The sequence below is a fragment of the Microbacterium sp. NPDC058389 genome (assembly GCF_042722305.1).
GTDB lineage: Bacteria > Actinomycetota > Actinomycetes > Actinomycetales > Microbacteriaceae > Microbacterium.
In genome coordinates this window covers 115,344-172,557 of the sequence record NZ_JBHXJQ010000009.1, presented here as the reverse complement: position 1 = coordinate 172,557, position 57,214 = coordinate 115,344, and the positions used below count along the sequence as shown (strand labels likewise).

The following is a 57,214-nucleotide window of genomic DNA, read 5'->3' as shown; positions in this document are numbered from 1 at the left end:
GCAGTGAGACGCTCGGCGTCGCGGCCGACCGCGACGACGCGCGCGCCTGCCCCACGCAGGCCGCGCGCCGCCGCCAGGCCGCTCGCGCTCGTCGCCCCCGCGACGAGGACGAGCCGACCGGCGACCGCGGGATCAGGAGCTGGCACCCGTGATCCCGGCGGTGGACTCGATGACGGGCTTCATCTTCTTGTCGAGGGCCTCGAAGAACATCGACAGCGGGAACTCGTCGTCCATGACGGCATCCGTGTAGCCCTTCGGAGCACCTGCGAGGGTCTCGTCGGGCAGGCCACGGGCCCACGCTGACGCCGGGTTCGGCGTCAGCGTGCCGCGCACGAGGTCGTACGCCGCCAGCCAGTGCGCCGTCTTCGGGCGGTCGATCGACCGCCAGTACAGCTCGTCGATCGCGTCGCCCAGCGCGACGACCGCGGCCGGCACCTCTGCCCAGTCGAAGGCGAGGGCGGTGTCGGTCCAGTGCAGCACGTCGCGCTGGTGCAGCCACGCGAACAGCAGCTGGCCGCCGAGCCCGTCGTAGTTGCGCACACGCGTGCCGGTGATCGAGAACCGGAAGATGCGGTCGAAGATGACGGCGTACTGCACCAGCTTGGCGTGCTCGAGCATCTCGGCCTCGGATGCCGAAAGAACCGGTTCCTGAGCCTGTCGAAGGGCGCCGGCCTCGACGCGCGCCGTGAGCCGCTTCTCGATCTCGACGCACTCGCGGAACGCGGTGAGGTCGCAGCGCAGCTCTTCCAGCGAGTACAGGAAGTACGGCATGCGCTGCTTGATCATGAACGGGTCGAACGGCAGGTCGCCGCGCATGTGCGTGCGGTCGTGGATGATGTCCCACATCACGAACGTCTTCTCGGTGAGCTGCTGGTCGTCGAGCATGCGCGCGGCGTCCTCGGGCAGGTCGAGCTTCGTGATCTCGGCGGCGGCGCGCACGACGCGGCGGTAGCGGGCGGCCTCGCGGTCCTGGAAGATCGCGCCCCACGTGAACGTCGGGATCTCGCGCATCGCGACGGTCTCGGGGAACAGCACGGCGGAGTTCGTGTCGTAGCCCGGCGTGAAGTCGACGAAGCGCAGCGACACGAACAGCTTGTTGCCGTAGTCGCCGGCCTCGAGCTGCGCGATGAACTCCGGCCAGATCACCTCGACGAGCACGGCCTCGACGTGACGATCGCTCGACCCGTTCTGCGTGTACATCGGGAACACGACGAGGTGACGGATGCCGTCGACCCGGTGCTGCTGCGGCTGGAAGGCGTTCAGCGAGTCGAGGAAGTCCGGGATGCCGAACCCGGCGTCGGCCCAGCGCTCGAAGTCGCGGGCCGATGCGGCGAGGTACTCGGCGTCGTGCGGGAACGCGGGCGCGAGGGCGCGGATGCCGGCCACGATCTCGGCGACGTACGTGTGCGCGTCGGCGTGGGCGGAGGCATCCGGGATCGAGCCGTCCTTGATCTGGAGGGGCTGGATCGCGATCGCGGCTGCCTTCAGGCGCAGCCAGGCGTCGCTCGTCTCGGCCTGTGCAGCGTCCTCGACGACCTCGGGTTCGCCGACGATCGCCTTCGCGGTGTGAAGGGCGGTGCTGGACATGTGAACCTCCGATCCGTCAATGACAGGAAATATTCCGGTGAGAACCGGCTCTGATTGATATTCTTCCATGTGTGGAAGACGCTGTCGACTTGAGGATCATCGAAGAGGTCTCGCGCGACGGGCGCGCCACCCTGGCGCAGTTGTCGGAGAAGGCCGGGCTGTCGGTCTCGGCCGTGCAGGCGCGCCTGAAGCGCCTCGAGAGCAGCGGCGTGATCGCCGGATACCGCGCCGTCGTCGACGCCGAGGCGGTCGGCAAACCGCTCGCCGCGTTCGTCGAGATCACGCCCCTCGACCCCGCCCAGCCCGACAACGCCCCCGAGCTGCTGGAGCACCTCACCGAGATCGAGGCGTGTCATTCGATCGCCGGCGACGCGAGCTACATGCTGCTGGTGCGGGTCGCGACGCCCCGGCACCTCGAGAGCCTCATCCGCGACATCCGCGCGGCGGCGTCGGTCAACACGCGCACGACGGTCGTGCTGCAGACGTTCTACGAGAACCGGCCGCTGCTGCCGGCCTGATCCGGTGTCCGAAGGCATCGGTCGCTGAGCCTGTCGAAGGGCGCTTCGACAGGCTCAGCGACCCGGGGCGCTCAGTCGTGCTGGGGGAAACCCAGGTTGATGCCGCCGTGCGACGGGTCGAGCCAGCGCGACGTCACGGCCTTCTCGGCGGTGAAGAAGTCGAACCCGTGCGGGCCGTAGGCCTTGGCGTCGCCGAACAGCGAGGCCTTCCAGCCGCCGAAGGAGTGATAGGCGACCGGCACCGGGATCGGCACGTTGATGCCGATCATGCCGACCGTCGCCTCGCGCTGGAAGCGCCGGGCCGCGCCGCCGTCGTTCGTGAAGATCGCGGTGCCGTTGCCGTAGCGGCTGGCGTTGATGATGCCGAGGCCCTCTTCGTAGCCCGACACCCGCACGACCGACAGCACCGGACCGAAGATCTCGTCGCCGTACACCGATGACGACGTCGGCACCTTGTCGATGAGGGTTGGGCCGAGCCAGAAGCCGTTGGCATCGCCGTCGACCTCGATCCCACGGCCGTCGACGACGACCGAGGCGCCGTCGGAGCCGGCGACGTCGATGTACGAGGCCACCTTGTCGCGGTGCTGACCGGTGATGAGCGGCCCCATGTCCGTGCCGCGCCGGCCGTCGCCCACCTTCAGCCCGCCCATGCGCTCGGCGACCTTGGCGACGAAGGCGTCGGCGACCGAGTCCACGGCGAGCACGACCGAGATCGCCATGCAGCGTTCGCCCGCCGAGCCGAATCCGGCGTTCACGGCGGCATCGGCGGCGAGGTCGAGGTCGGCGTCGGGCAGCACCAGCATGTGGTTCTTCGCGCCGCCGAGGGCCTGCACACGCTTGCCCGCGCCGGTGGCCTTCTCGTACACGTACTTCGCGATCGGCGTCGAGCCGACGAACGAGATCGCCCGCACATCGGGGTGGTCCAGGAGCGCGTCGACCGCCTCCTTGTCGCCGTGGACGACGTTGAAGACCCCGTCGGGGAGCCCCGCCTCGGTGAGGAGCCCCGCCAGCCAGTTGGACGCCGTCGGGTCCTTCTCGGACGGCTTCAGCACGACCGCGTTGCCGGCGGCAAGCGCGATGGAGAAGAACCACAGCGGCACCATGGCGGGGAAGTTGAAGGGGCTGATGATCCCCACGACGCCGAGCGGCTGCCGCAGCGTGTACACGTCGATGCCGGTCGACACGTTCTCGGAGTACGCGCCCTTTGTCAGGTGACCGACACCGCACGCGAACTCGACGACCTCCATGCCGCGGGCGATCTCGCCGCGCGCGTCCGAGAGCACCTTGCCGTGCTCGGACGTGAGGATCTCGGCGAGCTCCTCCTTGCGCTCGTTGAGCAGCTCGCGGAACGCGAACAGCACCGACTGGCGCTTGGCGATCGAGGCGTCGCGCCACTGCGCCCACGCCGTCGACGCGGCATCCACCACGGCACCGACGTCCGCGGTCGAGGCGAACCGCACGTGCTTCTGCACGGTGCCGAGCGCGGGGTTGAACACCTGGCCGGAGCGCTCGGACACCCCCGCCCACGGTGCGCCGTTCACCCAGTGGTCCAGCACCGTGGTCTCGGTGCGGTCGATCGTGTCAGTCATCGTGTTCCTCCTTTGGAACCGCCCTCGTGAGGCGGGATGCACGCGTCATCGCTTCGACAGGCTCAGTGACCGTCGCCTTCGACGCTCGTCAAGGCTTCATCGTAGATCGCCATCGCCTGCTCCACCTCCGCGTCGGTCACGACGCAGGGCGGCACGACATGGATGCGGTTGTCGGCGGTGAAAGGGAGGAGCCCCCGCGCGACGAGCTCCTTCTTGAGCCGGCCGATGACGTCGGCGCCGACCGGTTCGCGCGTGTCGCGATCGGCGACGAGCTCGAGCGCCCAGAACACCCCCTCGCCCCGCACCTCGCCGATGAGCGGGTGCTTCTCCGCGAGCGCCCGCAGGCCCGGGCCGATGGCATCCACTCCCACACGGCGCGCGTTCTCGACGATGCCCTCGTTCTGCATCGCGTCGAGGGCGGCGACGATGGATGCCGCGGCCAGCGGATGACCGGAGTACGTGAGCCCGCCCGGAAAGACGCGGTCGTCGAAGGTCGCGGCGATCGGCGCCGAGATGATGACGCCGCCCACCGGCACGTAGCCGGAGTTCACGCCCTTGGCGAAGGTGATGAGGTCGGGCACCACGTCGTGGCCGTCGAACGCGAACCAGCGCCCGGTGCGCCCGAAGCCCGCCATCACCTCGTCGAGGATCAGCAGCAGACCGTACTTGTCGGCCAGTGCGCGGACGCCGGCGAGGTATCCGGGCGGCGGGACGATGACGCCCGCGGTGCCGGGGATCGACTCCAGCAGCAGCGCCGCGATCGTGGCGGGCCCCTCGGACTGGATGACGCGCTCGAGGTGGTGCAGGGCGCGCGCGCACTCCTCCTCGGGCGTCGTCGCCCAGAACTCGGTGCGGTACAGGTATGGGCCGAAGAAGTGCACGTGCCCGCGGGCGAACTGGTTCGGCATCCGCCGCCAGTCCCCGGTCGCGACGATGGCCGCCCCGGTGTTGCCGTGGTACGAGCGGTAGGTCGACAGGATCGTGTCGCGCCCGGTGTGCAGGCGCGCCATGCGGATGGCGTTCTCGATCGCGTCGGCGCCGCCGTTGGTGAAGAAGACCTTCGTGAAGCCCTCGGGGGCGTGCGACAAGATGCGCTCGGCGGCCCGGCCACGCGTGAGGTTCGCGGTCGCGGGGCCGATCGTCGCGAGCTCGGCCGCCTGCGCGCGGATCGCCTCGACGACGGCGGGATGCTGGTGCCCGATGTTGACGTTCACGAGCTGGCTCGAGAAGTCGAGCATGCGGCGGCCGGCGTGGTCCCACACCACGGTGCCCGACCCGCCGGCGATGACGGGGAGGTCGAGCCCCGCCTGCGCCGACCAGGAATGGAACACGTGCTCGCGGTCGAGCTCCTTCGCGAGGGCGTCGAGATCTTCGGTCATGTCGCAACGTTCCCTGTTCTGCGTCGTCGGGTCAACCCCCGGCCGTTGAGCGAGCGGAGCGAGACGAAACGCGTCCCGGCGAGAGGTCGCCGGTGGGCCCGAGGCGTTTCGTCTCGCTCCTTCGTCGCTCGCTCAACGACCGGATGAGGTCGGACTACTGACCGCCCTCGGTGAGGACGACGTCGATCGGCGTGTACTCGCCGCTCACCTCGACCCCTTCGGACTTCAGCTCGTCGAGCGCCTTCTGGATGTACTCATTGGAGTAGGCGCTGTCAGCGGGCTTCTGCGTGATGAGCTCGAGGTCGTCCTGGTTCTTGGCCGAAAGGGCGCCGTCGACCGTCTTGTCCCACGCGGCCTTGTCGATGAGGCCGAAGTCGGCGCCGGTCCAGATGAGCTTGTTGACCTCGTTCATCATCCACTGCTGGTGCACCGGGCCGACCGGGAAGGCCGCCTCGGCGGTCGAGGCGATGTCATAGACGATCGACGCCGACTCCTCGGCGTTGTCGCGCGCGTAGATCCAGCCCTTGGTGATCGCCTTGAGGAACCGGACGGCTGCGTCGGCATACGCCGGGTCGTTCTTCAGTCGCTCGGTGTCTGCCCAGATCGCGTCCTGGAGCATGGCGCCCTCGGTGTCCTCGTACGACACGACGTCGAAGTCCTCGGGCTGGTAGAGCTGTCCGGTGTCGGGGTTCTTCACCTCGAGGATCTGGGCCCACTCGTTGTAGGTCATCGCCTGGGCGGCGTCGACGTCGCGGTCCAGCAGTGCGTTCATCGAGAAGTCCTGCGTGGTGATCGAGACCGTCGTGGAGTCCAGGTCCTCGGCCGCCATCGCGGCGAAGATCTCCCATTCGTTGCCGAAGCCCCACGAGCCGATGCGCTTGCCCTCGAAGTCGGCGACCGACGTGATGCCGTCGCCCTTCCACGACACCTGCAGTGTGCCCGACTTCTGGAACACCTGCGCGATGTCGGTCAGTTCGACGCCGGTCGCCTCCAGCGTGCCCAGCACCTTCGGGACCCACGCGATCGCGAAGTCGACGTCGCCGTCCACGAGCGCGTCCTGCGGCACGATGTCGCCGCCTGAGGGGATGATCTCGACGTCGTCGAAGCCCTCCTCCTCGAAGTAGCCCTTCTCCTGTGCGACGTAGTAGCCGGCGAACTGGGCCTGCGGCAGCCACTGCAGCTGCAGCTTGAGGGAGGTGATCGGCTCGAAGTCGTCGCCGCCGCCCGTGTCGGAGGAGTCCGGTGATCCGGCGCAGGCGGCGAGTGCGAGGGCCGCGACGGTGAACATGGATGCCGCGAAGAGGCCCCGGCGCATGCCCGGGCCGCGCGAATGCTGCTGTGTCATTGCGTTCCTTTCGTGTGGTGCTGCTTTCCCCTTGAGGTCTGGTCGGTGCGGTCGTGCGCGCCCGTCGGCGGGTCGCGTCAGACCTGGGATCGTCGGGTGGCCAGGCGCTCCAGGAGCGAGGTCACGAGGTAGAACACGAGGCCGATGATGATGCCGCCGAGCACGTACGCCCAGGCGAGCGCGGCGCGACCGGACTTGGCGTACGTGGCGATCGCGGTGCCGATGCCGTCGGCCGGGCCGCCGAAGTACTCGGCGACGAGCGCGGCGATGACGGCGAGCGAGCTCGCGATGCGCAGGCCCGTCAGCAGGTAGGGGAGCGCCGTCGGGAGAGTGAGGAAGCGGAAGGTCTGCCATCCCGATGCCGCGGACGCGCGCAGCACGTCGCGGTGCACGGGCCGGGTCTGCCGGAGGCCTCGCAGCACGTTGACGAACACCGGGATGAAGGCGGCGATGGTGGCGACCGCCTGCCGGCCGAACTGGCTCGACGCGCCGAACATCGTGTTGAGGATCGGCGTGATCGCGACGATGGGGATGACGGCGAGGGCGGCGACCAGCGGTGCGAGCATGCCGTCGATCGGCCGCGCCGCGGCCGCGAGCCCGGCGAAGAGCATCGCAAGGAGCGACCCGATCACGAGGCCGATGAGGGCGTTGGTGGCGGTGATCGCCATGTCCTGCGCGATGATCGGCCACCGCTTGACGAACTCCTCGAGGATCGCGAACGGGCTCGGAAGCATGCGCGGCGCGGTGCCGAGCACATCGACCCACAACCACCACAGGATCACGATGAGCGCACCGACGACGACCGGCGCGACCCACCGCAGCCACCCGGGCAGGCGACGCTCGCCGGACGCCGTGGCGACCGCGCGGCTCGCGCCCGGGAAGGTCGTTGTGGCGGTGTCCGTCATGACTCGCTCGCCCTCGTGACGGGTGCGCCGTGGAGGGCTTCGCGCACCGCGGTGACGCGATCGAAGAACTCGGGCGCCTCGCGCAGCTCCTCGGAGCGGTCGGTGCCGAGGTCGACCTCGATGACGTCGGTGATGCGACCCGGGCGGGGGCTCATGACGACCACGCGGTCCGACAGGAACACCGCCTCGGGGATCGAGTGCGTGACGAACACGACGGCGGCCTCCGTCTCGGCGGCGATGCGGGTGAGCTCGGTCTGCAGCCGCTCGCGCGTCATCTCGTCGAGCGCGCCGAACGGCTCGTCCATGAGCAGCAGCTTCGGGCGCGCTGCGAGGGCACGGGCGATGGCCACCCGCTGCTGCATGCCGCCGGACAGCTGGTCGGGGTACCGATCGACGAACTCGGTGAGGCCGACGAGCTCGGCGAGCTCGGCCACGCGTGCCGCCCGCTCCGCTTTGCCGGTGCCGTGGAGCTCGAGGGGGAGCGCCATGTTGGCGCCCACGGTGCGCCAGGGCAGGAGCCCCGCCTGCTGGAACGCGATGCCGTAGTCCTGGTCTGCGCGGGCGCGCTTCGCCGGCTTGCCGAAGATCTCCAGCGAGCCGGTCGTCGCCTGATCGAGGTCGGCGATGAGCCGCAGCAGCGTCGACTTGCCGCACCCTGACGGCCCGATGAGGGCCACGAACTCTCCCGCCGCGACCTCGAGGTCGACGTCTGACAGGGCGGCGACGTCGCCGGTCTTCGTGGCGAACACCTTGCTCACGCCCGCGGCTCGCACGGCCGGGCTCGGTCCCTGAGCTTGTCGAAGGGGAGCTGCGCCGGGGCTCTTCGGTTCGACGGGCTCACCGGCCGGACTGTGCGTCATGTCGCCTCTCCTCTGCGGTAGTTGGCCAGCCCGAGCCCGATGAGGGCGACGGAGCCGGCGGCGATGAGTCCGAGCGCGATCGAGCCGAACGTCGGCCCCCACGGGGCGGCGGGGTCGCTGGAGGCCTGCCCGGCGAGCTGGATGAGCATGCGGCCGATGCCGCCGCGCATGCCGATCGACACCTCGGCGACGACCGCGCCGAGCACGGCGTTCGCGGCCGCGAGCCGCAGCGCGGGCAGCAGGTGCGGCACCGCGGCAGGCAGACGCAGCCGCACGAGCGTCGGCCAGTAGCCGGCGGCGTAGCTGCGCATGAGGTCCAGGTGGATGCGATCGGGCGAGGCGAGGCCGCGCAGCATGCCGATCGCCACGGGGAAGAAGGCGAGGTACGACGCGATCACCGCCACCGACAGCCACTGCGGCCACGTGCCGCCGCCCCGGTCGATCTGATTGCCGATCGCGTTGACGACGGGCGCGAAGGCGATGAGCGGCACGATCTGGCTCACGACGATCCAGGGGAGCAGACCCCACTCCAGCAGCTGCCACCGCTGCATGACGAGTCCGAGCGCCGCGCCGACGACGACGCCGATCAGCCACCCGATCGCGGCGATGCCGAGCGTCACGAGCGCCGCGCTGGCCACCGACACCCACAGCGGAGGGGTGTCGCCGCCGCTGGTCGGGGCGAACAGCCGCGCCACCATGTCCCACACGTGCGGCATGGCCCGGTCGTGGGTGCGCGGCAGGATCATGACGCCCGTCCCCGCCTGGCCCTGCACCGCCCCGATCACGACGCCCTCGGCGGGCCCCAGGAACTTGTACAGCTCCCACAGCGCGAGCACCGCCAGCACGCCGAGTGCCCCCCAGGCCGCCGCGACCCAGCCGCGCAGCTCGTGCTGACGGCGGGCGGACCACCGCACCGGCCTCATGCGCGCGCCGCCGTCACCGGCTCAGGCCTTCGCCGTCAGGTGGGTCTGCAGAGCCGGGATGACGGTCTCGCCGTAGACGCGCAGGGTCTCTTCCTTGTTGTCGTGCTGCAGGTATCCGGCGAACTGCGTCACGCCGAGCTCGCGCAGCGCCTGCAGCTTGGCGATGTGATCGGATGCCGTCCCGAGGATGCAGAAGCGGTCCACGATGTCGTCGGGCACGAAGTCGACGTGGTCGTTCTCGGCCCTCCCGTGGGTGTTGTAGTCGTAGCCGCTGCGGCGTTCGATGTAGTCGGTGAGCGACTCGGGCACGCCCTCGCCGTGATGGCCGTACTTGGCGACGATGTCGGCCACATGGTTGCCCACCATGCCGCCGAACCAGCGGCACTGGTCGCGCATATGCTCCCAGTCGTCGCCGATGTACATCGGCGCGGCGACGCAGATGGCGAGCGACTCGGGGTCGCGGCCGGCGGCGGCCGCGGCATCCTTCACCGTCTTGATCATCCAGGCGGCGATGTCGAGGTCGGCGAGCTGCAGGATGTAGCCGTCGGCGACCTCGCCCGTCAACTGCAGCGCCATCGGCCCGTATGCGGCGACCCACACGTCGAGCTCGGAGCCGCGGCTCCACGGGAACTGCAGGAGCGAGCCGTGGTACTCGACGGGCCGCGAGTTCGCGAGCTCGCGGATGACGTGGATCGACTCGCGCAGCTCGGCCATCGTCGTCGGCTTGCCGTTGGTGACGCGCACCGCGGAGTCGCCGCGCCCGATGCCGCAGATCGTGCGGTTGCCGTACATCTCGTTGAGCGTGGCGAACACGGATGCCGTGACCGTCCAGTCCCGGGTCGCCGGGTTCGTCACGAACGGACCGACGACGACCCGGTTCGTGGCGCCCAGGATCGCCGAGTGGATGACGTACGGCTCCTCCCACAGCAGGTGCGAGTCGAAGGTCCAGACGTGGCTGAACCCGTGCGCCTCGGCGAGCGTGGCGAGCTGCACGGTGCGTGCCGCGGGCGGGTTGGTCTGCAGGACGACGCCGAAGTCCATGGGGTCCCCTTAGATCAGGTACTGCGAGAGGCCGCGTTTGAGGAATCGGCCGTCGCCCTTGGCGCCGAGGTACTGGCCGCCGTCGACGACGACCTTGCCGCGCGAGATGACGGTGTCGACGTGGCCGTCGATCTCGAAGCCCTCCCACGCGGAGTGGTCCATGTTCATGTGGTGGGTCCTGCCCTCGCCGAACCCGATGGAGGTGTGGCCGTTCGGGTCGTACACGACGACGTCACCGTCGGCGCCGGGCTGGATCACGCCCTTGCGGCCGTACAGACCGAACATGCGCGCCGGCGTGGTCGAGGTCAGCTCCACCCAGCGCTCCAGCGTGATCTTGCCGGTCACGACGCCCTGATACATGAGGTCCATGCGGTGCTCGACCGAGCCGATGCCGTTCGGGATGGCGCGGAAGTCGTCGAGGCCGAGGTCCTTCTGGCCCTTCATGCAGAACGGGCAGTGGTCGGTGGACACCATCTGGATGTCGTTGGTGCGCAGCGCCTGCCACATGTGGTGCTGGTGCCCCTCGGCGCGGCTGCGCAGCGGTGTCGAGCACACCCACTTGGCGCCCTCGAACTGCCCCCATTCCTCGCTGAACGCGCCGAGCTGCTCCTCGAGCGACAGGTAGAGGTACTGCGGGCAGGTCTCGCCGAACACGTTCCAGCCCTGATCCCGCGCCCACGCCAGCTGGTCCACCGCCTGCTTGGCGCTGACGTGCACGACGTACAGCGGGGCGCCGGTGAGGTTCGCGAGCATGATCGCGCGGTGCGTGGCCTCCTCCTCCATCTGCCACGCGCGGGCGATGCCGTGGTAGTACGGCGCCTTCTTGCCGGCATCCGCCAGCTGCTGGGCGAGCACGTCGATCGCCGGGCCGTTCTCGGCGTGCATCATCGTGAGCAGGCCGGTCTCGTGCGAGACCTGCATGGCCTTGAGCACCTGTGCGTCGTCGGAGTAGAAGACGCCCGGGTACGCCATGAAGAGCTTGAAGCTCGTGATGCCCTCGTCGACCAGCCCTCGCATCGCCGCGAGCGAGTCGTCGTCGACGCCGCCGACGATCTGGTGGAAGCCGTAGTCGATCGCGCAGTTGCCCGCGGCCTTCTCGTGCCAGGCGGCCAGGCCGTCCTGCACGCGCTCGCCGTAGCGCTGCACCGCGAAGTCGATGATCGACGTGGTGCCGCCCCAGGCTGCTGCGCGCGTGCCGGTCTCGAACGTGTCGGAGGCCTCGGTGCCGCCGAACGGCAGCTGCATGTGCGTGTGCGCGTCGATGCCGCCCGGGATCACGTACTTGCCGGTCGCGTCGACGACGGTGTCGACGGATGCCGCGAGGTCGGTGCCGAGCAGCTGCGACCCGGGCGCGAGCACCGCCGCGATGGTCTCGCCGTCGATGAGCACGTCGGCCTCGCCACGGCCGGTCGCCGAGACGACCGTGCCGCCGGTGATGAGTGTCGTTGTCATGTCAATCCTCCGGTCGCTGAGCCTGTCGAAGCGTCACGGCTTCGCGATCCGGGTGTACGAGTCGGGCCGGCGGTCCCGGTAGAACTGCCAGTCGTCGCGCATCTCGCGCACCATGTCGAGGTCGAGGTCGCGCACCAGCAGCTCCTCGTGCTCGCCCGAGCCGCGCTCGCCGACGAAGTTGCCCCGCGGGTCGATCACCTGGCTCGTGCCGTAGAAGTCGACGGCGAGGTCGCCGTACTCGTTGTCCTCGCGGCCGACCCGGTTCGGCTGCAGCACGAAGTAGCCGTTGGCGACGGCGGCGGCGGGTCCCTCGACCTCCCACAGCCGGTTCGAGAGCCCGGGCTTGGTGGCGTTCGGGTTGAAGACGATGTGCGCGTCGTTCAGGCCCAGCTCGCGCCACCCTTCGGGGAAGTGGCGGTCGTAGCAGATGTACATGCCGACCCGGCCGACCGCCGTGTCGAAGACGGGGTACCCGAGGTTGCCGGGACGGAAGTAGAACTTCTCCCAGAACCGGTCGAGGTGGGGCAGGTGGTGCTTGCGGTACTTGCCGAGGATCGTGCCGTCCGCGTCGACCAGCACGGCGGTGTTGTAGTACACGCCGGTCTCGGCCTCTTCGTAGATCGGCAGCACCATGACGGTCCCGAGCTCCTTGGCGAGCGCCGCGAAGCGCTGCACGATGGGGCCGTCGGCCGATTCGGCGAAGCGGTAGTACTTCTTGTCCTGCGTGATCCCGAAGTACGGGCCGTAGAACAGCTCCTGGAAGCACACCACCTGCGCGCCCTGGGCCGCGGCATCCCTCGCGAAGCCCTCGTGCTTGTCGAGCATCGACTGCTTGTCGCCCGTCCAGGTGGTCTGCGAGATGGCTGCGCGTACCGTCGTCATTCGTCTCTCCGTTCCTGAGCGAGGCGGTGCTCGCTGCGGTCCCTCGGGTGGAGGACCGACGGGGTTCGATCGGGCGAGCACCCCTGCTGCCTGATCCTGTCGACTCGACGTTTCCCGTCGGTTTCGGCCTGTGACGCGACAGTAAAGCCTCGCCGGGTGCGGCGCAATGGTCGGCCCAGCAGACCTTTCCGCGCGAGCATCCGCCGCTGCGGATACATCGGGCGAGGGATGCCGCGGCCCGCTGGTTACAGCCCGCGACGGATGCCGGCCGCCCCGTTCCTCACGTACCGTGAGACGGTGTTCCGCCGCCTGAGGACGTACCAGCTCGTCGTCGACAGCTCGATCGCGCTCGCCTTCTTCGTGATCGCGTGGCCGATCGAGACGGTGCTGGCGGCCGGCGCCTTCGGGGTGGAGTACGCGCTCGGCTCTGCGGGCCACGTGGTGTTCGGCGGCCTCATCGCGGCGCTGTTCTCCTTCGCGCTGGCGGTGCGCCGCTTGTCGCCGCCGATCGCGCTGGGTCTCGCGTGGGCGGGAGCGCTCGTGCAGATGGGACTCGGCCGGCCGCCGAGCTTCAGCGACGTGGCGATCTTCGGCGTCCTCTACGCCACGGCCGCCTACGGATCGCGCATCGTGTACTGGGCCGGGTTCGCCTCCGCGCTCGTCGGCGCCCTCGTGATCACCGTGTACCTCTTCGCCGGCCCCTCGTTCGCGGGCGGTGGGCTGACGTGGCAGACCCTGCCGCTGGCGCTCGTCCTGCTCGTGGCCGCGGCCTTCGCGCTCGGGCTGTCGTGGACGATCGGCGCCCTCGTGCGCTCCGCCGTCCGCACGCGCGAGACCCGCGTCGCGCAGCAGCGGGCCGAGGCCGAGACGGTGGCCGAGCAGGAGCGTGTGCGCATCGCCCGCGACATGCACGACGTCGTGGCGCACTCGCTCGCGGTCGTGATCGCGCAGGCCGACGGGGCGCGGTATGCGGCGGCGGCGGATCCGGCGGTCGCGACCGAGGCCCTCGCCACGATCTCGACCACTGCCCGCTCGGCGCTCGCCGACGTGCGCCTCCTCCTCGGCCAGCTGCGCCATCGCCAGGGCGACGGGCCGCAGCCGACGATCGCCGATCTGGAGGAGGTGTACGCCCAGGTGCGGGCGGCCGGCGTGCCGCTGCGGGTCGACGTGGACCCGGTGCCGCCGGGCGAGCCGCCGGCCGCGGTGCAGCTCGCGGTGTACCGCATCCTGCAGGAGGCCCTCACCAATGCGCTGCGGCACGGCGCACCCGGCGGAGCCGTCGAGGTCCGCCTCGCCTGGCTGCCCGATCGTGTCGAGCTCTCGGTGCGCAATCCGGCGGCTGCCACCACCGCAGCTCCCGCTCCCCGGCCGGGGCACGGCCTGATCGGCATGCGCGAGCGCGCACAGCTGGCCGGCGGGCGTCTCGACGCCGGGGCGGAGGGCGCCGCGTTCGTCGTCAGGGCGACCATTCCGATCGGAGGACCCGCATGATCCGCGTCGCACTCGTCGACGACCAGGCGCTGTTCCGCGCCGGCATCCGCATGCTCGTCGACTCGCAGCCCGACCTCGAGGTCGTGGGCGAGGCGTCCGACGGTCGTGAGGGCGTGCAGGTGGTGCGGGCGACTGCGCCCGACGTCGTGCTGATGGACATCCGCATGCCGGTCATGGATGGGCTCGCGGCGACGGCCGAGCTGCTGTCGGACCCCGAGCCGCCGCGCATCGTGATGCTCACGACGTTCGACCTCGACGAGGCCGCGGCGCGCGCGATCCGGCAGGGCGCGAGCGGGTTCCTGCTCAAGGACGCCGATCCCGAGTTCCTGCTCGCGGCGATCCGCACCGTGCACGCCGGGTCCGCCGTGATCGCGGCATCCGCCACCCGCGAGCTGTTCGAGAGGTTCGCGGATGCCGCGCCCCGGCCGGTGCCGCCCGCCTACGGGGAGCTCACCGAGCGTGAGCGCGAGATCTTCGCCCTGGCCGCGCGGGGTCTCTCCAACGCCGAGATCGCGGCGCGCGAGTTCCTGTCCGAGGCCACCGTGAAGACGCACATCAGCCGCATCCTCACGAAGCTGGGACTGCGCGATCGCGTGCAGCTGGTGGTGTTCGCGTTCGAGCACGACCTCGCGTAGCCGGGTGTCGGCGCCGGGCGGCAGAATCGGCGCATGGAACTGCAGTTGAGCATGGTCGTGCTCGAAGTGGCCGATCTGGAGGCATCCCTTCGCTTCTACCGGCGCCTGGGGCTCGACATCCCCGAGGGCGCAGCCGGCGGGCGACCCGTGGTCGCGCATCGGATGGGCAGCGGCGTCACCCTGCTGATCACGACGTCCTTCGCGTCGGTCTACGACCCGACGTGGTCGCGCCCGGTCGGCGGCGGGTACTCGCAGATGCTGGAGTTCTACGTGGGAGAGGATGCCGTCGTCGACAGCCGCTGGGCCGAGCTGGTCGACGCCGGCTACGTCGGGCGCATGCCTCCGACGCAGACCTTCGGCCCGTACGCGGCGATCGTCGAGGATCCCGACGGGAACGTCATCCTGCTGACCTCGGACGAGGCGGCATCGCCCGACGCGTGAGGGGTACTTGCGTGATGAAAGCACCCGGCGCTACGCTCGCGCTCGGGGAGAACTTTCATCACGCAAGCAGGATGCCAAGGAGCAGGTCATGTCGGAGAACTACACCACCACCATCACCGTCGCCGCGACGCCGCAGCAGGCGTTCGACGCGATCAACGACGTCGCGGGCTGGTGGGGGCGCATCACCGGCACCACCACCGCGGTCGGCGACGAGTTCGTCTACGTCGTGCCGGGCCTGCACTACTCCGGGTTCCGCATCGCGGCGCTCGAGCCGGGGCGCCTCGTCGAATGGTTCGTGACGGGCAGCTACCTGGACTTCGTCGACGACCACCAGGAGTGGAACGGCACGACCGTGCGGTTCGAGATCGCCGGCAGGGACGAGGGCACCGCCGTCGTCTTCACGCACGAGGGCCTCGCGACCGACGTACCCTGCTACGACACGTGCGCCAACGCGTGGAACCTGTTCGTCAACCACAGCCTCAAGGCGTTCATCGAGACGGGCACCGGCATGCCGTACGAGTTCCGCGGCGACGAGCAGCTGCTGCCGCACGAGCACGAGGCGCTGCACGAGGGCATCGCCGACGCGCTCGCGAACGGCTGAGCGGATCATCCTCGCGATGTAGCGGGATGCCACTCCCGGCCGACGCGCGGGGACCCTGGTGGTCCATACCGTCGGAGGCATGGAACTCTCATCGACCGATCTGGGCCTCGCCGCCCGGGTGCAGCAGCTCACCAAGACCTATGGCGCCGGCGAGAGCACGGTCCACGCGCTCGACGGGGTGAGCGTCGGCATCCGCCGAGGCGAGTTCACCGCGATCATGGGCCCGTCGGGCTCGGGCAAGTCGACGCTCATGCACATCATGGCGGGGCTCGACGCGCCCAGCTCGGGCCGCGCGTGGATCGGCGACACCGACATCACGGGTCTCTCGGACCTCGAGCTCACGATCCTGCGGCGGCGCCGCGTCGGCTTCGTCTTCCAGGCGTTCAACCTGGTGCCCACTCTCGATGCGCTCGGCAACATCATGCTGCCCTTCGACCTCGACGGACGTCGGCCGACGGCCCTGGAGCGCGCCCGCATCGACGGACTCGTCGAGCGTCTGGGGCTCACGGCCCGACTCGGCCACCGGCCGCACCAGCTGTCGGGCGGGCAGCAGCAGCGGGTGGCGATCGCCCGCGCGCTGGCAACGGCGCCCGACCTGGTGTTCGCCGACGAGCCGACGGGCAACCTCGACTCGCGCTCGGGGCGCGAGGTGCTCGCTCTCCTGGCCACCGCGACGCGGGAGCACGGACAGTCGATCGCCATGGTCACCCACGATCCCGTGGCAGCCTCGCACGCCGACCGCGTGCTGTTCCTCGGCGACGGCCGCATCGTGGCCGACAAGGCCCGCCAGAGCGCCGAGGAGATCTCGGCGTACATGCTGGCGTCCGAGCTCGGCACCGCGGCGCCCACCACGGCCCTCCCGGTCGCGCAGGTGGCGTCATGACCGCGCTCGTCGAGACCCCTGCCGAGATGATGCCGGGGACGACGGCATCCACCGCGATCCGCCGCACTCCGCCGCTGCCGTGGCTGCGCGAGCGCGGCATGGGCGGAAGCATCCTGGTCGCGGCGATCTCGAGCGCGTTCGGCGCGATCCTGCTGAGCGCGACCGGATTCATCGGCGCGATGCTGCGGGCGAACCCGTACATCGGCGACAGCGAGACCCTCGCCGCGGTGCTCGTCATCATGAGCTTCCTGCTGATCGGGGTCGCGGTGTACGTCGCGTCGATCGTGACGGCCAACACGTTCGCCACGGTCATCGCCGGACGCACGCGCCGCATCGCGCTGCTGCGCCTCATCGGGGCGTCGGCGCGGTCGCAGCGCGAGGAGGTCGGCCGGCAGGGTCTCGTCGTGGGCGTGATCGGCGCGGGCATCGGTCTCGCCAGCGGCACGCTGGCGTCGTGGGCGGCCGTCGTGCTGGCGACCCGGCTGCTCGGGCTCGACGGCGTGGACTACGCCGTCCTGCAGCCGGTGCTCGTCATCCCCGCGGTCGTGGTCGCGCTCACGACCTGGGCCGCGGCGTGGGCGGGTTCGCGACGTGTGCTGACGGTGACGCCGCTGCAGGCGCTCGGCGGTTCGGTCGAGGCCTCCCACGACGCGGTCGCGCGGCGCGGCGGACGCAACGGCGTCGCGATCACGCTCTTCGCGATCGGCGCCGCGCTGCTGGCCGGCGGCATCGTGCTCGGGCTGCTGTCGCCGCTCGGCGTGGTCGTGGCGTTCTTCGGCGGGGTGTTCTCGTTCACCGGACTCGCCCTCGGTGCGACCCTCGTGATGCCGCCCGTGCTGCGCCTCGTGGGGCACCTGTTCGGGCAGTCGGCGACCGCTCGCCTGGCGGCGGAGAACGCGCTGCGCTACCCGGAGCGCTCGAGCCGGATGGCGATCGGCGTGGTCATGGGCGTCACGCTCGTGACGATGTTCGCCGTCGCGCTGGAGACCGTGAAGGCCGTCATGATCGCGTCCGGCGACGGCGAGGCTCCCGCCGAGATGACGACGCTCGTCGACACGTTCGCCGCCATCATGATGGGCCTCGTCGCGGTGTCGGCCGTGATCGCGGCCGTGGGCCTGGTCAATCTGCTCACTATCGGCGTCGTGCAGCGCCGCCGCGAGCTCGGTCTGCTGCGTGCCCTCGGCGTGTCGACCGGCCAGGTGCGCCGCATGGTGCTGCTGGAGGCCGCGCACATCACCATCGCCGCGACCGTCACGGGGCTCGTGCTCGGCATCGCGTACGGCTGGGCAGGGGCGCAGTCGCTGCTCGGCTCGGTGGCGGTGCCGCCGTCGTGGTCGGCGCCGACGCTCGTGGCGCCGGCCGTGCCCTGGCTGCCGGTCGTGATCATCGTGGGCGCGACCGCCGTGCTGACCCTCGTCGCCGCCGTCGTCCCGACGCGGCTCGCCACCCGAGTGGCGCCGGTCGAGGCGCTCGCCGACTGAGGCGGGCCCCAGGGATGCCGCGGTGCAGGCTTCGCGCCGCGGCATCCCCTCGTCCACGTCCGTCGACGGCGTCAGGGCTTCGGCGGCACCAGCCGGAACGGGCCGCCCACCGCGACATCGGCCTCGACCTCGAGGTAGTCCGCGGACTTGTGGGTGTCGTCGTCGCTGGAGTACAGGTCCGAGACCTCCTTCAGCGCGGTCACCAGGTTGTCCTGGGGGACGGCCGTGTCGACGGCCTTGCCGTGCACGCCCTGGCGCGTCGACATGAGCGCCGTGAGCCGGGGGAGTCCCTCGGGACGGTCCTTCCACAGGCTCCACAGCGTGCGGGGGGTCGCGTTGCGACTGCCGTGATGGCCGACCTTGTAGAGGTCGATCGTCGCTAGCTTGGCGCGCAGCTCCGGCTCCTTCGCGAAGCGCTTGAGCGTGTGCTGCCAGTTCTCGATCTGCGCGTCGCCCGGGAACAGCAGCGACAGCTCGCCGAACTCGAACAGCAGCAGCAGGCTCGTGTTGTTCAGGGCGTCGTCGAGGTTGCGCACCAGGCGCAGCAGCGAGTGCGTGCGCTGGGCCTTGAGGTTGTCGATCAGCCACCGTACCGGCCCCGGACCGACCGGCACGCTGTCGGACGGCTCTTCGCCGTCCTCGTCGGCCTCGCCCGCCTCCGACGCCGCGACCGAGGTCGACAGCGCGAGCGACGCGTCCAGCGCGGTCAGCCAGTACTCGTCGTCATCGGCGGCCTGCCGCGTGACGTCGGGCTCCTGCTCGGGCGTCGGCGGGCCGAGCACCGTCGTCACGAGCCCGGGCACGAGGTCGGCGAGACCGGCGTCGGCCCCGGTGTACAGGTACCGCCCGCGCTGTCCGGCGGACAGCTCGTCGAGCAGCGCGACGGCGTCGGCGTTCTTCAGCTGCTCCTCGGCGGCCGCGGCGACCAGCTTGTCGTGCGCGGCGAGACCCGCCAGCGCCCCGGCATGCTCCTGGGCGGCGCCGAGCAGCCGTGCGTAGCGGACGGATGCCGGTCCCACGGGGCCGCCCGCCCCGGCGGCCTCCGCGGGCGGCGGGGCGGCCAGGGCGGGCGCGCCCGGCGCGCCCGCCGGACCCGGGGCGTCCGGCGCCAGCGCGGGATCCTCGGTCCACGACCTCAGGACGACCTTCGGCGCGAGCCGGCGCAGGATCTCGGCGCCCGCGTCGACCTCGAAGCCGCGCAGGTGATCGCGGTGGCGGTGCGTGACGGCGAGCACGTCGAGCACGCCGTGGGTGTGCTGCTCGATGAGCGCCGCGACATCGGCCATGCGGCCGCGGGCGAAGCCCTTGCGCGGCGAATGGCTCGTGCCGTAGTCGATCAGGATGTGGCGTTCGGCGCGGCCGTCGGCGAGAGGCTCGTCGTACTCGGCAGAGATGAGGAGGCAGTCGCCGAACCCCACCTGGTACATGCGGACGCGGACGCGGGCTGGAGTGTTCACCATGCCTCCCCGGAACTGAGATCTGTGCTGTGGAGCGCGGCGAACGCCTGCCCGCGCGAGCGGCCCTCCGAGAACCCGAGCCCGCCCTTGGTGTCGCGGCGGCCCGTGCTGTCGAGGTACGCGAGGCGGCGGACCTGGCGCCGCCAGTCGTCGATGCGCTTGTAGACGTGCAGCTTCAGGCGGCCGAACTGGTCGAAGACCAGGGTCCCGCCGCCGAAGAACTGCACGCGGGTGTCATGGTCGATCCCTTCGGGCAGGGGCAGCTCGGACTCGCGCGCGAACTCGCCCGCCGTCATGTCGATCATCTGCACGTAGGTGGCGACGGACTCGGGCACGATGAGCCCGTCGGGTCCGATGCGCTGCGTCGGCAGCACCGATTCGACGATCGTGTAGAAGCGGGTGCTGACTCCGAGCCGCGGGGCGTTCTGCCACAGGAACCGGAACACCTCGTCGCGGTCGCTGCGCAGGCTCGCATAGTTGATGCCGAGGTAGCGGGGCGTCAGCTCCGCCTCGAGGACGTCCGCGTTCCGATCGGGACGATGGATGCCGGCGGCCTCGAACCGCTGGGCCAGCATGTCGCGATACCCGAGGTCGTCGTCGGGCACGACCTCGGCATCGGCCAGCAGGACGGCATCCAGCAGATCCCCGAACTCGAACTCCACGGGAGGCAGGTAGTCGAGGCCCCGGATGAGCATCGTGAGCAGCTGGGATGCCGCCTTGACCCCCTCCTCGGCGGCGCGGGCGCGGTCGACCGTCACGTCCTTCGCCTTCGAGCCCGGCCGCGAGAACAGCGCCTGCAGGCGGGTCCACCAGATGTCGATGAGCACGTCGAGCACGACGGCGACGAGCACCTCGCCGCGGCGGTGCGGTTCGTCGTACAGCCGCAGCTCCGCCCAGTCCTCGGGCGGCGGCTTCAGCGCCGATGCGCGCAGCGCGCCGCGGCCCTGTGTGAGCGTCCGGCCGATCTGCTCGGCGACACCGGTGAGCACGCCGTGACGCAGGCGGCCGGGCTCGACCCGGTCGCGCGAGATGCGGCCGTCCTTGTCGGCGCGGCCCAGTGCCTGTTCGACGACAGGCCGCATCGAGAACACCGACAGCAGCGCCACGATGTCGGCGAAGCCTTCGTGGAACGCGGCCTGGTCGGGCAGGCTCGGCTCGAGGAACCGGTGACGCAGCCCGTCCAGCACAGCGTGCGTGGTCTCGTGCACGACGACGTCGTGGCTGAGGCAGGTGTACACCGGGCGGCGGCCGGGGACGCTCGCCGGCACGTAGCCGAACAGCAGCGCGTGGTCGTCGTCGGAGTAGAACGCGTTGGCCTCGGCGAACGCGTGCGGCACGAGGTAGAGATGGTGCCCCTCGAACCCCCACGACAGCCGACGTCCGAGCGCCGACTCGAATGTCGCGAGCGTGCGCGCGGCGGTCGCGTACACGTGCTGGGCGTGGAACGCCTTGTCGTCGAGCAGCTCGTCGTCGTCGGCGTCGGCGAACACGTCATCGTCGGCGATCCCCGGATGCTTCAGGTACTCGCCGGTCGCGGTGTCGAAGTCGACCACGTGCAGCCGCGCCCCTCGGGGACCGTCCTCCATGCGGGACCACGGCACCTTCACCTTCGCGGTGAGGATGCGCCGGTCGTCGCCCTTCACGGCAGGGTCCTGCGCGATGAGCCGCAGGGTCACGTGCGTGCGCGGCTGACCTTCGGGCTCATAGCCGGTGATCTCGGACATCTCGGTCGTCTCTCTCACATCATCCGGGAACCGACGACGTCCAGCCGCCGAGGAAGCTCTCGCCCATCCGGTTCTCCTGCCCGCGCAGCACCGGGTGCTGCTCGTGTGCGGCGAGGTCGTGCACGCGCGTGGTGAGCGTGGAGTGCAGCGCCTGATGGGTGATCGTGAAGTTGCTGGCGTTCACCGTGTCGAGGAGCGCCTTGGTGAGGAAGCCGTGGTCGCTCGTCTCGCCGGCGTACTCGTCCCAGCGGGACGCGGCGAGCAGCGTCGCCTTGGCCGAGGGCACGAACTCCCGGTTGGCCGCCTCGGTGTAGCAGACCGTGGCGGGCGGCGCCGCCTGCACCTGATGCACGTTGTTGCTGAGGGTCGCGATGTCGGGCAGCACGATCCCCATCGGGATCACGGTCTTCATGGCGCCGGTGACGGTCGCGATGAACTCCTGCGACAGGGCGATCGTGCGCACCGATCCGGTCGGCTCGGCCGGGTCGACCATGCCGCCCGAGTGGCAGCTGTCGAGGATCACGGTGAAGTTGACCTCGCTCGGCCGCAGCTGATCGGCGGCCTGGCGCAGCTCCCAGTCGGTGATGAACTGACCCGAGTACGGGATGATCGTCTGGTAGAAGACGCCCGCCGCTCCGCCGGGGTGCAGGCCGCCGTGGCCCGCGTAGTAGAAGCACGCGACATCCCCGGGCTCGGACACCTTCAGGATGTAGTTGATCGCCTTCATGATGTTGTCGTGCGTGGCGGCCGCGTTCTTGTAGATGAATACCTGCGTGGGGTCGAACAGGAACGCGTCGATGAGCAGGTGATACATGGCGTCGGCGTCCCGGACGCAGCCGCCCAGGTTCCCGAATCCCTGCACCGAATAGTCGTTGATGCCGATGACGACGGCTCGCTTGGTCATTTCGCTCTCCTTCAGGGAGTGGGCTGGCTCTGGACGGCGACGAGGTCGTCGCTGGTTTCGACGGGCGGGAGCTTGGTCATCTTGTTGTCCTTTCCGACGACGGTGACCTGATACCGGTAGGTGCGCTGCTGGGGGTCCATCAGCGCGAGCGACAGGTCGATCGGGTCCACCGCGGTGGGCTGGATCGTGAGGCGTTCGGCGCGCGTGTAGCCGTTGGCGGCATCCGTGTAGTCGATGTCGACGAAGGCCATGCGCGTGGTGGCGGGGTCGAGCAGCGGCACCAGGGTGACGGTGAGCGCACCGGGGAACGGATCGTCCACAGGCAGCAGGGCCGCCCGGGACGGTTCGCGAGAGGTGGTCTCCTTGATGGTCCCGTCCTTGAGGTGATGCACGAGGCGGTACGTGTAGTCGCGCGCGCCGACGTCGGTGCGCACCTTCCACGACACGGGCCCCGGGGCCCCCTTGCTGAGCGGGAGCTGCTCCTCCTGCACCTTCCCGCCGCTCTCGTGGCGCAGGAACACGTCGATCGAGTCCACGACCTGCCAGTCGACGCGGTTCGCCTGCACCGCCACTTCCAGGAACCCGACGTGCTCGTGCGCGTTGAGCACGAGCGACCGATCCTCGGTGCGTGCCGGCGGCACCTCGTAGGCGAAGGTCGCGCCCTTCCAGTCCGACGCCGGATCGAAATGGAACTGGATGCCGGCCCGATAGCCCAGGTCCAGGCCCTGGTCCAGGAACACCTGCCACACGTCCGGCTCCGTGTCGGCGGCCTCGAAGGTCACTTCGTGATGCTTGAGCGTCGCGGGCTGTGCGGGGTCGCCGTAGTCGAGCGATACCTGGGCGGTGCGCAGGCCGATGGCCGCGAAGTCGGTCGGCGGATCGACCTGCACCTCGAACACCCGGAAGAACGGCGCGTCGAGGTCGACCTCGACGAAGTGCTTCGATCGGTCGAGGTCGGCCACGAGCACGCCGAAGAACCCCTGCGGCGCGTAGGTGCGCTGCGTGGCCTCGGAGCGGTCGTAGACGAGCTTCACGGTCTTGCGCTCCTCCTGGTGGACGATGCGCAGCCGGAACGAGACCACTGCCGGGGTGCCACCGCCGCCGGCGGGCGCCGCAGCCCCCTGGTCGAGGCCGGCGGGCGGCGTCGTGGCGGGCGTCGACGCCGGGGCCACGCGGGGCGCACCCACCGCCGCGGCGGGCGCCACGGTGTCGGAGGTCGCGGGCGATCCGCTCCCCGTCGCCGGTGACGCGTCGGCGGGCGTCCCGGGCGGGGGCGGCGTCGGCGTGTGCCCCGCCGAGGCGGCGCCACGGCCCGTGCCGGCGGCCGGCGACGCCTCGGTGCGCGGCGCCGCCTCGGGCGCCGCCGGCGGCCGGGGCGGGGCGGGTGTGGTCGGCGGGCGCATCGCCGTGCCGCGCTGCAGCACCGCGCTCAGCGGCTCGGGCTCCGGACGGCCGCCCGAGATCACGCCGGGGGCGAGCGTCGGCTCGAACCACTGGCGCAGCAGGTTCTCCTTGAAGAAGTCGAGCGCCCAGCGCTCCTTCTCCTTCTCGTCGTCCTCACCGGTGAAGTCGACCACCTTGATCTTGATGGCGCCGTCCTGCACGAGCTTCTCGAAGGCCGCGTCGATGCCGGCCTTCACGAAGTACACCTGCGCCTCGATCCCGCCGCTCAGCTGGTCGTAGACACGGCTGAGATCAGCCGTGATCTCGACGTTGAGCGCGGGCCGCATACCCGTGAACTTGAGGTCGTAGATCACTCCGACGGGCGTCGTGCCCTGCTCGAACGCCTGGCGCAGGATGATCGCGCCCTCCTGCGAGAGCGTGAGGCTGAAGGCCGCGGTGTTGTCGCCCTGCAGCGACGGGGTGCCCGCGCCGAGGATCTGCTCGACGGCGTTGAACGACCCGGGCCCCGCCGGCTGTGCGGCGACGCCGCCCTCGCCCTGCAGGTTGAGGGCGACGCACTGCACCGTGCCCTCGTCGAAGGGCACGACCGTCAGGCGCGGCGTGCCCTTCGACACGGATCGGAGCTTCGAGACGATGCGGCGCTCGAGCTGCTTGTCGAGGTGCAGGTCGACCTGGAAGGTGAGGAAGCCTCCGCCCTTGACACCCGCGGCCACCGCGGCCGGCCGGTACTGGATGAACGTGAACGCCTTCTGGCCGTCCTCGCGCTCGGCGAGGCGTACCGGCCCGGGCAGATACCAGAACTGGTCCGGATCCGCGTGGTCGGGGAAGACGGTGATGCCCTCGACGGTGATCGAGCGGCTGCCGAGCAGAAGCATGGCTCCTCCTGGTGTCTCATCCCAGGACGGGGATGACGAGCGTTGCCTCGCTCGACTCCCCGGACCGGGTCTTGGTCAGGTTGTTGGTGAACTCGGTGACCACCTCGTACGAGAACCGGCCCGGCGTATCGCCGACGTAGTCGAACTCGAAGGTGGCGGCATCCTCGGCGGATGCCAGGGTGCGCTCGTCGTCGATCCGCGTAACGGCGTCCTCGTAGCGGAGGCGCACGACCATACGGCGGATCTTGCGGGCGGCGAAGTCGGCGCCGTCGGTGCGGACGGTGACGACACGGTGCCCCGTGACGTCCGCCCGCACGAGCACACGCCGCTCCTGCGTCGAGCTGGGCGGGCCGACCAGCACCTCGCCGCTCTTCTTGACGACGGTGATGCGGTAGTCGACCACCCGGCGGGTGGGGTCGGCGAGCGACACCTGGAACGCCTTGGATGCCTGGTCGGTCTCGGTGAACTGCAGCGCCGCCTCGCTGCGCAGCCCGTTCTCGTCGTCCGCGTAGACGACGTCGACGAAGATCTGCGAGACCAGCGTCCAGTCGACCGCCGGCACGACGTCCAGCACCCGTCCGGACGGGAACGGGTCGCGGACGAGGATCCGCTCGCTGTCGGTCGGCAGCCATGCGCCCACGACGTCGCGCTGATCCGCGGCACGGTACGTGACGCGGTGGCGCCCGGTGTCGAGGCCCTGGCCGATCACGAACATCTGCCACGTGGCATCCACCGTGTCCTTGTCGAGGACGACGAGGTCGGACTGCGCGATGCCGTTGGCGGGGTCGTCGTAGGCCAGCTCGACCTCGACGTTCGGGTAGCGGTCCCACGGGAAGTTCAGGGACACCACGGGGATCGGCACGATCGTGTACAGCTCGCGCGGGTCGATCTCGACGCGGTCGCCCTTCTCGGGCGACGGCTGGGAGGTGAGCGTGCGCGGGCGCTCGAGCGCGTCGATGTCGGCGAACGTCACGGTGTAGGAGACGTCGACGTCGCGCACCATGCCGCCGTTCTCGAGCACGCTCGCCCACGACACCGTCTGGCTCGGGACGGTGCTGTCGAGCAGCGCGCCCGACTCGCGCCCCCGGTAGGCGAGGTCGACGTCGATCGAACGCACGTGGTCGCCTTTCCAGTCCGCGCGCGAGACCAGTTCCACCGAGCGGCGCTGGAACCACGGGTCATCGAGGTCAACTTCGGTGACGAAGCGGTCGAGCTTCACCCCCTCCTGCGTGAGCAGCCGGAAGAACCCCGACAGGTGACCCTGCGGGCAGATCGTCCGGCGAACCGTGGTGCGCTCGCTCATCGAGACGTCCAGCCGCTTGCGGTCGATGCGTGTGAGGTCGACGCTGCGCTTGCTGAACGCGCTGACCTCCGACATCCCGGCGCTGCCGATCGCCTGCAGCGCGCGCCCGAAGGTCTGGACCGCACCGGCGGCGCCGGTGTCGCGGTCGACCGGGTCGAGCGAGGGCTCGAAGAACGCGTCGGTGATCATGTCGCGCACGTCCTGCATCGCCTCGTCGCGCCGGGCGATCACCGGGCTGCCGTCGTCCTCCTCCACGAAGGTGTCGGCGGTGATCTCGATGAACCGCTCGTCGTCGAGCTCGTCGAGCACCTTGTCGACGCTCGACGAGTAGAACAGCGGGACGTCGAACTCCTCGTGCTCGTCGATGTGCTTCTGCACGCGATCCCAGTGCACGTGCACCTGCACGTGGTACGCGGGCCGCAGGCCGAGGTAGTCGAGCGAGTAGATGATGCCGATGGGCGACAGCTCGCCGGCCATCGCCTTCTCGACCGTCGTGACGCCCTCCTGCGTCAGCTGCACCGAGAAGGCGGCCCGCTGGCCGCCGTACAGCGCCGGCTTGGCGGCGTGGCTGAGCTTCAGCACGAACTGCAGGGCGTCGGGGTCGACCGGCGCCGGCGGCGCACCGCCCCCTCCGGGTGCCGGGGCACCGCCGCCGGGAGGCGTCGGCTGCGGGCTCTCCTTGTCGAACAGCAGCATGCGCACGGTGCCGTCCACGACCGGGAGGTCGGCGAGCCGGGGGAGCGCGTCGAGGTGCTCCAGCCGCTTGATCTCGGCCCGCACGTCGTCGCGCAGCTCGTCGGGCAGGGCGAGGTCGACGTCGAAGTTGAGGAACCCGCCGGTGCCCGCCTGCCCGCGGAACTTGATCAGCGAGAACTGCGGGATGTCGACCTCCCGGCCGCCCACCGTCTCGGTGACGGTGGCCAGCCGGGGCGCCCCGGGCATCGCGTACCACTGCAGCGGATCCGCGTGGTCGCGGTAGACCGCGACCCCCTGGATCATGTGGAACGGCGGTTCGAGCGAGAGCATGGCCGGACCTCAGCTCGCCTTCCCCGGCAGCACGAGCGTCTCGTCGCCCACGCCGTCCTTCGTGACCGAGGCGCTCGTGCCGTCGGGCAGGAAGTACGTCGCGGTGTACGAGTACGTCTTCTTGCCCTTGTCCTTGTAGGGCATCTTCCACACCAGGCTCGTCTCCCCGGTCGGCTTGAAGATGAGGTCCTCGGTGTCGTCGGCGCCCGCTTCGGCGTGATGCAGCGACACTTTCACCAGGCGGGCCGCCGTCCAGTCGACGAGGTCGGACATGACGGTGATCGGCTGCTCCAGGAGCACGTCCCCGAGCATCACCGTGCTGCCCTCGATCGGCGTCGACGGGATGGACTGCACGGTCCCGTCCTTGAAGCGGATGTTCGCGGAGTACGTCAGCAGGCCGCCGTCCGCGAGGATCGCGGGGAACTGCCAGTCCTCGAACGTCGATTGACCCGTCAGCGTGATCGACGCGGTCTGCGTGAAGTCGTTGACGCTGTCGACGTACGACAGGTCGACGAAGATCGCGTCGATCCGCGTGGCGAAGTCGCCGAAGCCGCGCACCTGCACGGTCCGGGTGGAGCCGAACGGGTCGTTGATCCGCAGCTCGGTCGAGGCCGTCGTGCGCTCGCCGCCCTCGAACTCGCGACCATCGGCCATGAAGTACTTGACCTTGTAGTGCACGGGCTTGCGGCGGGCCTGGAAGATCACCTTCGTCCAGCGGGCCTCCTCGTGGTCCTTGTCGAGCGTCAGGGACGTCTCCAGGCGGGGCACGCCGTCGTCCTCGTACCAGAGCGTGATCTGCGCCGACGTGACCTGGTCGAAGCGGAGGTCGCCGGGCTTGATGGCGACGTCGAGGATGCCGATGTCGCCCACGTTGATGATGAGCGACGGGTCGTTCGAGATCTTCGGATCCGAGACGAACGCCTGCGCCTCGCCCTTGTAGTTCACCTGGTAGGTGTACGTGTAGCGGCGATCGTTGCCCCCGACGAACGACGTGAACGTGCCCATCTGGTCCGGCCCGAGGAGGGCGAACTCGGCGACCTGCTTCTGGCCGGTCTTGTCGTACTCGATCTTCACCTCGACGCTGTGCAGCGGGAGACTGTCGAACGGGGCGTTCACGCGGGCGTTGACCGTCATGATGCGGAAGAACGGGTCGTCGAGGTCGACCACCGACGAGAAGTCCGCCCACTTGAAGGTCTTGCCGTCAGGCCCCGTCATACCGGTGATGTTCGGCAGGGTGCCGCGAGGCTGCGGGTTCCACTCCATGACCTGCTGCTCGGTGTACGTGCGGTCGAAGTTCACGAGCCGTGTCGTCATGATGTTGACGTCGATGTTCTCGAAGTCCTGCTCGGTGTAGAGCTTGCGGATCTCTTCGGGGTTCTGGATGGGCACGTCGCCGAGCACCATGCGCGTGGTCGCGTCGGCGAGGGTGGACCACGCCCAGTCCCGGACCCCCTGGATCACCTTCTGATCGGTGACCGTGCCAGGATCGATCTCGACGTCACCCGCGTCGCTCTGGATGACGAGGTCGGTGATCGATTCGGTGTAGTCGTCCTCCGAGCAGAAGTTCTCCTCCACGTCGATGTGCTGGTGGAAGCTGGAGAACTTGGACGCGCTGAACCACACGTGGGCCGACATCGGCGGGAGCTTGACTGGCGTCCAGATGTCGTAGACGACCTGCACGACTCCGCCCTTGCCCTGCAGCGACTCCTCCAGGATCGTGGCGCCTTCGGGCGAGAGCTCGACGGTGATGGGCAGGATCATCGGCCCGAACAGCGAGGGGCTCGCCGGGTTGTGCACCTTCTCGACGAGCGCGCCGCCCGAGTCCAGGATCTGCACGGCCGCGGTGCCCCGCAGGTAGCTGAGCTGTCCGAACGCCACCGCAGGGGCGGCCCCCACGCGGCGCGCCGCCTTCCAGCGCGCGTCGAGGCGGTCCTGCATCGGGCCGCGGAGGTCGTCCTCCTGCTGCTTCGTGACGCCGAACTCGACATCGCAGACGAGGAAACCGCCGCCCTTCTTGCCGTCCTTGCGGTCGACGGGAAACCGGTACTTCATGAACTTGAAGACCGGGTTGCTGTCGGCGTCGATGCGGAAGCGCGGTGTCGACGGCAGCAGATACGCCTTCGCGATGTCGGTGTCGTCCCAGTAGACGGTCACACCGGCCACGGTTTCGGGAGCATCCCACTTGAGCATGGCTTCATTCCTGTTCGTTGTCGTGACGTGACCAGTCGGCCACGTCGGCGGTTGCGGTGACACTGCGGTCGGGGGCGATGGCCACGCCGTGCGCAGCCGATCGCGATCGGGCGTCGGGGTCGAGCGGGAGGTCGGCGGCCTCGGCGCGATAGACCACCGACACGAGCCCGGGTACGCCGGAGACGGCGCGGGCGACGACGGCGGCGGTGGCCGTGTCGACCGTGGCCGACAGGACGGCGGTGTAGGGCGGATACGCGGATGCCGCGGCGGCGGCGATCACCGTCGTCCCGAGGTCGTCGTGCCGTACGAGCTCGACGCGCGGCGCCGTGGTGATCGCCGAGGCGACGGCGACGGCGGCTCCGACCGGACCGACGGCGCTCCGGATCTCGGCCTCGGGGATCGGCCAGCACCAGCCGGCCTGCACCACGGCCGTCGCGCCGAGCGACGTGACCTGCACGGCCGGCGCATCGGGGTGCTGCGGCGCGGGGCGCCCGGGCACGGCGAGCGCCCACCCCGGCTCGACGACGACGTAGGCGCCGTCGGGGAACGACCGGGTCCAGCGCGAGGTCGAGGCGGTCATCTCGGGGCTCCTGCCGGTGCGACGACGAGGTCCTCGTCGTGCGGGCGGACGTCGGACCACGGGCCGGGCGCGGCGCCGGTCGGCGCCACCCGGAACCGATAGCCGTCGCGGAACGGGTCGTCGGCGAACCACCGCCAGGTCCGGACGGGCGCCGCGGGGGTGAGGGCGACGGTCTCGCCGTCGCCGGTGTCGTCCGACTCCCCGCGCAGCGCGACGGCCACGAGTGCGTCGGCACCGGGCGAGCTGACCGCGATCCGGTGCGGCCCCCAGCCGGGCAGCAGATGCCGGCCGATCCACAGCGGTGCGGAGGCGAAGGGACCGAGCACGAGCACGCGGCCGTCGGTGCGGGAGGTCAGCTCGACGGTCACGGCGGCGTCGTCGCCGGCGGGCATCGCCACGTCGGCGTGGGGCTCGTCGATGTCGAAGGAGTGCGGCCCGGCCCCGGGGCCCGGCGACGTGACGCGCACCCGCACGGCGGCCAGGTCGAGCAGCGCGGGCTCGACGTCGATGCTCCACGCGCGCACCGGGAAGTCGGTGGGTCGCAGGCTCAGCCGCTCGCCGTTGAACGGCACGCGGCGTCCGCGCAGCTCTCGCGCACCGTCGGCGTCGGCGACGACCGCCCAGGTCTCGTGGACGAGGTCGGGCTCCTCGCCCGGCGCCAGCCGCAGCGTCGTGCGTCCCGTGCCCGTGCCGGTGAGCTCGACGGTCGTCGTGATCGCCTGCGGCCGCGCGGGCGGCCGTGGCGGCGCGGTGATGTCGACACCGCAGGCGACCACGCCCGACTGCCGCGTCGGCAGGTTCGCGAGCACGTCGATCGTGCGCCAGCCGGCCGGAACGGGGTCGAGTTCGACGCCCGCCGGAACGTAGGAGTCGATGTCCGCGGCGATCGCGGAGTAGGTCTCGAACAGCGGGAACGCGGGAGCCAGCTCGCGAGCGGTGACGACGGGCTCCGCGAGGTCCCACTGCCACGTGCCGGGCGCCTCGGGGGCGGGCGGGCGGTGACCCGGCCAGCGGGCACGGATGCGGTCGGCGAGCAGGTCGGCCAGCCGAGCCTCATCCGGCACGTCGCCCGTGACCTCCACCACCCGCCGGTCGCCCGACATGCCCTGGGTACGCAGCCAGGCCACGACGTCCGCACGACTCACGGACTCGCCCGGCGCGCCGAGCGCCAGGAGTGCTGCGCTCAGGGCGGCGGGGTCGACGGTCGCCCGCGCGTTCGCGCGTGCCGCCACGCCGGTGATCTCCAGGACTGCGGCGGCCGTCGTCTCGGGGAAGGCGGCCTCGATCGCGCCGCGCAGCACCGCGTACTCCTCCACGGTGAGGCGGTCCGACCACGTGAGCGGCGCGAGGCCGTCCCAGTCGAGGTCGCGCACCCGGAAGAAGCCGGCGAGCCGGATCGTGCCCGCCGCGAGCGAGGTGGGTGCCACGCGGGCCGCAGGGTCGTCGACGCGTGCGACGCGCAGAACGTCGTCGAGGGGATGCTCCGCCCGCAGCGTCATCGTCAGCACGGCGTACGGTTCGGGCCAGTCGCCGCGGCCGCGGAACCGTCCCACCTCGAAGGCGTAGTGGCCCTCCGCCGAGCGGGCGATGCCGATGGTGCGCGGCGGGACGAGCACGAGGCCCGGCTCGCCGAAGCCGCGATAGCCCGCCGGGGCGCCGTCGAGCAGCACCGGGGCGTCGAAGTCGGGGAGTCCGCGCAGGCTCATGCCACGTCCCCCGTCACGATCCACAGCACACCGGCGGTGCGGGTCTTCCAGTCGCCCTCGGTCACGCGATCCGCGCGCACCGCGGTCACGCGGTAGCGGTAGGAGCCGGCATCCTCCTTCTCGACGACCACGTCGCCGAACGGGACGGGCACGGTCGCGACGGTCTCGAGGGTGTCGGGGCGGAGCGTCACGGTCGACGTGAGACCGCCGGCGGCGGGCCCGATCTCGACGGTCACCTCGATCACGCCCTGCGCGGCGTCGAACATCACCGCGGGGGTGCGCACCGTCACCTGGCGCTGCAGGAACGATGTCGTCTCGTCGCACACCGCGTCCCAGATCGCCGCGCGGTCGGGGAGCACCGTCACGTCGACGTCGACGACGGGGGTCTCGCCGGATGCCGCCACCCGAAGCCCGGCCTGCGCGGCCGGTGCCAGCGGCGGGGCGTCGGCGGGCGGCATCCCCTCCACGGCCACCGGACCGGTCGACGTGCGCGCGGTCGCGGCGTCGATGCGCAGCGGGCTCTCGCAGGCGTTCAGCACAGACACGTCGAAGCCCGTCCCGTCCGGCCGCGATGTGACGGCGACATCCACGGCGTCGCCGGCGAGATCATCGAACCGTGCCTCGAAGGGCACCTTCTCGGCAGGGCGGTCGGGGTGGTCCAGGCGCACCTCCACCTCGCCCGTGAGGACGGCAGCGCCGCCGCCCTGGAGCGCGTCGAACAGGCGCTGGAACCGGCCGAGCGGCACCTCGATCCCGGTGCGCAGCACGGTGCGCAGATCGATGACGGCGCTGGGGATGTCTTGGGCGTCCTCGCCGGGGAGGGCCAGGCGCAGCGACAGGCGCGAGCTGTCGGCGATGAGCGGCTGCAGGTCGACGTGCGTCGCGCCGCCGTCGATGCGCCGGCTCAGCCGCGCCGCCGCGTCCGCCAGTCGCTCGGGGTCGGTCCACGCAGCGGCCGCCAGCACGACCGTCGCCGTGGCCTGCTCGATCGTGCCGTCCGTCGAGTCGAACTGCACCGACATGAACGGCGACCGCGGCCGCTGCGGCAGCCGCGCGAGCTTGAAGCCGTCGGGCAGGAAGTAGGCGATCTCGGGGCGGCCCGAGCTGCGGTAGTACGAGTGGAACGTGCCCTCGAACTCGAACTGGTCGAGCACGAGGGCGCCGGGTGCGCCTGACGGCGCCACTCCCGCGAAGACGTAGTCGTGCAGGGTCGGCGAGAACACGAACGGCTGCGGCGCCGGGACGACTTCGAGCGACCGCGTCGTCCGCCGGTACAGCGTCACGGTCGTCGGCGGACGCACGGGGTCCACGACGACCGGGCCGATGACGACCGGGTCGATGACCACCGGGTCGATGTCCACGCGTCCGGGAAGCCCGACGGCGCGGCCCGCGTCGATGCCTCCCCGCACGCGCCCGGGGATGCGGCGACGGACCGGGGTGAGTTCTCCGATGTCACCCACCGGCCCGAGGCCCAGGGCACCGAACCGCGCGAACGAGGGCAGCTGCGTGATCCTGTCCACCGCGAACCGCTGGTTCAGCACGGCGACGTCGGGCTGCGCGATCACCTGGGGCTGCAGCACGTCGGGCTGCAGCACCTCCGGCTGCAGGATCACGGGGTCGGCTCGCAGCACGACCGTCGGATCGGGGTCGTGCAGCGGGTCCTGCTGGACGATGGGCTCGAACCGGAAGATGCGGGGGTCGATGTGCACCGTCGGGTCGATGAACACCTCGACCGGCGGTGTCGCGATGACGTCGATCCGGTCCGGGCGGGGCCGCTCGGCGGTGACCACCACGGGCACGGCCACGTCGATGAGGCGACGCACCAGCAGGCGCGCGCGGTTCTCGGGCCGGGTGAGCGCCCAGTACAGGTCGCTCGTCTCGGTCGCCGTCGGGACGGTGAGGGCGAGGCGCACGAGTCCGTCGACGCGCTGCACCTCGGTGAACGGGAGTTCGCGCCGCACGCCCGCGAGCTCCGCAGGCTCGAACACCAGCACCGCGCTGACGACGTGGTCGAGCGGCGCCGTGCCGGCCGCGGTGTCGCCGAGCGACGCGGGCACGAACGGCTCGAGGAAGACCTCTAGCGTCGCCCCGGCCGCGGCCTGGGCGAACCGCACGCGGAACTGGTCGCCCGTGCCCGCACGCACCGTCGCGATCCGATAGGTCGGCAGGTGGAACCGCCGCGCCGGGTCGTCCGCCGCCTCGAACAGCATCGTGTCGTCCGGCGGATCGGCGGGGGAGATGGGCACGGTCATCGCGCTGCGCTCCTCGCCGGCCTGCGGCTTGAGCTGCGACAGCAGCTCGCCGAGGTCCGGGCGGATCAGCTTGGTCATCGCGATGTCGCGCGTGAACGGAGGCATGTCACTTCTCCCACGTGATCCGGTACGGCTGGGCGCTCGCCGCGGTGGCGTCGATCCGGTGCTGCACGGAGGGATGCATCCGGTCGGTGCGGGCGGGATGCCGCCGGCGCCAGCCGAGCCCGGCGATCGCCCAGTACCACTTGTGCCGGTGGATGCGGCCCTCGGCCCGCTCGGCGGGGACCGCTGCGCCGCCGCTCACGTCGAGGAGCTCCTCGTAGACCTTCGGGTCGATGCGCAGACCGGCGGCGACCGCCTCGGCGGTCATCCACTCCAGCGAGATGTCGGACAGCCCGTTGTCGTCCTCGAACGTGCCGCCGATGTCGCTGTGCACGCCGGCGAACCACATCTCCTCGAGGTCCCGGCGCGGGTCGTCGACGACCCTCGCGCCGACCTTGTCGGTGCCGAACCGGTACTCGGTGAACGCGCGCCTGTTCTCATCCAGCGCGAGCGCCAGCCGCCCGGTCTGCACGCCGTCGACGTTGCGTGTGAACGGCCATCGCACCTGCTCGAACCGCGCCCGCAGGTTGAACCAGCCGACGGACTTCACCGTGTCCCACACGCCGAGGAAGGTCACCGGCTTGGCGAACCGCTCGAAGTCGGGATTGCCGAACCCCTGGTCGAACGATGTCCGCGTGCTCCAGAACGCGCGGTCGGCGGCATCCGGAGCGGACTTCGGCGTCGACGGCTTCTTCCCGCCTTGCGCGAGCGCCATCTTCAGCGCGTAGGGCACGAGGTTCTCGGCGCCTGGCCTGAGCAGGCCGACGCTGCGCAGCACGCCGGCGAGCGCGACGGCCGTGTAGGCGCCGCGGCTGAAGCCGAACAGCATGATGCGGTCGCCGGGGCGGTAGTGGGTCATCAGCCAGGCGTACGCGTCGGCGATGTTGTCGCGGATGCCGTATCCGACGATCAGCCCGGCCGTGCGGGTGAGCCACGCGCCGAAGGGCGTGACCGCGCCGCGCGCGCCCATCGTGCCGACGCCGGGGTCGTAGAACACGAGCTGCGCGTCGTCCTTGACGGCGAGGGCGTACAGCCGTGCGACGTTGGTGACTCCGGACTCCGGCTCGCTGCCCGTCCCGTCGAGGCAGAGCACGAGCGTGCGGCCGGACGGCTCCTGCGTGGCGGTCTCCATGCAGGGGAGAGGGAGCCTCCGACGCTGATGATACCGAGGGGTGCGCGACGATCACGACGGGTGCAGGCTGGCCTCATGCAGATCGAGATCGTTGAACACGAACCGCCCTACCGCGTCGGCGTCATCATCGGCAGCCTGTCGCGCGAGTCCATCAACCGTCGCCTCGCGCTCGCGCTGGAGAAGCTGGCGCCGCCCGAGCTCGAGTTCTTCGAGATCTCGTACGCGGACCTCCCCTTGTACAACCGCGACCTCGACGCCGACTATCCGCAGGTCGCCCTCGACTTCAAGGCCGCCGTGCGCTCGGCGGACGCGCTGCTCTTCGTCACCCCGGAGTACAACCGGTCGCTGCCAGGCGCCCTCAAGAACGCGATCGACTGGGGCAGTCGCCCCTGGGGTCAGAACGCGTGGTCCGACAAGCCGGTCGGCGTCATCGGCGCGTCCGCAGGGCAGATCGGCACCGCCGTGGGCCAGCAGTCGCTGCGCAGCACGCTGAGCTTCCTCAACGCGCGTCAGATGACCACGCCCGAGGCGTACATCCACTTCACCCCGGGCCTCATCGAGTCGACCGGCGAGGTGACCGTGCCCGCGACGGAGCAGTTCCTCCGCACGTACATGGAGAAGTTCCTCGAGTACGTCGCGCGCGTGCTCACCGTGATCCCGCAGGCGTGAGCGAGGGATGCCGCGGCTTGCGGCATCCACTCACCCGAGGTCGTCGGGTTCGGCCTCGGCGAGGTCGTGCGCCCACCCGGGGGCGAGGGCCTTGACGCGCGCCTCGCGCCACTGCCATGCGCTCCACAGCACCGGCCACAGGATCGCGGCGGTCGGGCCGGCGAACACGAGACGGTCGCGCCACAGGGTCTTGCCGGGCTCGTCCGGTGCAGGCGAGACCGCCATCTGGTGGTCCCAGACGTCCAGGCTCGACAGCGGCCCCGTGAGGGGGATGCCGCTGTCACGGAAGATGCGCACGCGCCCCGCCGGCTCGTCCACGAACCGCTCGCTCGCGTGGATCAGCTGCCGCCCCATCGGCACCTTGCCGAATGCGGCGAGCTGCACCGGCACGTCGTCGCCCGGATGCCACGAGCTCGGCAGCCCGTCAGGGACGAGCGGCTCGAGGTCGAGGAGGGGGCCGTACAGCTCGGCGACCGCCCGCGGCGAATGCAGCGCCCGCCAGGCCGCGTCGGGGTCGCAGTCGATCACGAACTTCAGCAGGATCCGCATGCTCCAGTGTTGCACCGCGCCTACGCTGGACGGATGCCCGAGACGCCGTTCGACCAGCATCGATACCAGGTCCGCCTCGACTGGGGTGCGGCGGGGCTCGCGCGGCTCGCGCCGGCCGAGGTCGTCGTGGTGGTCGACGTGCTGCGGTTCTCGACGACGGTGACGGATGCCGTCGCCCGCGGCGAATCCGTGCCGCTGGACGCGTCGGCCCACGCGGTGTCGATCAACGGAGCCGCGATCGCGGAGGCCGCCGCGGCCTCGGGCGCGACCGTGGTGCTCGGCTGCCTGCGCAACGCGCGTGCCGTCGCCGACACGGTGCTCGACGTGCAGCACCGCCGCGGCGACCGGACGGCCGTCGCAGTGATCGCGGCCGGCGAGCTCACCGGCCGGGAACCGGGCGCGCCGGTGCGGTTCGCCGTCGAGGACCAGTTCGGTGCCGGCGCGATCGTCGATGCGCTCGGTGCGCTCGGCGTCGACCACACGGCGCCCGATGCTGCGGCTGCCGCAGAGGCGTTCCGTGGCCTGCGCGGCGCGCTCCGGCACCTCCTCACCGCGAGCGGCTCGGGGCAGGAGCTCCTCGCCCGCGACGCCCGCGACGAGGTGCTGAACGCCGCCGCGGTGGATGCGGCATCCGTCGTCCCGGTCCTGCGCGACGGCGTCTTCGTCGCCTACCCCGGCCGCTGAGCTGGCTCTCGACTACCGGGGCGTGAGCGCCTCCAGGCGTGCCGCCGGGGTGATCTCGCGGCGGGTCCAGGTGAACAGGTAGCGCTCGTCGAAGGTGCGCGCGCACTTGGCGCACGACGTGGGGCGGGTGGCCTTGCGGTGGCGGTAGGCGGTGTGGCCCGCGGGGCACACGCCGATCCACGGCGCGAGCTCGGTCGCCGTCTCGCCGTGGTGGGTGGTGCCGCCGACGTAGCCCAGCTCGCGCGCGACCGCCTTCCAGCGCGGGCCGTGACCGGCGCGGGCGCCGGCGAGGGCGTGCGCGACCTCGTGCAGCAGCGTCTGGTGGTTGGTGTCGTCGTCGTAGCGGGCGGCGAGGTAGCGCGAGACGCTGATGCGCTGGTGGGTGTAGTCGCAGAGCCCGGCGCGGCGCTTGGCGTTGTCGAACCCGAACGTCCACGACGGGTCGAGGTGGGCGGCGATCAGGGCTTCGGCCCACTGCCGCACGCGGTGCAATTCCGACATGTGCGCGAGACTAGAACGTATCTCCGACACTCATGGTCGCGGCGTCCCTCAGCTGGCGACGGATGCCGCGGCGCGGCGCTGGTCCGCCGCGTCGATGGCCATCAGCACGGATTCGAGCTGGTCCTCGGTGGCACCGGACTCCTGACGGAGGAAGAGTGCCCGCTTGAAGTCCTTGCGCGCGGCCTCGTAGTCGCCGTCGTCGTAGCTCACCTTGCCGCGGTGCATGTGGGCGAAGGCGCCGATGCCGGCCCAGCCCTGCCCCTCGGCCTCCGCGGCGCATGTCGTGAGTTCCTGCCAGGCGGCGGAGTAGGCGCCGCGCGCCTGCAGCACGGTGGCGTGCAGGATGCGCGCGCGCAGGAGGTCCTTGCGGGTGCCGGCCATGCGGGCGACGCGCACCGACTGGTCAGAGACGACGAGCGCCTCGTCGGCGCGGTCGAGTACCTTCAGCAGCCACACGCGCTCGAGGAGTGCCGGGAGACTGCGCTGCTCGCCGATGTCTTCGAGCCGGTCGCGGCACTGCGTCGGGCTCACCTTCTCGCGGAGGGTGTCGGGGTCGTACCCGCTGATAAAGCTCACGTGTGACTCCCTTCGCAGCGCCCGGTGAGGCTCTGTCCAGTGTGCCCGCCGCCGTCGTCGGGGCAGGGGTGCCACGCCGGGCCGCGGCATCCGGTCACCGGTCAGCGGGTGAAGATCGACGCCGACGGCTTGGGCGAGGGCGTCGCGTCGGCGTCGGTCGCGACCTTCGCGCCACGCGCGAACTCGTCGACCTCGCGGCCCTCGGCGACCTTCGCCGGGTGAGGCCCTGCGGCCATCAGCCGAGGCAGCCACTCGGTGGGCAGGGGCTGCCGGGATGCCGCGATCACGAGGTTTCCGAACCGCCGGCCCTTGAGGGTCTGCACCTCGGCGAGCACGATGACGTGCTCGAGCACCGCCTGCACGGTCGCGACCTCGCGGCGCGCGAAGGCGAGTCCCGCGCCGTCGGCGACGTTGACGAGCAGGACGCCGTCGGGGGCGAGGTAGCGGGCGGCCTCAGTGAAGAACTCGACCGTCGTGAGATGGGCCGGGGTCTGCGCGCCGGAGTAGACGTCCGACACGACGAGATCGGCCGCACCCACGAGCCCCGCCGGCAGCCTGCCGAGGGCGTCGCGGGCGTCACCGATCCGCACGCGGATCTGCGCGCCGCGGGGGAGCGGCAGGTTCTCGCGCACCAGGTCCCACAGCGCGGGCTCCAGCTCGACGACCTGCTGCCGCGATCCGGGTCGCGTCGCCTCGACGTAGCGCGGGATGGTCAGTGCGCCCGCACCCAGGTGGATCGCGGTGAGCGGCTGTCGCGGCATCCTGAGCCGGTCGATCACGGCACCCATGCGGGCGACGTATTCGAAGTGGAGGTGGGTCGGATCGTCGAGGTCGACGTGCGACTGCGGCGTGCCGTCGACGTCGAGCTCCCAGCCGCCTCCGAAGGGCGACGAGATCACGCGGGCGAGGGTGCCGTCCGACAGCTTCACCGAGGGAGCGGGTGCCTCGTCGCGCGAACGTGCCATGCCACCACGGTAGCCCCGCCCGCGCAGCGGGCACGGCAGTAGCGTGGAGGGCATGGTGGCCATCGACCTCAACGCGGATCTCGGCGAGACCGTCGACGGCGTCCCCACCGCCGACGACGAGGCGATGTTCGCGGTGATCACCAGTGCCAACGTCGCCTGCGGCGGGCATGCCGGGGATGCCGCGTCCATGCGCGACGCGGTGGCCCGCGCCGCGCGATACGGCGTGGCCGTGGGTGCGCACCCGTCGTACCCCGACCGCGTGAACTTCGGACGCGTCCCGGTGGCGATGGACCCTGCAGACCTCGCGGCCGCCGTCGCCGCGCAGCTGGTCGCGCTGGTCGGCGCGGGCGCCGACCTCCGCTACGTCAAGCCGCACGGCGCGCTCTACCACGCGGTGACCTCGGACCGGGCGCACGCCGACGCCGTGACGTCCGCTGTCGCCGCGCTGGCGGAGCGTCTCGGCCGGCCCGTGCCGGTGCTGGGCCTGCCGGGCGAGATCGAGGGGGCCGCGGCATCCCGGGGGCTCCCGTTCGTGCGCGAGGCGTTCCTCGACCGCGGGTATCTGCCCGACGGCTCGCTCGTGCCGCGCGCGCAGCCGGGCGCACTGCTCGACGAGCCCGAGCTGGTCGCCGCCCGGGCGGTGCGGCTGGCGGTCGACGGCGTCGTCGAGGCCGTCGACGGCACCCTGGTGCGCGCGGACGCCGCCTCGCTGTGCGTGCACGGGGATTCGCCGTCGGCCGTGGCGATGGCCCGGGCCGTGCGCGCCGCGCTCGACGCGGCCGGCGTGGAGGTCCGGGCGCCGTGGTGACCGCCCGGGCGCTGCCCATGGGCGAGCGCGCATTCCTCGTCGAGGTCGACGGGCTCGACGAGGTGCTCGCGGTGCATGCCGCGCTCGCCGCATCGCGACCCGACGGGGTGACCGACCTGGTGCCGGCCGCGCGCACGGTGCTCGTGCGGGTGGATCCGCGCCTGCTGCCGGTCGCGGCGGCGCACGCCTGGGCGCTGCGCACGGCGACCGAATCGCAGCCCGGCGACGCCGCCGCGGGACCGCTCGTCGAGCTCGACATCGCGTACGACGGGGCAGACCTCGACGACACCGCGCGGCTGCTCGGCACGACGCCGGATGCGCTCGTGCGCCGGCATGCCGAGGCGCAGTGGCGCGTCGCCTTCACCGGCTTCGCGCCGGGCTTCGGGTACCTCGTGAGCGACGAATGGCCCTACGTCGTCCCGCGTCTGGAGTCCCCGCGCACGCGGGTTCCCGCCGGGTCCGTGGGACTCGCCGGCGCCTTCTCGGGCGCGTACCCCCGCGACACCCCGGGCGGCTGGCGCCTGATCGGCACGACCGGGGCGCCGCTGTTCGACCCGGCCGCAGCATCCCCCGCCCTGCTCGCTCCCGGCACGCGGGTGCGGTTCCGCCCCGTCGCCGTCGTGACGCCACGACCCGGAGGAGGAGCGGATGCCGCCGCCCCGACGTCCCGCCGTGGTCTGCGCATCGTCGAACCGGGGCTGCTGTCGACGATCCAGGATCTCGGGCGCGCGGGCGCGGCCTCGGTCGGCGTCGCGGTGTCGGGAGCCCTCGACCGCACCGCCTTGCGCACCGCGGACCGGCTGCTCGGAAACCCCGAGGGCACGGCGGCGATCGAGGTGACGATGGGCGGCTGGCGCGCCGTCGCCGAGACCGACCTGTGGGTCGCCGTCACCGGCGCGTGGGGTCGCGTGCGCCTCGACGGCCGAGAGATCGACCCCTACGAGGCGCACGCGTGGCCCGCCGGCGCCGAGTTGCACCTGGACTGGTTCACGCACGGTGCGCGGGCGTACGTCGCGGTGCGCGGCGGTGTCGACGCTCCGCCGGTGCTGGGGTCGCGCGCCACCGACCTGCTGGCGGGGCTCGGTCCCGCCGCGCTGCGCGCGGGTGACCGCGTGCCCGTCGGCCCGGCGCCGCCGACGCCGATCCCGGTGGCGCCGCCGAACGCGTGGGGCGCCCCGCACGACGACGAGCTGGAGCTCGCGCTGGCCCCCGGTCCGCGCGCCGACTGGTTCGCTCCCGGCACGGCGCTCTTCGACGCCGTCTGGACGGTCACCGGCGACGCCGACCGCGTGGGTGTGCGCCTCGACGGGCCCGAGCTCGTCCGCACGCGCACGGGCGAGCTGCCGAGCGAGGGCATGGTGCCGGGCGCGCTGCAGGTGCCGCCGAGCGGGCGCCCGACGATCCTGCTCGCGGACGGGCCGGTCACCGGCGGGTACCCCGTCGTCGCGGTCGTGGCCGATGCCTCGCTCGATCTCGTCGCCCAGGCCCGTCCGGGCACGCGCATCCGATTCCGGCACGCGTGAGGTGCGGCATCCCCTCCGCGCCGTCTACCAGGCGTGCAGGGTCGCGGCCACGGCGTCGTGCTCGTGCTCGGGGAGCGCGAGGAGCACGGCTTCGGCGAGCGTGAGCTCGGCGCCGGCCGCCTCGCCCGCGGCGACGCTCGCCGCGTCCCGCCCCCGCAGGATGTCGAGGTACGGCGTGTGCACCGTGAACGCCTCGACGTCGAAGATGCCGATGCGCCGGCGGATCTCGCCGGCGGCGACCGCGAGCGCCGCCGCCCGCCAGGCCTCGCCGTGCGCCGCCGCGACGGCGCACACGCCCTCCAGCCCGTAGGCGACGCCCTCGTCGTAGTGCAGCCGCACCGACATGAGGAGCGTGCGCACGAACTCGTGCTCGGCGGTCTCGAGGTGCCCCAGCTGGAAGTTCAGGCGCGAGCGCAGGTTGCCTGCGACGGAGGTCGTGAACAGGTCGCCGTGCTCCCGGGCGACCGCGGTGGCGCGGTCGAAGTGGGCGAGGGCGTCGTCGGTCGCCCCGCGCACCCACGCCAGGCGTCCGAGCGAGACCTCGGTGATCGCCTCGGCCCACGCGTTCCCCTGCTCCCGCAGCCGCACCACGGCGTCGCGCAGCTCGGTCTCGGCCTTGTCGGAGTCGAGGTCGGAGAACTGCACGCGCGCCGTCGCGCGCGCCGCGAGCGCCATCGCCGCGGCATCCGGGTCGCCCGACTCGGTGAACAGGCGCACGCACTCGCCCAGCCCCGCCACGACCTGCTCGCTCGGTCGCTGCCACATCTCGCCCCACAGGGCGAAGAACCACGCGATCGCCCGCGTGTGCGGCGTGATGGGCTGGTCGTGCTGCTTCTCCAGGAGCTCGAGCATCCACACCCGCACCTCGGCGAAGAAGCCCGAGATCCACCAGTAGATGAGGAGGCTCCACGCGAAATCCCCGGCGTCGTCCAGCCGGTCGGTGTGCACGAGGTGCCGGACCGCGGCGCGCAGGTTCGGCAGCTCCAGCCCGAGCCGCGCGACGGCGTCGGCCTGACCGGGCCCGCCGAGGTCGGGTGCCACGCGCCGCACCAGGTCGCAGTAGTAGTCGGCGTGCGCACGGCGCACGCGCACCGCTTCGCCGCGCTCCTTGAGACGGCCCAGGGCGTACTCGCGCACGATCGCCAGCAGCGAGAACACGCGCCGGCCCCCCAGCTCCCACTGCTTGACGAGCGAGCCGTCCACGAGCGCCGCGAGCGCGTCGATGGCCTGGCCGTCCCACGAGCGGCCCCGGCCGAGCGCCTCGACGGCGTCGAGCGTGAACCGCGTCGCGAACACGCCGAGGTCCTCGAGCAGGTCGCGCTGCACATCGGGCAGCAGGCTCACGCTCCAGTCGATCGTCGCCCGCATCGTGCGGTGGCGCTCGGGCAGGTCCCGGACCGCCGCCGTCAGCAGGGGCAGGCTCTGCCCCAGGCGCTCCGCGATGCCCGCGGGACTCAGGATGCGCACCTTCGCCGCGGCCAGCTCGATCGCCAGCGGCAGGCCCTCCAGCGTGCGGCAGATCGCCGCGAGGTCGGCGGCGTTGCCGGGCGTCACGTCGAAGCCGGGGTCTATCGCCTTCGCGCGGTCGACGAACAGCGCGACCGCCGCCGTGCGCGTCGCGGGGTCGAGGCTCGCCGGCAGCTCGCCGCGCGGCGTCGGCAGCGGCGGCACCTCGTACACGCGCTCGCCGCGGATGCGCAGCACGATCCGGCTCGTCACGAGGAACGTCGCCGCCGGCGCCACCGTGTACAGCCGCACGAGGACGGGCGCGGCATCCACGATCTGCTCGAAGTTGTCGAGCACCAGCAGCACGCGGCGGTCCGCGAGCGCGTGCGCGATGCGCTCCTCGAGAGCGGCCTCGCCGTTGTCGCGGATGCCGAGGTGGTACGCGATCGTCGGCAGCAGCAGCCCGGGCTCGAGCACGCCCTCCAGCAGCACGAAGTACACGCCGTCCGGGAACAGGTCGTCACACGCGCGCGCCGTCTCGATCGCCAGGCGGCTCTTGCCGATGCCGCCCGGACCGACGAGGCTCACCACCCGGTCGACGCCGCGGGCGAGCAGCGTTCGCACGGCCTCGATGTCGCCGTCGCGGCCGATCGTCGTCGTGTACGGCACGGGCACGCGGCCGGCCAGCGACGTCGCAGCGCCCTCGGGCGCAGCATCCGCACGGGACTCGTCGAACCGTTCGGCGAGCAGCATCGCGAGGTCGGCGGCGACCTGGTCCTCCAGCTCGGCCGCCGAGCGGAAGTGCAGGTACGCGGCGGTGTCGTCGTCCTGGATGCGCGCGATGAGCGCGCCGAGGCGCTCGTCGCGCTCGTCGCCGTCCTTGACATAGATGAGCTTCGGCATCTCGGGCGGAGCGAGGTTGTACTCGTCCTCGAGCCCCGACACGTCCTCGCCGGGCGCCACCCACCCGTAGCTCGCGCCGTAGATGCCGACGAACACGTCGCTCTGCGCGAGATAAGAGCGGTACAGCTCCCGCGGCGGATGCGGCCGAGCCCCCAGCTCGAACATCACCGGCGCGAGTCTCAGGCGCTCGACGGCGGCCTTCACCGCCTCACGCTCCTCCGCGAGCTCGCGCAGGGTCGAGCTCACGAACACCCGGATCCGCTGGTCGGGCGTGCGGATCACGGGGGATCGTCCCCCAGTCATGACCACATCATGGCCCTGCCGCGCGCGTCCCGCCACAGGTTTCGGTACACCGGTGTATCGGCGTGTCGCTCCCGTCGCGTCGCGTGGATGCCGCCACCCGTGGCCGTCGCGTGCTCGCAAGGGGTCTACCGGCAGGCGTCGTCGAGGCGTACCTTGTGCGCCGGGGAGGGCCGCACACCGCGACCTTCGAATCTGGGGAGGTACGGAATGAAGCGATTGGTCGCGGGCTGTGCGCTCGCAATCGGACTGGTGCTGGCGGGCGCGGGGGTCGCCAACGCCGGTGAGGCCACCGGCAACGGAAAGGACACCCACGGCGCCGGCAACGGCCATTCGTCGGAGTGCGCCTTCTCGGGGCAGGACACGCCCGACGCCATCGAGGGCAACCCCGAGGGCTTCGACGACGACGCCCTCGCGATGAGGGGCAACCAGAAGAACGGCTACCACGGCACGCAGAGCTACGGCATGTTCGTGCGGGCCGGACTGAAGGACATCGTCCCGTCGCCCGGCGTGGCCTGCAACGGCAGCGGCAAGGGCTGATCCGAGCGCGCTCACGCGCATGGTCCGGCTGACGGACCGCCGTCGGGGTCGTCGCACACACCGCGCGACGACCCCGATGCTGTGAACAGTCTGCGAGAATCGGGCTTATACCGCAGCATCCGAAACTCGTCAAGAATCCGACTGGACACGGCGCGTCGTCCGACGTATAGTAGGTCTTTGCGCTCTTGGATTCCCCCTGCCCTCATATGGTGGTCGGCTGTGCCTGCGCCCCCTCGCTCGTCGCGAGGCGTGGTGCGCGGGCTTCGGGGACGAAGAGCACTCCACCTGACGACAAGGAAACGAGCCCTACGGGCCCACGGAGGTAATCCCCTTGGCTGCTGCGCGCAACGCATCCAACCCCACCACCACCCCCAAGAACGGACGCGGAGCTTCCCGCCTCTCGTTCGCCAAGATCTCCGACACGCTGACGGTCCCTGACCTTCTCGCGCTGCAGACCGAGTCGTTCGACTGGCTCGTCGGCAACGAGGCATGGAAGGCCCGCGTCGCCGACGCGAAGGCCGCCGGTCGCACCGACGTGCCCGAGGTCAGCGGCCTGGAGGAGATCTTCGAGGAGATCTCGCCCATCGAGGACCTGAGCGAGACCATGCAGCTCTCGTTCACGAACCCGTACCTCGAGCCCGAGAAGTACTCCATCGAGGAGTGCAAGGAGCGCGGCAAGACGTACGCGGCCCCGCTCTACGTCGAGGCCGAGTTCATGAACCACCAGACCGGTGAGATCAAGACCCAGACGGTCTTCATGGGCGACTTCCCGCTCCAGACCGACAAGGGCACGTTCATCATCAACGGCACCGAGCGCGTCGTCGTGTCGCAGCTCGTCCGTTCGCCCGGCGTCTACTTCGACAAGACCCCCGACAAGACCTCCGACAAGGACATCGTGTCGGCGCGCGTCATCCCGTCGCGCGGTGCGTGGCTCGAGTTCGAGATCGACAAGCGCGACCAGGTCGGCGTGCGCATCGACCGCAAGCGCAAGCAGTCCGTCACGGTCTTCCTCAAGGCCCTCGGCCTCACCTCGGAGGACATCCTCAACGAGTTCGCCGGCTTCGAGTCGATCGAAGAGACGCTGTCGAAGGACACGATCCTCACCAAGGAGGACGCGCTCCGCGACATCTACCGCAAGCTCCGTCCGGGCGAGCAGGTCGCCGCCGAGGCCGCCCGCGCGCTCCTGGACAACTTCTACTTCAACCCGAAGCGCTACGACCTCGCGAAGGTCGGCCGGTACAAGATCAACCACAAGCTCGGTCTCGACAAGCCGCTCACCGACTCGGTGCTGACGGTCGACGACATCGTCGCCACGATCAAGTACCTGGTGCGCCTGCACCGCGGCGACGTCGTCTTCGACGGCGTGCGCGGCGGCAAGCCGGCCGAGATCCGTCTCGACGTCGACGACATCGACAACTTCGGCAACCGTCGCATCCGCGCGGTCGGCGAGCTCATCCAGAACCAGGTCCGCACCGGTCTGTCGCGCATGGAGCGCGTCGTCCGCGAGCGCATGACCACGCAGGACATCGAGGCGATCACGCCGCAGACCCTGATCAACGTCCGTCCCGTCGTGGCGGCGATCAAGGAGTTCTTCGGCACGTCGCAGCTGTCGCAGTTCATGGACCAGAACAACCCGCTCGCGGGTCTGACCCACAAGCGCCGCCTGTCGGCCCTGGGCCCCGGCGGTCTGTCGCGTGAGCGCGCAGGCGTCGAGGTCCGCGACGTCCACCCGTCGCACTACGGCCGCATGTGCCCGATCGAGACGCCGGAAGGCCCGAACATCGGTCTGATCGGCTCGCTCGCCTCGTTCGCCCGCATCAACGCGTTCGGCTTCATCGAGACGCCGTACCGTCGCGTGGTCGAGGGCAAGGTCACCGACCAGATCGACTACCTGACCGCCTCGGAGGAGAGCGACTACATCGTCGCGCAGGCCGGTGTCGAGCTGAAGTCCGACGGCAGCTTCGCGCAGGACCGCGTCCTGGCCCGCCGTGGAAACGGTGGCGAGGTCGACCTCTTCCACTCGGACGAGATCGGCTACATGGACGTCTCGCCGCGCCAGATGGTGTCGGTCGCGACCTCGCTCATCCCGTTCCTCGAGCACGACGACGCCAACCGCGCCCTCATGGGTGCGAACATGCAGCGCCAGGCCGTCCCGCTCCTCCGCTCGGAGTCGCCCGTGGTCGGTACCGGCATGGAGGGCTTCGCGGCCATCGACGCCGGTGACGTGGTCACCGCCCAGAAGCCCGGTGTCGTGGTCGAGGTCTCGGCCGACGTCGTCACCGTGCAGCTGGACGAGGGCGGCACGCAGGACTACTTCCTGCGCAAGTTCGACCGCTCGAACCAGGGCACCTCGTACAACCAGCGCGTGGTCGTCTCGGCCGGCGAGCGTGTCGAGGCCGGCGAGGTCATCGCCGACGGCCCCGCCACCGAGAACGGCGAGCTCGCGCTCGGCAAGAACCTCCTCGTCGCGTTCATGACGTGGGAGGGTCACAACTTCGAGGACGCGATCATCCTCAGCCAGAACCTCGTGAAGGACGACGTGCTCTCGTCGATCCACATCGAGGAGTACGAGGTCGACGCGCGCGACACCAAGCTCGGCAAGGAGGAGATCACCCGTGACCTCCCCAACGTCAGCCCCGACCTGCTGAAGGACCTCGACGAGCGCGGCATCATCCGCATCGGCGCCGAGGTGCGTCCCGGCGACATCCTCGTCGGCAAGGTCACGCCCAAGGGCGAGACCGAGCTGTCGGCCGAGGAGCGCCTGCTCCGCGCGATCTTCAACGAGAAGAGCCGCGAGGTGCGCGACACGTCGCTGAAGGTCCCCCACGGCGAGCAGGGCACGATCATCGCGGTGAAGGAGTTCAACGCGGAGGACGGCGACGACGAGCTGGGCTCGGGCGTCAACCGCCGCGTCGTGGTCTACATCGCGCAGAAGCGCAAGATCACCGAGGGCGACAAGCTCGCCGGCCGCCACGGCAACAAGGGTGTCATCGCGAAGATCCTCCCCGTCGAGGACATGCCCTTCCTCGCCGACGGCACTCCGGTCGACGTGATCCTCAACCCGCTCGGCATCCCGGGTCGAATGAACTTCGGCCAGGTCCTCGAGCTGCACCTGGGCTGGATCGCCAAGCAGGGCTGGAAGGTCGAGGGCACCCCCGAGTGGGCCGCGCACCTGCCCAAGCAGGCATTCGAGGCTCCGGCCGGCACCAAGGTCGCCACGCCGGTGTTCGACGGCGCCTTCGAGGACGAGATCGCGGGTCTGCTCGACTCGACGACCCCGAACCGCGACGGCGTGCGCCTGATCGACTCGACGGGCAAGACGCAGCTGTTCGACGGCCGCTCCGGTGAGCCGTTCCCTGCACCGATCTCGGTCGGCTACATGTACATCCTGAAGCTGCACCACCTCGTGGACGACAAGATCCACGCGCGCTCGACGGGCCCCTACTCGATGATCACCCAGCAGCCGCTCGGTGGTAAGGCGCAGTTCGGCGGTCAGCGTTTCGGTGAGATGGAGGTGTGGGCCCTCGAGGCCTACGGCGCCGCGTACGCGCTCCAGGAGCTCCTCACGATCAAGTCCGACGACATCCTCGGCCGCGTCAAGGTCTACGAGGCGATCGTCAAGGGCGAGAACATCCAGGAGCCCGGCATCCCCGAGTCGTTCAAGGTGCTCATGAAGGAGATGCAGTCGCTCTGCCTGAACGTCGAGGTGCTCTCGGCCGACGGCACGGCTGTCAACCTGCGTGACACCGACGACGACGCCTTCCGCGCAGCGGAGGAGCTCGGCATCAACATCTCCAGCCGCTTCGAGTCCTCGTCGATCGACGAGATCTAAGCGCGCCAGGTAACGAACGAATTTCCGACACAGGAGAACCAGTGCTCGAATCAACCACTTTCGATCAGCTTCGCATCGGCCTGGCCACCGCTGACGACATCCGTCGTTGGTCCTACGGCGAGGTCAAGAAGCCCGAGACCATCAACTACCGCACCCTGAAGCCCGAGAAGGACGGTCTGTTCGGCGAGCAGATCTTCGGACCCTCGCGCGACTGGGAGTGCGCGTGCGGCAAGTACAAGCGCGTCCGCTTCAAGGGCATCGTCTGCGAGCGCTGCGGCGTCGAGGTCACCAAGTCCTCGGTCCGCCGTGAGCGCATGGGCCACATCGAGCTCGCCGCGCCCGTCACGCACATCTGGTACTTCAAGGGCGTCCCGTCGCGCCTCGGCTACCTGCTCGACATGGCGCCGAAGGACCTCGAGAAGGTCATCTACTTCGCGGCGTACATGGTGATCTCGGTCGACGAGGAGGCGCGTCACCGCGACCTCTCGACGCAGGAGAACAACATCCGCCTCGAGCTCAAGACGCTCGCGGACCGCCGCGACGCGCGTGTCGCAGCCCGCCTCCAGAAGCTGGAGGAGGAGCTCGCCGCGCTCGAGGAGGAGGGTGCCAAGGCCGACCAGAAGAAGAAGGTCAAGGACGCCGCCGAGAAGGAGATGGCCTCGATCCGCAAGAACGCGGACGACCAGGTCACGCGCCTCGAGAAGGTGTGGGAGGACTTCCGCAACCTCGAGGTCGGCCAGCTCAAGGGCGAGGACGAGATCTTCCACGAGCTGCAGGACCGCTTCGGTCAGTACTTCGAGGCCCACATGGGTGCCGAGTCGATCAAGCGCCGCCTGGAGAGCTTCGACCTGCAGGCCGAGGCCGACAGCCTCCACCTGCAGATCTCGGAGGGCAAGGGCCAGCGCAAGATCCGTGCGATCAAGCGCCTGAAGGTCGTCAACTCGTTCCTCGCGACCGGCATGAGCCCGGCCTCGATGGTGCTGGACGTCGTCCCGGTGATCCCGCCGGAGCTTCGCCCGATGGTGCAGCTGGACGGTGGCCGCTTCGCGACCTCCGACCTGAACGACCTGTACCGCCGCGTGATCAACCGCAACAACCGCCTCCGTCGCCTGATCGACCTCGGTGCCCCCGAGATCATCGTCAACAACGAGAAGCGCATGCTGCAGGAGGCCGTCGACGCGCTGTTCGACAACGGCCGCCGCGGTCGCCCCGTCACCGGTACCGGCAACCGCGCCCTCAAGTCCCTGAGCGACATGCTCAAGGGCAAGCAGGGTCGCTTCCGCCAGAACCTGCTCGGCAAGCGCGTGGACTACTCGGGCCGTTCGGTCATCATCGTCGGTCCCCAGCTGAAGCTGCACCAGTGCGGTCTGCCCAAGCAGATGGCGCTCGAGCTGTTCAAGCCGTTCGTGATCAAGCGCCTGATCGACCTCGGTCACTCGCAGAACATCAAGGCCGCCAAGCGCGCCGTCGAGCGCACGCGTCCCGAGGTCTGGGACGTGCTCGAGGAGATCATCCGCGAGCGTCCCGTGCTGCTGAACCGTGCGCCCACGCTGCACCGTCTCGGCATCCAGGCCTTCGAGCCGCAGCTCGTCGAGGGCAAGGCCATCCAGCTGCACCCGCTCGTCTGCGCGGCGTTCAACGCCGACTTCGACGGTGACCAGATGGCCGTGCACCTGCCGCTGTCGGTCGAGGCCCAGGCCGAGGCCCGCATCCTGATGCTGGCGTCGAACAACATCCTGAAGCCGTCGGACGGCCGCCCGGTGACCCTGCCCTCGCAGGACATGATCATCGGCCTGCACCACCTGACCACGGTCAAGGAGGGCGCTGCCGGTGAGGGTCGTGTGTTCGGCTCGGTCGGCGAGGCGATCCTGGCGAAGGACGAGGGCACCCTCGACCTGCAGGCCAAGGTCCGCATCCGCATCCCCGGTCTCGCCTTCCTCGAGGGCGAAGCTCCCGAGGGCTACGAGCGCCACGGCCTCGTGGACGCGTCGCTGGGCCAGGCGATCTTCAACGACACGCTCCCCAAGGGCTACCCGTTCGTGCGCGAGCAGGCAGACAAGGGCAAGCTGTCGCAGATCGTCAACAAGCTCGCCGAGGAGTACCCGAAGGTGGAGGTCGCGGCTTCGCTCGACCGCATCAAGGACGCCGGCTTCTACTGGGCCACGCGTTCGGGTGTGACGGTCGCGCTCAGCGACATCCTCACGCCGCCGAACAAGGGCGAGATCGTCGCGGGCTACGAGAAGCAGGCCGCGAAGGTCCAGGCGCAGTTCGAGAAGGGTCTCACCACCGACGCCGAGCGTCGTCAGGAGCTCATCAAGATCTGGACCGAGGCGACCGACGAGGTCCAGAAGGCGATGCGCGACCACTTCCCGGCCGACAACACCATCAACCGCATGGTCTCGTCGGGCGCCCGTGGTAACTGGCTGCAGATCCGCAACATCGCGGGTATGCGAGGCCTGGTGAACAACCCGAAGGGTGAGATCATCCCCCGTCCGATCATCTCCTCGTACCGCGAGGGTCTGTCGGTGGCGGAGTACTTCATCGCGACGCACGGTGCCCGTAAGGGTCTGGCCGACACGGCCCTCCGTACCGCCGACTCGGGCTACCTGACGCGTCGTCTCGTCGACGTCTCGCAGGACGTCATCATCCGGGAAGAGGACTGCGGCACCACCAAGGGCCTCGAGTTCGTCATCGCGGCGCCGAACAGCGACGGCGAGCTGGTGCGCGACGCGAACGTCGAGAACTCGGTGTTCGCCCGCACGCTCGCGGCCGACGCCGTGGCCCCGACCGGCGAGGTCGTCGCCTCGGCCGGTGAGGACGTCGGCGACGTGCTCATCGACAAGCTGGTGGCGGCCGGTGTCGAGTCGATCAAGGTGCGCTCCGTGCTCACCTGTGACTCGGCGGTCGGCGTCTGCGCGAAGTGCTACGGCCGTTCGCTCGCGACCGGCAAGATCGTCGACATCGGCGAGGCCGTCGGCATCATCGCGGCCCAGTCGATCGGTGAGCCCGGCACGCAGCTGACGATGCGTACCTTCCACACCGGTGGCTCGGCCTCGGCCGACGACATCACGCAGGGTCTTCCCCGCGTGCAGGAGCTGTTCGAGGCCCGCACCCCCAAGGGCGCGTCGCCGATCGCCGAGGCCGACGGCCGCATCACGATCGACGAGACCGACAAGTCCAAGAAGGTCATCCTCACGCCCGACAACGGCGACGAGCCGCACGTCTACCCGGTCCTGAAGCGCGCGACGCTCCTGGTCGAGGACGGTCAGCGCGTCACGGTGGGTCAGCCGATCCTGGTGGGCACGCTCGACCCCAAGGAGGTCATGCGTGTCATGGGTGCCCGTGAGGTGCAGAAGTACCTCGTGAACGGCGTACAGGGCGTGTACCGCTCGCAGGGTGTGCCGATCCACGACAAGCACATCGAGGTCATCGTCCGTCAGATGCTGCGGAAGGTCACCGTGGTCGACCACGGCGACACCACGCTGCTGCCGGGCGAGCTGGTCGACTTCAAGAAGTACCAGAACATCAACCGCGAGGCGGTCGGCGAGGGCAAGCGCCCGGCGTCGGGTCGTCCCGAGCTGATGGGTATCACGAAGGCGTCGCTCGCGACCGAGTCGTGGCTGTCGGCCGCGTCGTTCCAGGAGACCACCCGCGTCCTGACGCAGGCGGCCATGGAGGGCAAGAGCGACCCGCTCATGGGCCTCAAGGAGAACGTCATCATCGGAAAGCTCATCCCCGCCGGAACGGGCCTCGCGAAGTACCGCGACGTCACGGTCGAGGCGACGGAAGAGGCCAAGAGCGAGCGGTACCCCAACCGCATCTTCGCCTCGGACGGCGCGTACACCGACGCCGACCTGAGCTACGTCGACTTCGACAGCTTCTCGACGGACGGCTTCTCGACCGACTACAACTGAGCGCACGGTCTCTGACCGCACTCACGAAGGGCCCCGGTTCGCCGGGGCCCTTCGCCGTTCCCGCGGGGGAGAGGGGATGCCGGCGGCCGCGGCACCGGGAACGGTCGGCGCCTGCCGCGCGCCGTGGCGTGGCATCCCGTCCGCCGACTTACCGTGGAGGTGACGGTCGGGGGGACCATGGCACGGATCGGCGGGCGCAACTCGTGGATCGCCGTGCCCGCGGGGATGCTGTGCGCGGGGGTCGTCGGCGCGCTGGTGTGGCTGGCACTGCCCATGGTGCCGGTGTCCATCGCGTGGCTCGGCGACACGCTGCGCACGGCGACGGCGCCCCTTCCGACTCAGACCGCCGTTCCGACGCCGGCGCAGGATGCGGCGACCGGCGTGGCGGTCGACTGCCGCTCGATCTACTCCGAGGATCTGTGGAACGAGCTGATGTGGCATCCCGGGTCGCTGCTGGGTCAGTCGCTGGCCGCGCCGACGACCGATGCCCGCGCCTTCGCCGACGCGGTGTCCGCGGACGTCGCGGTCACATGCGTATGGCGCTTCGACGGCGGGGGGATCGTGACGACGCTGGCGAGGGTCGACGCGGACGCGCAGGGGATCGCCGAGCCGTCGCTGACCTCTGACGGGTTCACGTGCCGGTCGTCCGGCGCCGCGCTGGACTGCACGCGCACCCAGGGGGGCGTCGTCGAGGAGCACACCCTGCGCGACGGGCTGTGGCTCGTCAGCGTCGAGACGGGATGGCACCCCGACGACTTCGGCGCCCGCCTGGAGCGTCAGGTTTTCGGGTAGCCGACAGAGTCCGGTGAGCTCGTGTCAGCCGAAGACGGCCGCGACCACCGCGGTCGTGTAGCCGGTCGGCGCGAGGTTCGAGTACCGGGTGTCGATCAGCACGCCGTCGCGCCAGTACAGCGTGCGCCCCGACGTGACGGGGTAGTTCGGATCCTGCCAGGTCTTCTCGCAGCGGGTGCCGGCGTCGGGGGTGTAGCAGGTGAAGCCCTCGTCGTCGGCGAGCTTGTTGAGCTGCTCCAGCGCCGGGCCGCGTGACACGTACGAGATGGTCGTGACGAGGCTCGTGGCGTCGGCTGCCGGGTCGCCCCACACGCAGATGAGGCTGCCGTCGGGCTGGGTGCCCGAGGGGCCGAAGGCGGGATCGTTCAGCGGAACGCCCTCGAGCTGTGCGAGGACGTCGGCGTTGAGGATCGCACGGCAGTCCGTGGGGATCTCGGCCTGCGCCGTCGGCGTCGGGGTGGGCGTGGGAGTGGCCGAGGTGCTCGCCGACGGTGTCGGCGTGAAAGTGAGGCCGCCCTCCGGGGTGTTGTCGGGCGCGCACGCGGTGAGCGCCGCGAGAGCGAGGAGGAGGGATGCCGCCGCCACGGCGAGTCGGGGCGCTGGGGGTGCCATCGATCCAGGCTAGTCGGCGCGGGCCGTCCGCGCCGCGCCCGGCACGCCTCCGCGGCATGCGAGAGGGCACGGGATACTGTCGCACTGCCGGGTACACGCCCGGCGTGAGGAGTGCTGACGATGAGTGACCCCAAGTCGTCCTACGGCGAGCCCGTCGAAGAGCCCGGCGGCGTCGACGACGTCGTCGGCCGCGCGAACGAAGGCCTCGCCGAGGCGGAGGCCGCAGGACGCGGCGCCGACACCGCCGACACGTCAGATTCCGAGACTCCGGCCGACACCGCCGCGGAGGCTCCGTCGGCGCCCGCCGAGGTTCCGGCCGAGCCCGAGCCGGCGGCGGCCGAGCCGGCGGCCCAGCCCGCCGCACCCGCCGCCGAGCCCGACCCGTGGGACTCGGCGGAGGCGGCATCCCTCGACGTCCCGCCCTCGACCGCGGCCGACACGGCCGTGTACTCGTCGGCGGCCGACGAGGCGCCGACCGTCGTCGACGCGCCCGTCGTCACCCCGAGCGAGCCCGTCGTGGCTGAGCCGGCCGTCGTGGTCGCCGCGGCCGCGCCGCAGCCTATCTTCGTGCAGGCGCCCGAGGCTCCGCGGCTGCGCGGCAACCGCGCCGCCGCCGGTGCCATCGGCCTGCTGGCGGCGCTCTCGTTCGCGGTGCTGTACCTCGCGCTCGGGCTCGGCGTCCGCGCCATCGAGGGCGACGTGACGGGCGACAACATCGGCACGACCGCCCTCGACGCGCTCGGCACGTGGTCGCTGTGGGTGCCCGTGGTCGTCTTCTTCCTGGCCTTCTGGCTGCTCGGCGCGATCATCAACCGCGGCCGCTGGGGCGCGTGGGTCATCTTCGGACTGCTGGTGGGAGCCGCTGCGTACGGCGGGCACATCCTGGGCGCGCTGTTCCAGGCGCCGTTCTGGGAGCTGACCGCCAGTGAGGGCGGCGACCTCGCCGAAAGCCAGCTGCTGACCCCGCTCGCCTTCGGCGCGTTCGTGATCGGCCGCGAGCTGACCATCTGGTTCGGTGCGTGGGCGGCCGCACGTGCGAAGCGCGTCACCGAGCTCAACATCGAGGCGCAGCGCGAGTACGAGCGCACTCTGGAGGCCGGCCCGCAGCTCGTGCGGCAGTAGCCTCTGCATTCCGCGAGACCCAGGATTCCCGCCGGAGCAGGTGACGATGTCACCGGCTCCGGCGGGAATCACCTGTTTCGGCCAGGGGAGCCCGGCGGCCGGGGCGGACGTACCCTGGAGGTATGGCCGCCGACGGAGCCCCGGGTGCGTCAGGAGGGCCTGTGCGACCCGCCGTCGCGCTCGCCTTCTCGACGATCGGCTTCGTCGCGCTCACGATCTTCGGACTCGGCATGGTCAGCCTCGCCACGGGAGAGGACGTCATCGCGACTTCCGGCCTCGGACAGGTGCCGGGCATCGTCGGCATGATCCTCTCAGTGCTGGCCTTCGCGGGCGGACTGTGGGCGTCGATCGGACGCCGGGGGCGGACGCCGTCGTTCGGAGGAGTCGCGTGGACGACGGCCGCCTGCTTCCTCGCCTACATCGGCGGCGTGTGGTTCGGCGTGCTCACCACCGGCGCGGGGCTCGCCGTGGCGGCCGGTGTCGCGGGTCGCCTCGCGACGTCATGGTTCGGTGCGGTCGTGGCCGGCGCCGCCTTCGTGAGCGCGTGGGCGGGCATCGCCCTGGTGCGGACCCGGGCGCATCGGCCGCGGTGGCCGTGGGAGGACCCCCGGGACGCCTGACCGGCACGGGAAACCGCCTGATTGCGGGCGAGTCCGGATGCCGCGTACTACCGTTGACCCCGTGGAGCGGTCGCTCGAGACCCAGGTCAGCCAGGCGGTGGACGCCTGGCTCGCGTGGCTGCCCCGCTGGGAGCCCGCCACGCACCGTGGACGCACGGCCCCGTGCCGCCGCTGCTTCGGCTCGCCGGTGCTGTCGGCGGCAGGCCTCGGCGCGGATGTGCCGCACGGTGTGCAGCACGGACTCTCGACGCGTGTGAAGACGATCGTCGACCGGGCGGTCGCCGAGTACACCGCGTTCAACCTGCCCATGCTCCAGGCCGAGCTCGACCAGCAGGCGACGCGCAACCGTGCCCGCAGCTATCGACCGGGCGAGGGGCTGGATCCCGAGTTCGAGGGCCTCCCTCTCGACCCGGATCCGGTGCCCGGAGCGCCGTTCCTCTTCACGATCGCGGGGCTGGCGGAGGAGGCGGACGCGGATGTGCCGGCGCTTCCGCCGCTGACCGACGAGGCCAAGGCTGCGCTGCGACAGGAGGTGGGGCTCGCCGACGACTACGCCAACATGGTCGGTCGCGAGGTGTGCACCATCCTGCTGCACCACCGCCTGCGGATCCAGGCGGCCGTCGCCGAGTATGTCGAGCCCCAGATCGAGGCGATGCTCGCCGACCTGACGAAGTCTCTCGACGCCCCGTTCGACCCCCATGAGTCCGACGAATTGGACTGAATCCAGCAATGCGGTCGCGGGCGTGATCCGCGACCGGGATACCCGGGTACCGGTGGCGCGTCACCAGAATCGATTTTGTTAGGCTAGCCAGGTTTGTTGCCGCGCATGGGTGCGTGATGCGATACGGGCGGATCGGCATGGGGAGGTACGTTGGCCACACGGCTTCCCTCGGCGCCCCCGATCGTCCCGGGCCTCGCCTACATCCGCCCGCTCGGCTCCGGCGGATTCGCCGACGTCTTCCTGTACGAGCAGGACATGCCGCGTCGCAATGTCGCCGTCAAGGTGATGCCCAGCGACGTGCGTGATCCCGAACTGCGCCGCATGTTCAACGCCGAGGCCGACGTCTTGGCGCACCTGTCGGCACACCCCTCGATCGTCACCGTCTACCAGGCGAGCATCTCGGCCGACGGCCGCCCCTACATCGTGATGGAGTTCTGCCCGGGATCGCTGTCGCAGCGCTACCGCGTCGAGCGGATGCCGGTCGACGAGGTGCTGGCGATCGGCGTGCGCATGGCGAGCGCACTGGAGTCCGCCCACCGGGCCGGCCTCATCCACCGCGACGTCAAGCCGAGCAACATCCTCATCACGACCTTCGGCACTCCGGTCCTCGCCGACTTCGGCATCTCGGCATCCCTGCAGCGCAAGAGCGGCGGCGAGGTCCTCGCGATGTCGATCCCGTGGAGCGCGCCGGAGGTCGTCGCCGAGCAGACCAGCGGCACCGTGGCCAGCGAGGTGTGGAGCCTCGGCGCCACCGTCTACTCGCTGCTGGCCGGGCACAGCCCGTTCGAGCGGCGCGAGCGCGGCCAGAACACGAAGGACCTGCTGCGTCGGCGCATCGCGCGCGCGACCTACGTCGAGATCCCGCGGCACGACGTCCCGGTGGCGCTGCAGACCATGCTCGCCACGGCGATGAACCGCGACCCCGCCCGTCGCTACGACTCGGCGCGGGCGTTCGGAGAGGCGCTGCGGTCGGTGCAGGCCGAGCTCGGCCTCTCGCCCACGCCGCTGGAGATCCCGGACGCGGAGTGGTCGCCGGCATCCGCGCCCGTCGATTTCGCCGACTCGGGTCTGCGGGGTCCGGCGCGCTCGCGCGTCGAGCGCGACGTCACCCGCAAGTCGCGTGCCGGCACGGGCGTCGCGGGCCTCGCCCGCGACGAGGACACCGAGATCTCGTCGCCCGCGCGTCGCCGCGACGGCGGCGCGCTCCGTCGAGCGCTGCCGTGGCTGATCGGCGTCGGGGCGGGCCTCGTCGTCGGTGCGGGCGCGGTCGTCGCCACGCTGGTCGCGACAGGGGCGCTCTGATGGCGGAGGGCCGGCGCATGCGTCGAGGCACCCTTGTCGGGCTCGTGGCCGCCGGCGCCGTCGTGGCCGCGGTCATCGGCGTGAGCGTCGTCTGGCCCGGACTCGACGCCCAGGAGACCCCCGACGTCGACACCGCCGTGTGGGCGCTGCAGACCGGCGAAGGCCGC

46 protein-coding genes (1 of these 46 running past the window's edge) are annotated in these 57,214 nt (G+C 70.9%); 20 read left to right on the top strand and 26 right to left on the bottom strand.

The genetic code is table 11. The features are described from left to right. Positions 1-132: 132 nt before the first annotated feature. On the bottom strand, positions 133-1,587 hold the full coding sequence (locus ACFWJ8_RS13765; RefSeq protein ID WP_378812316.1) for a DUF6421 family protein: 1,455 nt from the start codon (positions 1,585-1,587) through the stop codon (positions 133-135). A gap of 71 nt (positions 1,588-1,658) precedes the next feature. Here ACFWJ8_RS13765 and ACFWJ8_RS13760 point away from each other — a divergent pair, with 71 nt between their 5' ends. After that, entirely contained in the window at positions 1,659-2,105 is a 447-nt protein-coding gene (locus ACFWJ8_RS13760; protein ID WP_378812313.1) for an Lrp/AsnC family transcriptional regulator, read from the top strand. Between the two features lie 71 nt (positions 2,106-2,176). Here ACFWJ8_RS13760 and ACFWJ8_RS13755 read toward each other — a convergent pair whose 3' ends face one another. The 9 genes from ACFWJ8_RS13755 to ACFWJ8_RS13715 form a co-directional block, all read right to left on the bottom strand. Beyond that, a complete protein-coding gene (locus tag ACFWJ8_RS13755; RefSeq protein ID WP_378812311.1) occupies positions 2,177-3,694 on the bottom strand; it encodes a CoA-acylating methylmalonate-semialdehyde dehydrogenase in 1,518 nt (505 codons plus the stop codon). A 62-nt stretch (positions 3,695-3,756) separates the two neighbouring features. Continuing rightward, positions 3,757-5,073: an aspartate aminotransferase family protein gene (locus ACFWJ8_RS13750; RefSeq protein ID WP_378812309.1), complete on the bottom strand. Its 1,317-nt coding sequence runs from the start codon at positions 5,071-5,073 to the stop codon at positions 3,757-3,759. Positions 5,074-5,227: 154 nt separating this feature from the next. Next, entirely contained in the window at positions 5,228-6,418 is a 1,191-nt protein-coding gene (locus tag ACFWJ8_RS13745) for an ABC transporter substrate-binding protein (protein WP_378812306.1), read from the bottom strand. Positions 6,419-6,495: 77 nt separating this feature from the next. Then, a complete protein-coding gene (locus ACFWJ8_RS13740) occupies positions 6,496-7,323 on the bottom strand; it encodes an ABC transporter permease (protein WP_378812303.1) in 828 nt (275 codons plus the stop codon). Next, positions 7,320-8,183: an ABC transporter ATP-binding protein gene (locus ACFWJ8_RS13735; protein WP_378812302.1), complete on the bottom strand. Its 864-nt coding sequence runs from the start codon at positions 8,181-8,183 to the stop codon at positions 7,320-7,322. Before ACFWJ8_RS13735 ends, ACFWJ8_RS13740 begins: the two co-directional genes overlap by 4 nt. Then, entirely contained in the window at positions 8,180-9,106 is a 927-nt protein-coding gene (locus ACFWJ8_RS13730) for an ABC transporter permease (RefSeq protein WP_378812299.1), read from the bottom strand. The genes ACFWJ8_RS13735 and ACFWJ8_RS13730 overlap by 4 nt, the downstream gene beginning before the upstream one ends. A gap of 21 nt (positions 9,107-9,127) precedes the next feature. Next, entirely contained in the window at positions 9,128-10,147 is a 1,020-nt protein-coding gene (locus ACFWJ8_RS13725) for a TIGR03842 family LLM class F420-dependent oxidoreductase (RefSeq protein WP_378812297.1), read from the bottom strand. Between the two features lie 9 nt (positions 10,148-10,156). Further along, complete coding sequence (gene hydA / locus ACFWJ8_RS13720; protein ID WP_378812294.1) at positions 10,157-11,599, bottom strand: dihydropyrimidinase; 1,443 nt, start codon at positions 11,597-11,599, stop codon at positions 10,157-10,159. Positions 11,600-11,632: 33 nt separating this feature from the next. Then, positions 11,633-12,481, bottom strand: coding sequence for a nitrilase-related carbon-nitrogen hydrolase (locus tag ACFWJ8_RS13715; RefSeq protein WP_378812290.1), 849 nt, complete (start codon positions 12,479-12,481; stop codon positions 11,633-11,635). 297 nt (positions 12,482-12,778) lie between these two features. On the opposite strand from ACFWJ8_RS13715, the gene ACFWJ8_RS13710 reads away from it, so the two are divergent. From ACFWJ8_RS13710 to ACFWJ8_RS13685, 6 genes are all read left to right on the top strand, one after another. After that, the gene (locus ACFWJ8_RS13710; protein ID WP_378812323.1) at positions 12,779-13,972 is read left to right on the top strand and encodes a sensor histidine kinase; all 1,194 of its coding nucleotides are present in this window, start codon (positions 12,779-12,781) and stop codon (positions 13,970-13,972) included. Next, complete coding sequence (locus ACFWJ8_RS13705; protein WP_378812289.1) at positions 13,969-14,607, top strand: response regulator; 639 nt, start codon at positions 13,969-13,971, stop codon at positions 14,605-14,607. The genes ACFWJ8_RS13710 and ACFWJ8_RS13705 overlap by 4 nt, the downstream gene beginning before the upstream one ends. A gap of 33 nt (positions 14,608-14,640) precedes the next feature. Next, the gene (locus tag ACFWJ8_RS13700) at positions 14,641-15,048 is read left to right on the top strand and encodes a VOC family protein (protein ID WP_378812287.1); all 408 of its coding nucleotides are present in this window, start codon (positions 14,641-14,643) and stop codon (positions 15,046-15,048) included. Positions 15,049-15,136: 88 nt separating this feature from the next. Beyond that, positions 15,137-15,649, top strand: coding sequence for an SRPBCC domain-containing protein (locus ACFWJ8_RS13695; protein WP_378812284.1), 513 nt, complete (start codon positions 15,137-15,139; stop codon positions 15,647-15,649). Between the two features lie 79 nt (positions 15,650-15,728). After that, the gene (locus ACFWJ8_RS13690; RefSeq protein ID WP_378812281.1) at positions 15,729-16,532 is read left to right on the top strand and encodes an ABC transporter ATP-binding protein; all 804 of its coding nucleotides are present in this window, start codon (positions 15,729-15,731) and stop codon (positions 16,530-16,532) included. A 26-nt stretch (positions 16,533-16,558) separates the two neighbouring features. Then, positions 16,559-18,013: an FtsX-like permease family protein gene (locus ACFWJ8_RS13685; RefSeq protein WP_378812321.1), complete on the top strand. Its 1,455-nt coding sequence runs from the start codon at positions 16,559-16,561 to the stop codon at positions 18,011-18,013. A 71-nt stretch (positions 18,014-18,084) separates the two neighbouring features. On the opposite strand, the gene ACFWJ8_RS13680 is transcribed toward ACFWJ8_RS13685, so the two are convergent. Genes ACFWJ8_RS13680 through ACFWJ8_RS13635 form a run of 10 tightly spaced genes read right to left on the bottom strand, consistent with a single transcriptional unit; the run spans position 18,085 to position 34,668 of the window. Next, positions 18,085-19,470, bottom strand: coding sequence for a hypothetical protein (locus tag ACFWJ8_RS13680; RefSeq protein WP_378812279.1), 1,386 nt, complete (start codon positions 19,468-19,470; stop codon positions 18,085-18,087). Next, on the bottom strand, positions 19,467-21,194 hold the full coding sequence (locus ACFWJ8_RS13675) for a hypothetical protein (protein WP_378812276.1): 1,728 nt from the start codon (positions 21,192-21,194) through the stop codon (positions 19,467-19,469). The genes ACFWJ8_RS13680 and ACFWJ8_RS13675 overlap by 4 nt, the downstream gene beginning before the upstream one ends. A 19-nt stretch (positions 21,195-21,213) precedes the next feature. Next, positions 21,214-22,098: a caspase domain-containing protein gene (locus ACFWJ8_RS13670; protein ID WP_378812274.1), complete on the bottom strand. Its 885-nt coding sequence runs from the start codon at positions 22,096-22,098 to the stop codon at positions 21,214-21,216. Positions 22,099-22,109: 11 nt separating this feature from the next. Further along, positions 22,110-24,377 carry a hypothetical protein gene (locus ACFWJ8_RS13665; RefSeq protein ID WP_378812271.1) on the bottom strand — a complete coding sequence of 756 codons (2,268 nt, stop codon included), beginning with the start codon at positions 24,375-24,377 and terminating at the stop codon, positions 22,110-22,112. 16 nt (positions 24,378-24,393) lie between these two features. Next, entirely contained in the window at positions 24,394-26,706 is a 2,313-nt protein-coding gene (locus ACFWJ8_RS13660; protein ID WP_378812268.1) for a hypothetical protein, read from the bottom strand. Between the two features lie 9 nt (positions 26,707-26,715). Further along, entirely contained in the window at positions 26,716-28,896 is a 2,181-nt protein-coding gene (locus tag ACFWJ8_RS13655) for a hypothetical protein (protein ID WP_378812265.1), read from the bottom strand. Between the two features lie 4 nt (positions 28,897-28,900). Continuing rightward, complete coding sequence (locus ACFWJ8_RS13650; protein ID WP_378812263.1) at positions 28,901-29,476, bottom strand: hypothetical protein; 576 nt, start codon at positions 29,474-29,476, stop codon at positions 28,901-28,903. Further along, entirely contained in the window at positions 29,473-31,182 is a 1,710-nt protein-coding gene (locus ACFWJ8_RS13645) for a hypothetical protein (protein WP_378812260.1), read from the bottom strand. Before ACFWJ8_RS13645 ends, ACFWJ8_RS13650 begins: the two co-directional genes overlap by 4 nt. Next, the gene (locus ACFWJ8_RS13640; RefSeq protein WP_378812258.1) at positions 31,179-33,539 is read right to left on the bottom strand and encodes a hypothetical protein; all 2,361 of its coding nucleotides are present in this window, start codon (positions 33,537-33,539) and stop codon (positions 31,179-31,181) included. Before ACFWJ8_RS13640 ends, ACFWJ8_RS13645 begins: the two co-directional genes overlap by 4 nt. 1 nt (position 33,540) lies before the next feature. Then, on the bottom strand, positions 33,541-34,668 hold the full coding sequence (locus ACFWJ8_RS13635; protein WP_378812255.1) for a DUF2235 domain-containing protein: 1,128 nt from the start codon (positions 34,666-34,668) through the stop codon (positions 33,541-33,543). A 75-nt stretch (positions 34,669-34,743) separates the two neighbouring features. On the opposite strand from ACFWJ8_RS13635, the gene ACFWJ8_RS13630 reads away from it, so the two are divergent. Continuing rightward, a complete protein-coding gene (locus ACFWJ8_RS13630; RefSeq protein ID WP_378812253.1) occupies positions 34,744-35,337 on the top strand; it encodes an NADPH-dependent FMN reductase in 594 nt (197 codons plus the stop codon). Between the two features lie 30 nt (positions 35,338-35,367). Here ACFWJ8_RS13630 and ACFWJ8_RS13625 read toward each other — a convergent pair whose 3' ends face one another. Continuing rightward, a complete protein-coding gene (locus ACFWJ8_RS13625) occupies positions 35,368-35,886 on the bottom strand; it encodes a hypothetical protein (protein WP_378812250.1) in 519 nt (172 codons plus the stop codon). 33 nt (positions 35,887-35,919) lie between these two features. Between ACFWJ8_RS13625 and ACFWJ8_RS13620 the strand changes: the two genes are divergently transcribed. Then, on the top strand, positions 35,920-36,570 hold the full coding sequence (locus ACFWJ8_RS13620) for a 2-phosphosulfolactate phosphatase (protein WP_378812247.1): 651 nt from the start codon (positions 35,920-35,922) through the stop codon (positions 36,568-36,570). Positions 36,571-36,582: 12 nt separating this feature from the next. Here the strand turns inward: ACFWJ8_RS13620 and ACFWJ8_RS13615 are convergent, their stop codons facing one another. The 3 genes from ACFWJ8_RS13615 to ACFWJ8_RS13605 form a co-directional block, all read right to left on the bottom strand. Then, positions 36,583-37,071, bottom strand: a complete 489-nt coding sequence (locus tag ACFWJ8_RS13615; protein WP_378812245.1) for a SprT-like domain-containing protein — start codon at positions 37,069-37,071, stop codon at positions 36,583-36,585. Positions 37,072-37,119: 48 nt separating this feature from the next. Then, positions 37,120-37,647: a hypothetical protein gene (locus ACFWJ8_RS13610; RefSeq protein WP_378812243.1), complete on the bottom strand. Its 528-nt coding sequence runs from the start codon at positions 37,645-37,647 to the stop codon at positions 37,120-37,122. 101 nt (positions 37,648-37,748) lie between these two features. Continuing rightward, positions 37,749-38,612 carry a spermidine synthase gene (locus tag ACFWJ8_RS13605; protein WP_378812241.1) on the bottom strand — a complete coding sequence of 288 codons (864 nt, stop codon included), beginning with the start codon at positions 38,610-38,612 and terminating at the stop codon, positions 37,749-37,751. 52 nt (positions 38,613-38,664) lie between these two features. Here ACFWJ8_RS13605 and ACFWJ8_RS13600 point away from each other — a divergent pair, with 52 nt between their 5' ends. Together ACFWJ8_RS13600 and ACFWJ8_RS13595 are read left to right on the top strand one after the other, a co-directional pair. Beyond that, on the top strand, positions 38,665-39,420 hold the full coding sequence (locus ACFWJ8_RS13600; RefSeq protein ID WP_378812239.1) for a 5-oxoprolinase subunit PxpA: 756 nt from the start codon (positions 38,665-38,667) through the stop codon (positions 39,418-39,420). Beyond that, on the top strand, positions 39,414-40,943 hold the full coding sequence (locus ACFWJ8_RS13595; RefSeq protein ID WP_378812236.1) for a 5-oxoprolinase/urea amidolyase family protein: 1,530 nt from the start codon (positions 39,414-39,416) through the stop codon (positions 40,941-40,943). The genes ACFWJ8_RS13600 and ACFWJ8_RS13595 overlap by 7 nt, the downstream gene beginning before the upstream one ends. Positions 40,944-40,967: 24 nt before the next feature. On the opposite strand, the gene ACFWJ8_RS13590 is transcribed toward ACFWJ8_RS13595, so the two are convergent. Beyond that, positions 40,968-43,574, bottom strand: a complete 2,607-nt coding sequence (locus tag ACFWJ8_RS13590; protein WP_378812233.1) for an ATP-binding protein — start codon at positions 43,572-43,574, stop codon at positions 40,968-40,970. Positions 43,575-43,802: 228 nt separating this feature from the next. Between ACFWJ8_RS13590 and ACFWJ8_RS13585 the strand changes: the two genes are divergently transcribed. The 4 genes from ACFWJ8_RS13585 (at position 43,803) to ACFWJ8_RS13570 (ending at position 52,670) form a co-directional block, all read left to right on the top strand. Further along, positions 43,803-44,132, top strand: coding sequence for a hypothetical protein (locus ACFWJ8_RS13585; RefSeq protein ID WP_378812231.1), 330 nt, complete (start codon positions 43,803-43,805; stop codon positions 44,130-44,132). Positions 44,133-44,463: 331 nt separating this feature from the next. Continuing rightward, entirely contained in the window at positions 44,464-47,964 is a 3,501-nt protein-coding gene (gene rpoB / locus ACFWJ8_RS13580; RefSeq protein WP_378812229.1) for a DNA-directed RNA polymerase subunit beta, read from the top strand. Positions 47,965-48,005: 41 nt separating this feature from the next. Further along, on the top strand, positions 48,006-51,878 hold the full coding sequence (gene rpoC, locus ACFWJ8_RS13575; protein ID WP_378812226.1) for a DNA-directed RNA polymerase subunit beta': 3,873 nt from the start codon (positions 48,006-48,008) through the stop codon (positions 51,876-51,878). A 177-nt stretch (positions 51,879-52,055) separates the two neighbouring features. Continuing rightward, positions 52,056-52,670, top strand: coding sequence for a hypothetical protein (locus tag ACFWJ8_RS13570; protein WP_378812223.1), 615 nt, complete (start codon positions 52,056-52,058; stop codon positions 52,668-52,670). A gap of 24 nt (positions 52,671-52,694) precedes the next feature. Here ACFWJ8_RS13570 and ACFWJ8_RS13565 read toward each other — a convergent pair whose 3' ends face one another. Further along, positions 52,695-53,282: a hypothetical protein gene (locus tag ACFWJ8_RS13565; RefSeq protein WP_378812221.1), complete on the bottom strand. Its 588-nt coding sequence runs from the start codon at positions 53,280-53,282 to the stop codon at positions 52,695-52,697. 120 nt (positions 53,283-53,402) lie between these two features. On the opposite strand from ACFWJ8_RS13565, the gene ACFWJ8_RS13560 reads away from it, so the two are divergent. From ACFWJ8_RS13560 to ACFWJ8_RS13540, 5 genes are all read left to right on the top strand, one after another. Then, positions 53,403-54,404, top strand: a complete 1,002-nt coding sequence (locus ACFWJ8_RS13560) for an ABC transporter (RefSeq protein ID WP_378812219.1) — start codon at positions 53,403-53,405, stop codon at positions 54,402-54,404. A gap of 161 nt (positions 54,405-54,565) precedes the next feature. Next, positions 54,566-55,024 (top strand): hypothetical protein, encoded by a 459-nt coding sequence (locus tag ACFWJ8_RS13555; protein WP_378812217.1) that lies wholly within the window; start codon positions 54,566-54,568, stop codon positions 55,022-55,024. A gap of 61 nt (positions 55,025-55,085) precedes the next feature. Continuing rightward, a complete protein-coding gene (locus ACFWJ8_RS13550; protein WP_378812214.1) occupies positions 55,086-55,745 on the top strand; it encodes a spermidine/putrescine ABC transporter substrate-binding protein in 660 nt (219 codons plus the stop codon). 150 nt (positions 55,746-55,895) lie between these two features. Further along, positions 55,896-57,047: a serine/threonine-protein kinase gene (locus ACFWJ8_RS13545; protein WP_378812212.1), complete on the top strand. Its 1,152-nt coding sequence runs from the start codon at positions 55,896-55,898 to the stop codon at positions 57,045-57,047. 17 nt (positions 57,048-57,064) lie between these two features. Then, positions 57,065-57,214 carry the 5' portion of an Ig-like domain-containing protein gene (locus ACFWJ8_RS13540; protein ID WP_378812209.1) on the top strand. The gene runs 6,024 nt beyond the window's last position, so only the first 150 of its 6,174 coding nucleotides appear in the window; it begins with the start codon at positions 57,065-57,067; the stop codon falls past the right edge of the window.

Coding starts and splice junctions, on each gene's coding strand:
- ACFWJ8_RS13765 (WP_378812316.1), bottom strand. CDS start 1,587: ATGTCCAGCACCGCCCTTCACACCGCGAAGGCGATCGTCGGCGAACCC.
- ACFWJ8_RS13755 (WP_378812311.1), bottom strand. CDS start 3,694: ATGACTGACACGATCGACCGCACCGAGACCACGGTGCTGGACCACTGG.
- ACFWJ8_RS13750 (WP_378812309.1), bottom strand. CDS start 5,073: ATGACCGAAGATCTCGACGCCCTCGCGAAGGAGCTCGACCGCGAGCAC.
- ACFWJ8_RS13745 (WP_378812306.1), bottom strand. CDS start 6,418: ATGACACAGCAGCATTCGCGCGGCCCGGGCATGCGCCGGGGCCTCTTC.
- ACFWJ8_RS13740 (WP_378812303.1), bottom strand. CDS start 7,323: ATGACGGACACCGCCACAACGACCTTCCCGGGCGCGAGCCGCGCGGTC.
- ACFWJ8_RS13735 (WP_378812302.1), bottom strand. CDS start 8,183: ATGACGCACAGTCCGGCCGGTGAGCCCGTCGAACCGAAGAGCCCCGGC.
- ACFWJ8_RS13730 (WP_378812299.1), bottom strand. CDS start 9,106: ATGAGGCCGGTGCGGTGGTCCGCCCGCCGTCAGCACGAGCTGCGCGGC.
- ACFWJ8_RS13725 (WP_378812297.1), bottom strand. CDS start 10,147: ATGGACTTCGGCGTCGTCCTGCAGACCAACCCGCCCGCGGCACGCACC.
- hydA (WP_378812294.1), bottom strand. CDS start 11,599: ATGACAACGACACTCATCACCGGCGGCACGGTCGTCTCGGCGACCGGC.
- ACFWJ8_RS13715 (WP_378812290.1), bottom strand. CDS start 12,481: ATGACGACGGTACGCGCAGCCATCTCGCAGACCACCTGGACGGGCGAC.
- ACFWJ8_RS13705 (WP_378812289.1), top strand. CDS start 13,969: ATGATCCGCGTCGCACTCGTCGACGACCAGGCGCTGTTCCGCGCCGGC.
- ACFWJ8_RS13700 (WP_378812287.1), top strand. CDS start 14,641: ATGGAACTGCAGTTGAGCATGGTCGTGCTCGAAGTGGCCGATCTGGAG.
- ACFWJ8_RS13695 (WP_378812284.1), top strand. CDS start 15,137: ATGTCGGAGAACTACACCACCACCATCACCGTCGCCGCGACGCCGCAG.
- ACFWJ8_RS13690 (WP_378812281.1), top strand. CDS start 15,729: ATGGAACTCTCATCGACCGATCTGGGCCTCGCCGCCCGGGTGCAGCAG.
- ACFWJ8_RS13685 (WP_378812321.1), top strand. CDS start 16,559: ATGATGCCGGGGACGACGGCATCCACCGCGATCCGCCGCACTCCGCCG.
- ACFWJ8_RS13675 (WP_378812276.1), bottom strand. CDS start 21,194: ATGTCCGAGATCACCGGCTATGAGCCCGAAGGTCAGCCGCGCACGCAC.
- ACFWJ8_RS13670 (WP_378812274.1), bottom strand. CDS start 22,098: ATGACCAAGCGAGCCGTCGTCATCGGCATCAACGACTATTCGGTGCAG.
- ACFWJ8_RS13665 (WP_378812271.1), bottom strand. CDS start 24,377: ATGCTTCTGCTCGGCAGCCGCTCGATCACCGTCGAGGGCATCACCGTC.
- ACFWJ8_RS13660 (WP_378812268.1), bottom strand. CDS start 26,706: ATGCTCTCGCTCGAACCGCCGTTCCACATGATCCAGGGGGTCGCGGTC.
- ACFWJ8_RS13655 (WP_378812265.1), bottom strand. CDS start 28,896: ATGCTCAAGTGGGATGCTCCCGAAACCGTGGCCGGTGTGACCGTCTAC.
- ACFWJ8_RS13650 (WP_378812263.1), bottom strand. CDS start 29,476: ATGACCGCCTCGACCTCGCGCTGGACCCGGTCGTTCCCCGACGGCGCC.
- ACFWJ8_RS13645 (WP_378812260.1), bottom strand. CDS start 31,182: ATGAGCCTGCGCGGACTCCCCGACTTCGACGCCCCGGTGCTGCTCGAC.
- ACFWJ8_RS13640 (WP_378812258.1), bottom strand. CDS start 33,539: ATGCCTCCGTTCACGCGCGACATCGCGATGACCAAGCTGATCCGCCCG.
- ACFWJ8_RS13635 (WP_378812255.1), bottom strand. CDS start 34,668: ATGGAGACCGCCACGCAGGAGCCGTCCGGCCGCACGCTCGTGCTCTGC.
- ACFWJ8_RS13630 (WP_378812253.1), top strand. CDS start 34,744: ATGCAGATCGAGATCGTTGAACACGAACCGCCCTACCGCGTCGGCGTC.
- ACFWJ8_RS13625 (WP_378812250.1), bottom strand. CDS start 35,886: ATGCGGATCCTGCTGAAGTTCGTGATCGACTGCGACCCCGACGCGGCC.
- ACFWJ8_RS13620 (WP_378812247.1), top strand. CDS start 35,920: ATGCCCGAGACGCCGTTCGACCAGCATCGATACCAGGTCCGCCTCGAC.
- ACFWJ8_RS13615 (WP_378812245.1), bottom strand. CDS start 37,071: ATGTCGGAATTGCACCGCGTGCGGCAGTGGGCCGAAGCCCTGATCGCC.
- ACFWJ8_RS13605 (WP_378812241.1), bottom strand. CDS start 38,612: ATGGCACGTTCGCGCGACGAGGCACCCGCTCCCTCGGTGAAGCTGTCG.
- ACFWJ8_RS13600 (WP_378812239.1), top strand. CDS start 38,665: ATGGTGGCCATCGACCTCAACGCGGATCTCGGCGAGACCGTCGACGGC.
- ACFWJ8_RS13585 (WP_378812231.1), top strand. CDS start 43,803: ATGAAGCGATTGGTCGCGGGCTGTGCGCTCGCAATCGGACTGGTGCTG.
- ACFWJ8_RS13570 (WP_378812223.1), top strand. CDS start 52,056: ATGGCACGGATCGGCGGGCGCAACTCGTGGATCGCCGTGCCCGCGGGG.
- ACFWJ8_RS13565 (WP_378812221.1), bottom strand. CDS start 53,282: ATGGCACCCCCAGCGCCCCGACTCGCCGTGGCGGCGGCATCCCTCCTC.
- ACFWJ8_RS13560 (WP_378812219.1), top strand. CDS start 53,403: ATGAGTGACCCCAAGTCGTCCTACGGCGAGCCCGTCGAAGAGCCCGGC.